The organism is Actinoplanes awajinensis subsp. mycoplanecinus, from assembly GCF_001509495.1.
Classification (GTDB): domain Bacteria; phylum Actinomycetota; class Actinomycetes; order Mycobacteriales; family Micromonosporaceae; genus Actinoplanes; species Actinoplanes palleronii.
The window spans coordinates 55,115-112,785 of record NZ_LLZH01000121.1 but is presented as its reverse complement, the minus strand read 5'-3'; the positions used below and the strand labels follow the sequence as shown (position 1 = coordinate 112,785).

Annotated in this window: 47 protein-coding genes, 3 tRNA genes and 1 pseudogene (2 of these 51 running past the window's edge); 16 read left to right on the top strand and 35 right to left on the bottom strand. The window is 68.8% G+C overall.

The window, feature by feature from the left end:
* Positions 1-237, bottom strand: partial view of a HalD/BesD family halogenase gene (locus ADL15_RS15690; protein WP_067690966.1) — the 5' end (the start) only. It extends 516 nt beyond the left edge of the window; 237 of the gene's 753 nt are visible here — the first part of the coding sequence; it begins with the start codon at positions 235-237; its stop codon lies off the left edge, out of view.
* 163 nt (positions 238-400) lie between these two features.
* Between ADL15_RS15690 and ADL15_RS15685 the strand changes: the two genes are divergently transcribed.
* Positions 401-685: a hypothetical protein gene (locus ADL15_RS15685; RefSeq protein WP_067690571.1), complete on the top strand. Its 285-nt coding sequence runs from the start codon at positions 401-403 to the stop codon at positions 683-685.
* A gap of 57 nt (positions 686-742) precedes the next feature.
* Here the strand turns inward: ADL15_RS15685 and ADL15_RS15680 are convergent, their stop codons facing one another.
* The 3 genes from ADL15_RS15680 to ADL15_RS15670 all read right to left on the bottom strand — a co-directional run bounded on the left by ADL15_RS15680 (position 743) and on the right by ADL15_RS15670 (position 6,118).
* Positions 743-2,746 carry a hypothetical protein gene (locus tag ADL15_RS15680; protein WP_067690568.1) on the bottom strand — a complete coding sequence of 668 codons (2,004 nt, stop codon included), beginning with the start codon at positions 2,744-2,746 and terminating at the stop codon, positions 743-745.
* Positions 2,747-2,990: 244 nt separating this feature from the next.
* Complete coding sequence (locus ADL15_RS15675; RefSeq protein ID WP_157441382.1) at positions 2,991-5,288, bottom strand: Ig-like domain-containing protein; 2,298 nt, start codon at positions 5,286-5,288, stop codon at positions 2,991-2,993.
* Positions 5,289-5,371: 83 nt separating this feature from the next.
* On the bottom strand, positions 5,372-6,118 hold the full coding sequence (locus ADL15_RS15670) for a calcium-binding protein (protein WP_067690563.1): 747 nt from the start codon (positions 6,116-6,118) through the stop codon (positions 5,372-5,374).
* A gap of 204 nt (positions 6,119-6,322) precedes the next feature.
* Here ADL15_RS15670 and ADL15_RS15665 point away from each other — a divergent pair, with 204 nt between their 5' ends.
* Positions 6,323-8,350 carry a carboxypeptidase-like regulatory domain-containing protein gene (locus tag ADL15_RS15665; protein WP_067690560.1) on the top strand — a complete coding sequence of 676 codons (2,028 nt, stop codon included), beginning with the start codon at positions 6,323-6,325 and terminating at the stop codon, positions 8,348-8,350.
* Positions 8,351-8,391: 41 nt separating this feature from the next.
* On the opposite strand, the gene ADL15_RS15660 is transcribed toward ADL15_RS15665, so the two are convergent.
* From ADL15_RS15660 to ADL15_RS15625, 8 genes are all read right to left on the bottom strand, one after another.
* The gene (locus ADL15_RS15660) at positions 8,392-8,607 is read right to left on the bottom strand and encodes an alpha/beta hydrolase family protein (RefSeq protein WP_067690557.1); all 216 of its coding nucleotides are present in this window, start codon (positions 8,605-8,607) and stop codon (positions 8,392-8,394) included.
* 222 nt (positions 8,608-8,829) lie between these two features.
* Positions 8,830-10,251, bottom strand: coding sequence for a DUF2252 domain-containing protein (locus tag ADL15_RS15655; protein ID WP_067690554.1), 1,422 nt, complete (start codon positions 10,249-10,251; stop codon positions 8,830-8,832).
* A gap of 34 nt (positions 10,252-10,285) precedes the next feature.
* A complete protein-coding gene (locus tag ADL15_RS15650; protein WP_232344124.1) occupies positions 10,286-11,356 on the bottom strand; it encodes a CinY protein in 1,071 nt (356 codons plus the stop codon).
* A 434-nt stretch (positions 11,357-11,790) separates the two neighbouring features.
* Positions 11,791-13,059 (bottom strand): PP2C family protein-serine/threonine phosphatase, encoded by a 1,269-nt coding sequence (locus ADL15_RS15645; protein WP_232344122.1) that lies wholly within the window; start codon positions 13,057-13,059, stop codon positions 11,791-11,793.
* Positions 13,060-13,238: 179 nt separating this feature from the next.
* On the bottom strand, positions 13,239-13,559 hold the full coding sequence (locus ADL15_RS15640) for a helix-turn-helix domain-containing protein (RefSeq protein ID WP_067690960.1): 321 nt from the start codon (positions 13,557-13,559) through the stop codon (positions 13,239-13,241).
* 1,452 nt (positions 13,560-15,011) lie between these two features.
* Positions 15,012-15,725: an adenylate kinase gene (locus ADL15_RS15635; protein ID WP_067690548.1), complete on the bottom strand. Its 714-nt coding sequence runs from the start codon at positions 15,723-15,725 to the stop codon at positions 15,012-15,014.
* On the bottom strand, positions 15,710-17,476 hold the full coding sequence (locus tag ADL15_RS15630; RefSeq protein WP_232344120.1) for a SulP family inorganic anion transporter: 1,767 nt from the start codon (positions 17,474-17,476) through the stop codon (positions 15,710-15,712). The genes ADL15_RS15635 and ADL15_RS15630 overlap by 16 nt, the downstream gene beginning before the upstream one ends.
* Before the next feature lie 74 nt (positions 17,477-17,550).
* A complete protein-coding gene (locus ADL15_RS15625) occupies positions 17,551-17,886 on the bottom strand; it encodes an ArsR/SmtB family transcription factor (RefSeq protein WP_067690545.1) in 336 nt (111 codons plus the stop codon).
* Positions 17,887-18,449: 563 nt separating this feature from the next.
* Between ADL15_RS15625 and ADL15_RS52930 the strand changes: the two genes are divergently transcribed.
* Complete coding sequence (locus tag ADL15_RS52930; RefSeq protein ID WP_157441381.1) at positions 18,450-18,638, top strand: hypothetical protein; 189 nt, start codon at positions 18,450-18,452, stop codon at positions 18,636-18,638.
* A gap of 14 nt (positions 18,639-18,652) precedes the next feature.
* On the top strand, positions 18,653-19,015 hold the full coding sequence (locus tag ADL15_RS15620; RefSeq protein ID WP_067690541.1) for an ArsR/SmtB family transcription factor: 363 nt from the start codon (positions 18,653-18,655) through the stop codon (positions 19,013-19,015).
* Positions 19,016-19,755: 740 nt separating this feature from the next.
* On the opposite strand, the gene ADL15_RS15615 is transcribed toward ADL15_RS15620, so the two are convergent.
* Together ADL15_RS15615 and ADL15_RS15610 are read right to left on the bottom strand one after the other, a co-directional pair.
* Positions 19,756-20,901, bottom strand: a complete 1,146-nt coding sequence (locus ADL15_RS15615; RefSeq protein WP_067690538.1) for a hypothetical protein — start codon at positions 20,899-20,901, stop codon at positions 19,756-19,758.
* Positions 20,898-21,470, bottom strand: a complete 573-nt coding sequence (locus ADL15_RS15610; RefSeq protein WP_067690535.1) for an RNA polymerase sigma factor — start codon at positions 21,468-21,470, stop codon at positions 20,898-20,900. The genes ADL15_RS15615 and ADL15_RS15610 overlap by 4 nt, the downstream gene beginning before the upstream one ends.
* Before the next feature lie 461 nt (positions 21,471-21,931).
* On the opposite strand from ADL15_RS15610, the gene ADL15_RS15605 reads away from it, so the two are divergent.
* On the top strand, positions 21,932-22,510 hold the full coding sequence (locus tag ADL15_RS15605) for a SigE family RNA polymerase sigma factor (RefSeq protein WP_338025540.1): 579 nt from the start codon (positions 21,932-21,934) through the stop codon (positions 22,508-22,510).
* Positions 22,507-23,262: a hypothetical protein gene (locus ADL15_RS15600; RefSeq protein WP_157441380.1), complete on the top strand. Its 756-nt coding sequence runs from the start codon at positions 22,507-22,509 to the stop codon at positions 23,260-23,262. The genes ADL15_RS15605 and ADL15_RS15600 overlap by 4 nt, the downstream gene beginning before the upstream one ends.
* Positions 23,263-23,466: 204 nt before the next feature.
* On the opposite strand, the gene ADL15_RS15595 is transcribed toward ADL15_RS15600, so the two are convergent.
* From ADL15_RS15595 to ADL15_RS15570, 6 genes and pseudogenes are all read right to left on the bottom strand, one after another.
* Positions 23,467-23,865, bottom strand: a complete 399-nt coding sequence (locus ADL15_RS15595) for a DUF4345 domain-containing protein (RefSeq protein WP_083971285.1) — start codon at positions 23,863-23,865, stop codon at positions 23,467-23,469.
* Positions 23,866-24,443: 578 nt separating this feature from the next.
* Positions 24,444-24,953 (bottom strand): MFS transporter, encoded by a 510-nt coding sequence (locus tag ADL15_RS15585; protein ID WP_198170802.1) that lies wholly within the window; start codon positions 24,951-24,953, stop codon positions 24,444-24,446.
* 187 nt (positions 24,954-25,140) lie between these two features.
* Positions 25,141-25,344, bottom strand: a pseudogene (locus ADL15_RS57055) (IS701 family transposase); the annotation flags it as partial.
* A gap of 1,072 nt (positions 25,345-26,416) precedes the next feature.
* A complete protein-coding gene (locus ADL15_RS15580) occupies positions 26,417-29,098 on the bottom strand; it encodes an AfsR/SARP family transcriptional regulator (protein WP_067690520.1) in 2,682 nt (893 codons plus the stop codon).
* The gene (locus tag ADL15_RS15575; RefSeq protein WP_067690516.1) at positions 29,085-30,389 is read right to left on the bottom strand and encodes a DUF4407 domain-containing protein; all 1,305 of its coding nucleotides are present in this window, start codon (positions 30,387-30,389) and stop codon (positions 29,085-29,087) included. The genes ADL15_RS15580 and ADL15_RS15575 overlap by 14 nt, the downstream gene beginning before the upstream one ends.
* 27 nt (positions 30,390-30,416) lie before the next feature.
* Entirely contained in the window at positions 30,417-30,989 is a 573-nt protein-coding gene (locus ADL15_RS15570) for a hypothetical protein (protein ID WP_067690511.1), read from the bottom strand.
* Between the two features lie 215 nt (positions 30,990-31,204).
* Here ADL15_RS15570 and ADL15_RS15565 point away from each other — a divergent pair, with 215 nt between their 5' ends.
* Positions 31,205-33,463: a tetratricopeptide repeat protein gene (locus tag ADL15_RS15565; RefSeq protein WP_083971284.1), complete on the top strand. Its 2,259-nt coding sequence runs from the start codon at positions 31,205-31,207 to the stop codon at positions 33,461-33,463.
* Complete coding sequence (locus ADL15_RS15560; protein WP_067690505.1) at positions 33,460-36,207, top strand: tetratricopeptide repeat protein; 2,748 nt, start codon at positions 33,460-33,462, stop codon at positions 36,205-36,207. Before ADL15_RS15565 ends, ADL15_RS15560 begins: the two co-directional genes overlap by 4 nt.
* A gap of 479 nt (positions 36,208-36,686) precedes the next feature.
* Here the strand turns inward: ADL15_RS15560 and ADL15_RS15555 are convergent.
* A tRNA-Arg gene (locus ADL15_RS15555) sits at positions 36,687-36,759 on the bottom strand.
* Between the two features lie 39 nt (positions 36,760-36,798).
* Positions 36,799-36,889 (bottom strand) — tRNA-Ser (locus ADL15_RS15550).
* A 496-nt stretch (positions 36,890-37,385) separates the two neighbouring features.
* Here ADL15_RS15550 and ADL15_RS55325 point away from each other — a divergent pair.
* Positions 37,386-38,249, top strand: coding sequence for a hypothetical protein (locus ADL15_RS55325; RefSeq protein WP_232344119.1), 864 nt, complete (start codon positions 37,386-37,388; stop codon positions 38,247-38,249).
* On the opposite strand, the gene ADL15_RS15535 is transcribed toward ADL15_RS55325, so the two are convergent.
* The gene (locus ADL15_RS15535; protein ID WP_067690493.1) at positions 38,198-38,986 is read right to left on the bottom strand and encodes a CPBP family intramembrane glutamic endopeptidase; all 789 of its coding nucleotides are present in this window, start codon (positions 38,984-38,986) and stop codon (positions 38,198-38,200) included. The genes ADL15_RS55325 and ADL15_RS15535 overlap by 52 nt on opposite strands.
* Before the next feature lie 108 nt (positions 38,987-39,094).
* Between ADL15_RS15535 and ADL15_RS15530 the strand changes: the two genes are divergently transcribed.
* Positions 39,095-40,204, top strand: coding sequence for a globin domain-containing protein (locus ADL15_RS15530; RefSeq protein WP_067690491.1), 1,110 nt, complete (start codon positions 39,095-39,097; stop codon positions 40,202-40,204).
* On the opposite strand, the gene ADL15_RS15525 is transcribed toward ADL15_RS15530, so the two are convergent.
* A complete protein-coding gene (locus ADL15_RS15525) occupies positions 40,201-41,739 on the bottom strand; it encodes a peptide deformylase (protein WP_067690489.1) in 1,539 nt (512 codons plus the stop codon). The two genes, ADL15_RS15530 and ADL15_RS15525, sit on opposite strands and share 4 nt — an antisense overlap.
* 317 nt (positions 41,740-42,056) lie before the next feature.
* On the opposite strand from ADL15_RS15525, the gene ADL15_RS15520 reads away from it, so the two are divergent.
* Entirely contained in the window at positions 42,057-42,773 is a 717-nt protein-coding gene (locus ADL15_RS15520) for a hypothetical protein (protein WP_067690954.1), read from the top strand.
* Positions 42,774-43,709: 936 nt separating this feature from the next.
* Here the strand turns inward: ADL15_RS15520 and ADL15_RS15515 are convergent.
* Positions 43,710-45,581 carry a glycosyltransferase family protein gene (locus ADL15_RS15515; RefSeq protein ID WP_083971313.1) on the bottom strand — a complete coding sequence of 624 codons (1,872 nt, stop codon included), beginning with the start codon at positions 45,579-45,581 and terminating at the stop codon, positions 43,710-43,712.
* A gap of 395 nt (positions 45,582-45,976) precedes the next feature.
* On the opposite strand from ADL15_RS15515, the gene ADL15_RS15510 reads away from it, so the two are divergent.
* On the top strand, positions 45,977-46,690 hold the full coding sequence (locus tag ADL15_RS15510; RefSeq protein ID WP_067690486.1) for a class I SAM-dependent methyltransferase: 714 nt from the start codon (positions 45,977-45,979) through the stop codon (positions 46,688-46,690).
* A 134-nt stretch (positions 46,691-46,824) separates the two neighbouring features.
* Here the strand turns inward: ADL15_RS15510 and ADL15_RS15505 are convergent, their stop codons facing one another.
* From ADL15_RS15505 to ADL15_RS15490, 4 genes are all read right to left on the bottom strand, one after another.
* Entirely contained in the window at positions 46,825-47,355 is a 531-nt protein-coding gene (locus ADL15_RS15505) for a YbhB/YbcL family Raf kinase inhibitor-like protein (protein WP_067690483.1), read from the bottom strand.
* Positions 47,356-47,686: 331 nt separating this feature from the next.
* Entirely contained in the window at positions 47,687-48,373 is a 687-nt protein-coding gene (locus tag ADL15_RS55320; RefSeq protein WP_232344114.1) for a C40 family peptidase, read from the bottom strand.
* A gap of 528 nt (positions 48,374-48,901) precedes the next feature.
* A complete protein-coding gene (locus ADL15_RS15495) occupies positions 48,902-49,516 on the bottom strand; it encodes a DUF4352 domain-containing protein (RefSeq protein WP_232344112.1) in 615 nt (204 codons plus the stop codon).
* A gap of 153 nt (positions 49,517-49,669) precedes the next feature.
* A complete protein-coding gene (locus ADL15_RS15490) occupies positions 49,670-50,632 on the bottom strand; it encodes an NAD(P)H-quinone oxidoreductase (protein WP_067690480.1) in 963 nt (320 codons plus the stop codon).
* Between the two features lie 78 nt (positions 50,633-50,710).
* Here ADL15_RS15490 and ADL15_RS15485 point away from each other — a divergent pair.
* Positions 50,711-50,795, top strand: a tRNA-Ser gene (locus ADL15_RS15485).
* Between the two features lie 323 nt (positions 50,796-51,118).
* On the opposite strand, the gene ADL15_RS15480 is transcribed toward ADL15_RS15485, so the two are convergent.
* From ADL15_RS15480 to soxR, 3 genes are all read right to left on the bottom strand, one after another.
* Entirely contained in the window at positions 51,119-52,120 is a 1,002-nt protein-coding gene (locus ADL15_RS15480) for a hypothetical protein (protein ID WP_157441377.1), read from the bottom strand.
* A gap of 107 nt (positions 52,121-52,227) precedes the next feature.
* Positions 52,228-53,232, bottom strand: coding sequence for a PKD domain-containing protein (locus tag ADL15_RS15475; RefSeq protein WP_067690476.1), 1,005 nt, complete (start codon positions 53,230-53,232; stop codon positions 52,228-52,230).
* 43 nt (positions 53,233-53,275) lie between these two features.
* Entirely contained in the window at positions 53,276-53,719 is a 444-nt protein-coding gene (gene soxR / locus ADL15_RS15470; protein WP_067690473.1) for a redox-sensitive transcriptional activator SoxR, read from the bottom strand.
* 47 nt (positions 53,720-53,766) lie between these two features.
* On the opposite strand from soxR, the gene ADL15_RS15465 reads away from it, so the two are divergent.
* A complete protein-coding gene (locus ADL15_RS15465; protein WP_067690471.1) occupies positions 53,767-54,417 on the top strand; it encodes a thiamine pyrophosphate-dependent enzyme in 651 nt (216 codons plus the stop codon).
* A gap of 6 nt (positions 54,418-54,423) precedes the next feature.
* A complete protein-coding gene (locus ADL15_RS15460; RefSeq protein WP_067690468.1) occupies positions 54,424-55,302 on the top strand; it encodes a transketolase family protein in 879 nt (292 codons plus the stop codon).
* Here ADL15_RS15460 and ADL15_RS15455 read toward each other — a convergent pair.
* Entirely contained in the window at positions 55,285-55,707 is a 423-nt protein-coding gene (locus tag ADL15_RS15455) for a hypothetical protein (RefSeq protein ID WP_067690465.1), read from the bottom strand. The two genes, ADL15_RS15460 and ADL15_RS15455, sit on opposite strands and share 18 nt — an antisense overlap.
* A gap of 87 nt (positions 55,708-55,794) precedes the next feature.
* On the opposite strand from ADL15_RS15455, the gene ADL15_RS15450 reads away from it, so the two are divergent.
* Positions 55,795-56,196 (top strand): PH domain-containing protein, encoded by a 402-nt coding sequence (locus tag ADL15_RS15450; protein WP_067690462.1) that lies wholly within the window; start codon positions 55,795-55,797, stop codon positions 56,194-56,196.
* 334 nt (positions 56,197-56,530) lie between these two features.
* On the opposite strand, the gene ADL15_RS15445 is transcribed toward ADL15_RS15450, so the two are convergent.
* Positions 56,531-57,442: a rhomboid family intramembrane serine protease gene (locus ADL15_RS15445; protein ID WP_067690460.1), complete on the bottom strand. Its 912-nt coding sequence runs from the start codon at positions 57,440-57,442 to the stop codon at positions 56,531-56,533.
* A 22-nt stretch (positions 57,443-57,464) separates the two neighbouring features.
* Positions 57,465-57,671: the 3' portion of a peptidylprolyl isomerase gene (locus ADL15_RS15440; RefSeq protein ID WP_067690458.1), read on the bottom strand. 333 nt of this gene lie beyond the right edge of the window; only the last 207 of its 540 coding nucleotides appear in the window; the start codon falls outside the window, past its right edge; it ends in the stop codon at positions 57,465-57,467.

Genomic DNA, 57,671 nt, shown 5'->3' with positions numbered 1-57,671 from the left:
GTTGCCGGTCTCCTTGAGGTGGATGTCGATCCGCTTGGCGTGCAGGTCCAGGATGTCGTGCGTTTCCTTGGTGACCGCGGCGAAGATCTCCGGCGAGACCAGGCCGGACAGCTTTACGTAGCCCTCACGCCGAAAGTGCTGGGACAGCGCGCGAACCTTGTTGTCGTCGGCGAACTCCTCGGTGAGGTGCTTCGCGATAAGCTCTTCGACATTCGACGACGTAATCTCGACAGTCATCTGCATTCCCTCTCCGGCGCGTCACTGCGACGCTTCCGAGAAAGACGATGTCAGCTTTCGAGGGCCGTGACATGTCCCGTGTTCGGGGGGCAGAGCCGTCGGCGTTCTACTATCACGCACACGTCGCCGGCCCGGGCGATGACCCGACCCTGAGGCGGCGACCATGGCGACCGAGTTCGCGTTCGACGAACAGATCCTGGTTCTCGACGGCCGAGTGCTGGAGATCTTCCACAGCGGCACCGAGGAGACCCTGCGCTATCACGTGGCGTTCCTGCGGATCAGCGCGACGCCGTCCGGCGGCGGTTACAAGGTGCGGCTGGGCCGGGCGTACGGCGCGGACGACATCTCCGGCGGCCGGCGGTGGAAGATGACCGCGGAGCAGTTCGACGGCTTTCAGAGGTTCATCGCGGACGCCATCGCGGCGCGCGACCACCCCACCGCCGGGTAACCCGGCCGGGGTGCTGACGGCCCGGCCGCCGTGCTGGTCACGGCAGCCGGGCACGGCTCACTTGGTGAAGGACAGGTACTGGTACCCGGTCCACGTCGTGGTGTTCAGGCTGTCGCCCGAGTCGCCCTTGACGTACGCCGTACGAATGCGCAGCTTGTAGCCCTTGAACCCGGCGCCGTTGAGGTAGAACGTCTCCGGGGTCGGGTAGTACCCGCCGATCAACGACTGCCACTTCCCCCGGTAGAGGACCTGCAACGAGAGGTACGCCTTCCGCGCGGTCGGTGCGGCGGTCATCGTGATGGCGAACTTCGCGTTGGTCTTCACGTGGTAGTAGCGGGTGCCCTTGCTGGTCTTGTAGTACTTCGACAGCTTCAGCGACACGTTGACCTTCGTGCCGACGGCCGCCGTGACCGTCTTCGGCGCGGTGCGCGCGTCACCGGCGAAGACCGCGGACACCGTGGTGTTGCGGGTCAGCCGCAGGCTCGTCGAGACATAACCGGTCTTGCCGGCCACGGCCCGCTTCAGCAGCCGGCGCTTCTGGTCGGCGCCACTCGGGTCGGCCCAGATCTCCACGGCCCGGTTCTTGTAGCTGGCGCCGAGGCGCGCCGTGAACGTGACCGTCTTGCCGTACCCATAGATCTTGCCGTTGTTGGTCAGCGACAGCGACGTGGCGGCGCGGGAGACCGCGACCGATCTGGTCGCGGTGACCGCGGAGTGGTTGGCGTCCCCGGGGTAGGACACCCGGTAGGTCACCGTGCCACCGGCCGACGTGGTGTCGGTGAACGAGAACGACCCGTTGGCGGCGGTCGTCCTGGTGCCCAGCGACTTGCCGGACGGGTACTCCAGGTCGATGCGGGTGACGGTCACCGGCGCGCCGACCGGCAGCGGGAGCGAAGCGGTGAGCGTGCCGGTGATGGTGACCGGTTTCGCCCGGGTCGCCGACGCCGGGCCGGACAGCTTCAGCGTCGGCAGCGACTTCTTCGGCTCGGTGAAGACCCGCAGGTGGTGGGCATCGCTGCTGTTCTGCGTGACGGCGAACAGCCGGTTGCCGTCCGGCTCCCAGGCGAGACCGCGGTCCACCACGTCGTCGTTGCCGGTGACCGTCGGATCGGTGTCCGGCAGGACGTAGGTCCGGATCGGCCGGGTTCCGCCGGGCGCGAAGATCCGCAGATCCGGACCGCAGCCGGAGGAGCAGTTGGCGGCCACGGTGCCGTCCGCGGCGATGGCCACCGCGTTGGCCCACGCCTCGAACGGGTAGGAGCCGACCGGCTCCAGGTCCGCGCTGTTCACCACGGTCAGGCGGTCCTGCGGCGACGGCGCGGCGGTGACGATCCGCGACGCGTCCGGGGTGAACGCCACGTCCCTGGTGTACGCGTTCTCCGGGATGCCCTTCGCCGCGGTGCGGTTCAGGGTGCCGCTGGACACGTCGTAGACGGCGACGACACCACTGGACGTGCCCGGGTCGAACGCCGCGAGCTTCGGGGCGCCACCCGGTGCGGACGTCAGGTGCGGGGCTCCGGACCAGAGGCCGTAGGCGCCCGAGCTGTCCTGCTGCAACGCCACGACCGGTGCGTCGCCGCTGAGGTCGAGGGAGCCGATGTTGCCGTCCCCGCCGATGTACGGATCACGGCCGTAGTCGTCGTAGCTGAACCAGAGCTTGCCGGCCACGCTCTCCAGGGACAGCGGGTAGACGCCGGTGCCCAGGTCGTACCGGACCGGGTCGGTGAGGGTGGCGGCCGGGAGGGCGACGATCGCCCGGCCCGCCTCCAGGGTGCCGTAGAGCGTGTCGCCGCCGGCCGAGAGCGCCAGGCCGGTGACCCGGGGCAGGCCGGTCGCGGTGGCGACCACCGTTCCGTCGTACGTCGTCTCGACGATCTTCCCGCCGGTCGGGTCGCTGACGAAGATCCGCTGGTGCGCGCCGTCCACGACCAGGTCGCCGACGGACGTGATGGGCAGGGTCTTACCGGAGTCGGCCAGCGCCGGTGCGGCACCGGCCGCGAGCACAGTGGATCCGGCCAGTGCGGCCACCACAGTGGCGGCACCGATCCTTCGTTTGATCATGCAGATTCCTCGCGGCACAGGACGTCCGTGTCGATGTCACCCGCGAGGCTATATCGAAGATCACCAACTACACCTCGCCCAAACGGACGATCCGCTCCCGGACCGTCGCAACGCTTCAGTAACGCCGCTGATCGGCCTTGCCTCACGCGTCGGTCATCGGTCGGCGAGGAGCTGCTCACGCCAGCGCGCAAACGGCCGTGACCCGGCGTTTCCGCGGGTCACGGCCGTGCGCCGAGCGACAGGATCAGCGGCGGTAGGTCCGCTTGGTCGTCACCTTGAGGTTGCCCGCCTTGTCGTAGGCGCGCAGCTGCACGGTGAACGACTTGCCGTACTTCTTCGGGTTGAGCGTGAACGCGTACGCCGCCCGGGTGTCGGTGGCGACCACCTTGCCGTTGACCAGCAGTTGCACCTTGGCGATTCCGTTGCGGTCGCTCGCCGTGGCCTTGAGCGAGATGGTCTTCCGCAGCTTCGTCTTGTTCGCCGGAGCGCCCTTGAAGGCCACCGCGGGTGCGGTGTTGTCGACGATCACGGTTCGCGTGGCGCTGGCCGCGTTGCCCAGCTTGTCGACGGCCACCCAGGTGATCGTCTTGACGCCGTCCTTGCCGGTTGTCACCCGCACCGACGTCGCGGAACCGCTCTTGCCCGCCAGGTGCGTGACCGCGACTCCGTGCGGGTCAGCGGCCTTGAGCGAGGTGACGTACGACGTACCCCGGATCAGCGCGCGGTTGCCCGGCGCGATGGCCATCGTGGGAGCGGACTTGTCGACGTGCACGAGGAACGACGTGGCCGACGTGTTGCCGGCCGCGTCCCAGACCCGCAGGCCAACGGTCGCGGTGGCCGCGGCGAACGTACGCACGTCCCAGGAGAACGTCTGGCCGCTCGACCGCACCACGCCGTTGACGGTCCACTCGGAACGGACGATCGCCGACGCGTCGTGGACCGTCGGCTTCAGGGTGCTGACGCCGCCGACCCAGCCCGCGCCGGTGTCCAGCCGGTTCGTCGAGTACGCGCCGACGAAATCCACCCGCGTGATGACCGGCGGCTGGTCGTCCACGGCCGGTGCGGTCACGGTGTAGCCGGTCGCCAGGGTGGTGATGTTGCCGGCGATGTCACGGAGGACGAACGTCGGGGAGGCCGCGCCGGTGACCGCGTTCCAGGTGTAGGTCCACGGCTCACCCGACAGCTGGGTGTGGTTCGGCCCGTCGAGCGCGTCGATGCGCCAGACATCGCCGGCGACGCCGTTCAGTGCGATGGTGACCGGCCCGCTGGGCACCGACGATCCGGGCGCCGGCGAGAGGATCGCGCTGGGCAGGACGTTGTCGACGCGTACCCGGACCGACTTCTCGGTGTGGTTGCCGGCCGCGTCCGTGGCCCGCACGACGATCGTGGCGAGGGCATTGTCGGCCAGGCTCGCCAGCGACACCTGGCAGCCGCCGGTCAGGGTGCAGGCCGCCTCGAGGGAACCGTTGACGGTCGCGCGCAGCTCGGTGACCCCGACGTTGTCGGCCGACGCCGGGTAGAAGACGAGGTCGGCGGGGACCTGCTGATCGGCGAGGAGGCCGATGCCCGCGATCACCGGCGGGATCTGGTCGGTGCTCCCCGTGGTGGGGTTCACCCGCAGCAGCGCCGTGTCGTTGGACCGGTCCCGATCGCCGGGGCGGGTGCACTGGCACGGCGGGTTGACCTGGACCGTGCCCTGGGCGTCGGCCACGACCTTGTCGACCCTCAGGGTGAACGTCCAGGGCGACGTCGTACCGGCGGTGAACAGGTACGGCGCCGGCACGCTACAGAGGTAGTGCGTGGCGTCGTCCTCACGTTCGCACTCCGGAGGAGCGCTCACGAACGACGTGCCGGCCGGCAGCACCACCTCGACCTCGGCCGGCGGCATGCCCGCGCGGCCCCCGTTGAGCGTGGCCGGGCCGTCGTTGCGCACACCCACCGTGGCCTGCACCAGGTCGCCGGCCGCGCCGGAGACCTGGTCGCCGATCGCGACGAGGTCGGTGCCGTTCGTGCCGCTCACGGTGACCTCGACGACCGGAGCCACGTGGTCATCGTCCGCGGGCAGCGGGTCGCCCTCCGCCAGGGGAAGAGCGGCACCGGTGCCGGGGGTGCTCCGGTCGTAGGCCTTGAGTTCGTCGGCGGTCAGCCACTCGAACTCGCCGTAGATGCCGCCCGGCGCGGAGGTGTCCGACCGGACCTTGTACGGCAGGACGACCCGGTAGCTCTTGCCCGGCTCCAACGTCCGGGCGAAGGTGCAGAGCCTCGCCCGGCCGTCGCTGTAGTCGCAGTTGGAGAATTGACCGGTGGGCTCGAAGCCCCAGTCGGTGTGCAGCAGAACGCCGGCATCCGTCAGCGGCGTGGTGCCGGTGTTGGTGACCGACAGGGTGACGTCGAAGTCCGCGCCCACCGCCGCACTGATCAGCGGCGTCGCGCCGCCGACCAGGACAGGTCCGGTAGCCGCCACGGCCGGGGCCGCCAGCGCGGCCGAGGCCACGGCAGCGGCCGTTCCGGCCAGGGCCCAGCGAAGAAGAGAATGAGTCAACGGGTTCCTCACGCGCTCACGAGAGATCAAATGCGAGCATCGTACGAAACGTCGACGGTGCTCGCTGTCCCGTTGCGCGGGGGTTACTGGGTGGCGGTGTCCGTACCCGCCCCGCCGACCAGCTTGTCCTTGCCGGAGCCGCCGACCAGGTTGTCGTTGCCGGCGTTGCCGTAGAGGGAGTCGTTGCCGTAGCCGCCGAGCAGGAAGTCGTTGCCCGCGCCGCCGTAGATGGTGTCGCCGCTGTCGGCGAGCTCGCCGTCGAGGTCGCCGCCGATCAGGTCGTCGTTGCCGGCGTCGCCGTACAGCTTGTCCTGGCCCGGGCCGCCCTCGACGTGGTCGTTGCCGCGGCCGCCGCGGAGGGTGTCGTTGCCGTTCCCGCCCTGCACGTCGTCGACGCCGTCGCCGCCGGAGAGGGCGTCCTTGCCGGTGCCGCCGAAGACGGTGTCGTCGCCGGTGCCGCCGTTGGCGGTCAGCGGGATCGCGGAGTTGTTGTCGACGAAGTCGTTCTTGTCGCCGAGCGTGACGGTGAGCCCGGTCGCCTTCCTCGCGGTGGTGCACTTGACCTTGGTCTTGTCACCCTTGACCGCCTTGCAGCCCTTGCCGGCCTTGATGGCGACCTTGTCGTTCAGCGTGATCGTCCGGCCGGAGACCGTGATGACCAGGGAGTTGGCCTGGCCGGCTGCCGCGGTGAACCGGACCACGGTGCTGTTCTTCCCGACGACCTCGGCCTTGGCTGCCGAGGCGGCCTGCGCCGGCGAGGCGAAGAACGCGGTCGTGGCGGCGGCCGCGATACCGATCGCGGCGAGCTTCTTACCGTTGACACTGAACATTTGTTCCCCGTCCCTAGCTGCTGATACGCAGATCCTATGAGGACATGAAGCCCGCTCGTCTCCCGTTTTCGTGTCACACCGCGGCGCCGGACTCGGCGTCGTTACGGTCCCGGCCCGTCCTCACCCGTTCGGCCGATCGGCAGTAGTCGATCTTGTATTTACGATGCCGGAGACCGGCTTTCCTCCGATCGACACGGGGTCCTCATGCGAATCTCCCGGGCCGCACTAGCGGCCACTCTTCTGGCCGGCGCCACCGCCGCCGGCTTGGGCCTCTCCACTGGTCCGGCCGTCGCCGACTCGGACCAGAGGCTGCCCATCGAGTCCTTCGGCGACCTCGCGGTCGACGCCGTCCACCAGCGGGTCTTCGTCAGCGACCCCACCTCGGGCAAGGTCGTCGCAACCAACTACCAGGGTCACGAACTCGCCGAGGTCACCAACCTCCCCGGAGCACAGGGGCTGGCCCTGTCGGCCGACTCCAGCCGCCTCTACGCCGTGGTGGGCGACGCGGATGCGATCGTCGCTTTCTCCGCCGAGACCCTCACCGAGGTGGACCGCTACTCGGTGGGCGCCGGCCGATGGCCCGGTGACGTCGCGGTGAGCGGTGACAAGCTCTGGTTCTCCTACGACGAATCCCGGTTCGACGGTTCCGGGAGGTTCGGCTCGCTCGACCTCACGACCCGCGCCGTCAACCTGCACCAGCGGGCGGCGGACGTCAGCTCCTTCAACGGTCCGCCGGAACTCTCCTGGCACCCGTCGGCCCCCGGCCTGCTCACGCTGACCGACGTCCGCTCCACCGGTGGGGACATCGCCGTCTACAACGTGTCCACCGGCACCGAGGAGCTGCAGTTCGAGACGTTGGCGAACGGGTACGTCGACGACGTGGCGATCACCGGCGACGGTGCGCAGCTCTACCGGGCCGGATACTCCGGGGCGTACCGCATCGGCGTTCCGGGCGGCGCCGGCACGAAGGTCTTCACCGGTCTCGAGCACTTCACCGCGGTCGACGTCGCCGCGGGCGGACAGATCGCGGTTGCCGTCCGGAACGTCACGGCGGAGAACGACCTCGCCGTCTTCGCGCCCGGCGCCACGGAACCGGAGCTGTCGTTCGCCCTGCCGAAGCCGGCCGGGATCGACTTCTTCTCCGAGGTGGTCAAGCGCGGGATCGCCTGGGAGCCGGGCGGCCCCCGCCTCTTCGCGATCGCCACCCAGGGTGCGGGCTACTGGCTCCACACCCTGAACGACCCGGACCCGGTCGAACCGGACCCGACCGTCTCCACGTCACCGCAGCCTGAAGAGTCGGGCATCGAGCTGACCGGCCCGCTCAGCTTCCCCTGGGGCACTCCGCTCACGATGAGCGGCCAGTTCAACGCGAACTGGGGCGAGCGCAGCGGCCTCACCCTGCACGTCACCCGCTACGACAACGGGACGTCGACGGGCACGGTGCTCAAGGACGTGCAGACCGGCGCGGTGGGGGTCTACAGCTTCACCGACCTTCCGCCGTTCATCGGCGAGTACCGCTACGTCGTGTCCTTCCCCGGCGACGCGTCGTTCACGGCTTCCTCGGTGCAGCGAGTCGTCGGCGTGGACCGCGCCGTGCCCAGCCTGGAGCTGACCCGCAGCTCGCAGGGCGGCGCCCTCGCCTACGGATCCACGGTCGCCGTCACCGCGACGCTCGGCAGGACCTACCGGAGCCGGGTCGTGGAGATCTGGGCCGACCCGTACGGCAGCGAGCCGAACCGCCTGGTCAAGCGGGCCACCGTGAACAGCGCCGGCAAGCTCACCGCGAGCGTCAAGGTCACCCGCAACACCTGGGTGACCGCCCGGTTCCCCGGTGACGAGGTCAGCAACCCGACCTCCTACCGGATGAACGTGTGGACCAAGGTCAACGCGAGCACGAAGCTGTCCCGCCACTACAAGACGGCGAAGATCGGCTCCACGGCGTACCAGTACTTCCGCAAGTCGAAGAACCCGCTGATCACGCAGACCATGACCCCGTACCCGGGCCGGAAGGTGCGCACGATCATCGAGGTCTGGAAGGGCGGCGAGTGGCAGCTGTGGTCAGGCCGCTACACCAAGCTCAGCGCGAGCGGCAAGGCGTCCTTCACGTTCGTCACCGGTGCCAAGGTCGGCAAGCGCTTCCGCGTCCGTGCCGAATACCTGAACGGCTCGTCCGGCGACACCGTGAACTACAACTCCGCCGGCGCCTGGAAGTACTTCACGTACACCAAGTGATCCGCCGACGGTGAGTGAAGGGGCGGACCCTTCACTCACCGTCAGCGGTGGGGCCAGCGGGTCAGCTTCTGCTTCTTGACCTTGGCCTCAGACTGGTTGCCGTTCTTGTCGACGGCAGCGTAGAAGACGCACGACGTGCCCTTCTTGAGGCGGCGACCCTTGCGGAGCCGACCGGCCAGCTCGCGGGCGTCCTCGAGGACCGTCGAGCTGTCCTTGTCACCGTGCAGGAACAGCATCGGCGGCGCGGCGTCGTGCACCAGGTCCGTGGGCGCGGTGCCTCTAGGACCGGAACAACCGGCTGGCCGGTCTCCGCGGTCTCGTCGGTGGTAGACATCGGGCAGGTTCCGCTCGCCGGCGTCACCGTAGGCGAACGGGACGGCCGCGGCCCGGTCGCCGCCTCGGCTGAACCCGACGGTCCAAGCTCGGCATGCGTCTGACTTCCCCGAGGGTCGCGCTGGAACTCACCGACCCGAGCAGGGTCAGATTCCTTTCTGTACTTTGATCAGGCCGTCGCGGACGGCTTGTTTGAGCAGGCGGAAGTCCTGGTCGTTGAGGTCGGCGTAGGCTTCGGCGAAATCGGCGACGGCGTTCTCGAAGCGGTCGCTGGAGCCGAGGTAGGACGCGATGGCGACGCGGTCCCCGGAGCGCGCGTGCGCCCGGGCCAGTGTCCAGCCGCAGATCGAGGCGTAGGTCACGAGGCCACTCGACCGGATGCCCTCGACTTCCACCGAGCCTTTCCAATCCCGTAGCTGACGCACGTAGAAGTCGCGGTCCTTGCCGTCGATGCCGTTGACCCGCCGGGTGCCCAGGAAGATGTCGCCGCTGGCCTGCATGGTGCGCTGCCCGGCCACGACCCGCTCACCGTGGTGCTCGAACTCGCTGGCACCGACGTACTCTTCCAGCACCGACGCTCCCGCCTCCTTGGCCTGCAGGAACAGTGGGTCGGCGTCGTCGCGGCCGATCATCAGCAGCACCCAGGACCGGGTTCCGACGCTGCCCACACCGACGACTTTGCGGGCCATGTGCACGAGCCGGTATTGCCCCAGCAGCAGGCGCCGGTCGGGCGACAACGACCGGCTGTAGCCCTCGAGTAGTTCCTGCATGGCGTCGAAGAGCTGATTCGCCGACGCGTCCGGCATCAAATCCTCGACAGGCACCACGACGGGCGGTGTGGCGACGATGCGGCGTTCGCCGTCGACGACGGCGGAGAGCTTGGCCAGGGCCTGCGCACTGTTACGGGTCCGCGCCTTGTCCACCATCGTTCTCGTGTTCCTCATCTGCTCGGTGGACAGCGTCGAGCTCAGACGGTCGAGCAGGTGGTCCACGTCGAGCTGGGCGTACCAGACCTGAAGGTTGGTCTGTTTCGCGAAGTCGCGCAGCACCGTGCGATAGGTGGCGGCGGCCGAGAGCACCGCGCGGCGGCTCTGCTTCGCGTTGTGCCCGTTCGCTCGGCTGGCCACCGCGATACTGGTGGCCAGCCGTTTGACATCCCACTCCCAGGGGCCCGGTAGCGTCTCGTCGAAGTCGTTGATGTCGAACACCAAGGCCCGCTCGGCCGAGGCGAAGAAGCCGAAGTTCGACAGGTGGGCATCCCCGCAGGTCTGCGCCCGGAAGCCGGACACCGGCGTCGGCGCCAGGTCGGCGGCCATCACACTCGCCGCGCCGCGATAGAACGTGAACGGCGAGACCAGCATCCGCCCGTAGCGGATCGGGAGCAGCTCCGGCACCCGGGCGGCGTCATCGGCCGTCATAGTGGTCACCGGATCCCGTTTCACCGCCGGCGAGAGCTCCGCGTGTGAGTCCAGCGGCGCGATCCGGCGAGCCTCCTTACCGAGCCGAGCCCGTTCGGCGGGGCTCAGGTGCGCGGCACGACGGTTCGCGGTCTGTTCCGGGCTGGTCATCCCCTCAGGCTGCGCCGGTCGGCGCTGGCTGGCATCACCCGCGACGCATGAGCCAGCCGCGCCGCCGGCGGATCCGGAACACCAGCAGGCCGGCGCCAGCCAGACCGATCAGGCCTGCGGAGATCACCAGGACGACGGTCACCGTACTGTGACGCCGGCAGTCGTTCAGCGGATCGTCGTGGGTGAGCGCGCAGATCATGAGAGACGCCCTCGTCCTGCCGTAGGCGGCCTGCAGCGCCGCTCGGAACTCCTGCCACTGATGCCGGGTCTCCACGATGGCCCCGGTGACGGCCCTGGCGAAGTTGTCGGCCACGCTGCCTCGCGGTGTCGTCGGCGCCGTGACGCCGCCGGTGCTGGGATCGACGGTGCCGTTGTCCTTGTTGAGGCCGGCGTGGGTGACACGCCCGGTGCAGGCCTCGACACCGGGAACCCGGTCGCGCAGGACGAAGCAGCCGGTGGACAGAGCGGCGGGAACGGCAGGCGTGCCGGTGCCGCGCAGGTCCAGGACCGGGCTCGGCGCGGGCAGACCCAGGCCCGGCGGGTTGTCGGCGCCGAGCGGCCGGGACAGGTCCGTGACATCGGCCCAGTTGCTGTGCGAATAGAAGTCCTGCGCTCCGTGCAGAGCCCGGCCGAAGGCCTCGACGGTCCGGCACTTGGCACGCTGCTCGGAGCCGGCATCCAGCACACAGTCGATGCCCAGATCCACCTCGGCACCCACCAGAGCGTCTCCATCGTCGAGCAGGCCCGCGGCCCGTTCGACCGCCTCGCGGAAGCGTCCGCGCAGATGGTCGACGCAGGCGAGGAGCCCTCTGGTGGCCTGCGCGCGCGTCCGTGGATAGCCGCCGTCGAGATAGTCGGCGTCGTCGCAGTGCGCGCTCGGGTCGGACACCTCGGTCAGGTCGGGCGCCCCGACCGCGCCGAACGACTTGCGGTGGCCCGCGAGCTGGTCCGCCGACTTCGGCTCGAAGCAGTCGCCGGATGATGCGGCACTGGCATGGCAGGCCAGAGCGGCACGGGTGATCCGTTCATGCTCCCGGTGCTGCCCGCCGCCCTCAATCGTGCCGAACGCCGTGGCCGGGGCCGGCACCCACAGGAGGCAGCTCACCAGAAGCACCGCCACCAGGTCGGACCTACGCCACACGCTGTCCCGCCTAGGGTGGGGGCGTATCACTGGGCTGCCCACCGGGGACACCGGCCACCGGCGCGCGGACCACCCTGCCCGGCGGGTGAGCAGCGGCCCGCCGCCGAGTATCGCGAAGGCGCGCTTGTCGCGTGACTCTGCCCGCGAAGGTCCGCATGGTCTTACGTTGCCGGAAGATCCGTGGTTGAGGATCCTCCACCGCGGATGACGGCCTCGCACGCCGTGAGTCGACATGGCCGCTGGTGACCGCGCAGGCGATGGCGGGAGCCGGCACCGCTCGGACTGCGGCGTCCTCGCACGTGGTTGGCCGTCGCCGAGGCGGAGCTCGACCTGTCGGCAGTTCGCGCCTGACCACGGGCCAGGGCGCGATAATGCGTCCCTGGGGCGTTCGCCGGTGGTTACGCGGCTGCGGGGGCGGGTGTGCTGCTGCGGTGAAGGTCGGCGCCGGCGGCGGTGTGGCGGGTGGTGCCGTGGCCGCCGTACCAGTCGAGGACCAGCAGGCAAGCGTCGTCGGACAGGGTGGGGCCGGCGACTTCGAGGACGAGGTCGCCGAGCACGCGGACCACTTCGCGAGGGTGTAGCCCGCTCAGGTGCTGCAGGCGCATGGGCAGGTCCAGGTCGGCGGCGCCTCGTTCCAGCATGCCGTCAGTGACCAGCACCAGCCGGTCGCCTGGCTGCAACGCGATCTGCGCCTCCCGATAGGGGCGGTGGCGTAGCACTCCGAAAGGCCGATTGGCCGGAAGCGGCACCTGCTGGGCGGCGGTGTCGCGGATCAGCAGCGGGGTGGGATGCCCGGCGTTGACCACGGACAGAATCCCGGTGCGCAGGGCAAGCCGGCCGATCATCCCGGTGGCGAAGGTGAACCCGCCGGGAGCATGGTCGAGCAACGCCAGGTTCGCGGCTTCCGCTTGCTCGAGCAGGGTCCCGCCGCCTCGGCGGGTGTTACGCAGACTGCCGACGCACAGGGTCGCGGTCAGTGCGCTTTGTACCCCGTGGCCGACAGCGTCGGTGATGCTCAGGTGCAGCTCGTCCCGGGCAAGGCTGTAGTCGAAGGTGTCGCCGCCGATGTTGGCCGCCGGTTCCAACCAGCCCGCCAGGGTGAACGAGTCGGCTTCACAGGTGAACGAGGCCGGCAGCAACCGGCGCTGGATCTCCGCGGCGAGAGTGAACGCGGTGGTGCGCTGGCCCCACTCGAACAGGTCGGTGTGCCGGCGGTTGGCGATGATCACGAACGCCAGCGTGTGCGCGGCCCGCGCCACCGCCTGCACGGTCGCGTCTGGCGGCGGCGCGGGCAGGGCGATCTCGAGCAGACCGATGACTTCTCCCCGTTGGGTAACCGGCGCGCGGACCACGAACACGTCCCCGGCTGCTTGCACCAGTACGCGCTGGCCACGCAGAGCCTGCTCCTGAGGCCCACCGTCGAAGGGCAGCACCACCGCGACGTCCTGATCCTGCTGCCGGGCGTCCAGCACGGCGCCGAGCGGTACGTGGGACAGGCGAACCAGGGCGCGACCACTCATGTCCGCCACCAGGAACGACACCCAGGACGCCTCGAGATGGCTGCCGATACTGCGAGTCACCGCCTCCAGGGCGTCGACCGGGGCGGCCCGCTCGACAGCGAGCAGCACATCGCTGAGATCCACACCGCTCGCCCCGCTGCCGGTCACGCGAGGCAGCATAGACGCGAAAGATGTAGAGCGAGCGTGCAACACCTATGGTCCGGCACGGCGCCTCCGCGGATCGGGATCGGTGGCGCGCTCATAGCCGGTGATACGTACGGTTGGGGGAACGCGGGCCATGCGAAACGGTCCTTCTCATCGGAGAAGGACCGTGAAGACGATCAAAATCAGGCGGCTTCCGCTTGCTGCCGACGCGGTTGGCTCCGGTTGCGCTGAAGAGCTTCCTGGAGCTGGTCCTCAAGAACGACGATCCGGCAGGCGGCCTCCAGGGCGATGCCTTGCCTGACCATCTCGCGGGCCCGTGCGGCGAGACGCAGGTGGTAACGCGAGTAGCGGCGGTGGCCTCCGGCCGACCGGGACGGGATTAACATTTTCGCCTTCTCGAGGCGGCGGAGGAAGTCCTGCGAGGCGCCGGTGATCTCCGCGGCGCGGCCCATCGTGTAGGCCGGGTAGTGCTCGTCGTCGAGCATGTCATCGGGTTGGGTCATCCACACACACCTCTCCATGACGAGGGCCCCGGCGCAAGAAGCACCGGGGCCCAGGGTTACGGGTTCACAACACCATCTACCGACAGGTTCGTCGGCTTGCCTTTTCCGCACCTGCCGCCATTCGCGGCTTGCGGTGCGAGGATCGCATAAGCGTGACCGGAGACCACCTCACGTTCGATGGAGACTGCGGTGTCCACCCCAGAACTCGAAAACTGTCCTGACGGCGGGCGATCCAACGGTGCTCGTCCCTCCCTTTCCTCTGCTTCCATTTCCTGTGGTGCTGTCCTACTACCTGCCGGTGTTGGAGCCCCACGCAAACTTCACGGCCCCGCACACGTACGGCGGATCTTCCTGCATCAGATTGAGCCCTGAACCTGCATCGGCCCCACCTGCGTCTGCCCTGACCTGGAACTTCGTCAAGGTCTTGTCTCACACTTGCCTTACTAGCTACTTCGACTGCTGTCCTGCGTCGGGTTGAGCCCTGAACCTGCACTGGCCCTACCCGAATGCGCCCTGACCTGGAGTTACGTCAAGGTCTTGTCTTACACGTGCCTTACTGAAATGCGTGCGGTGAAGCTGTGCCACCGCCGTGCCGAGCGAGCCACGAAAGATCCGGGCCCTGCTTGACGCTCGGTCTTCGTCTGCGTCTTCAACGATCTCTGCTGTCAACGAGAGAAACACTAACCGGCCCCGATAGGAATGTCTAGTCCCACCGCCATAGATTTTCTCGGCGAATCGTGAGGGCTTCATTCGTGTCGCCGAGCCTGTGGGTCACGGCCATCAAGCCCGCCGCAGAGCCGAGCGCCCACGACGCCATCGTCACCCCGCCGGGCGGCCCTGGGCGAAGCGGCGAACATACGTGGCGCACCCGGGCACCTTCAGCACTCCGGGCTCGCGGAGCATCACGCCCCACGCCGCGGCATGCCGGCACGGACCTGAAGACCCTGCAAGATCTGCTCGGGCACTCCAGCATCGTGGTCACCGCCGACACCTACACCAGCGCGCTTCCCGACAGCCAGCGCCGCTGCGCGGACGCCACCGCCACGTTGGTGCTGGCCGCCGCCCGGCACACCCGCAAACGCATCAAGGAAGAAGCCGCGAAGACCCGGTCCGGGGGCGCGCCGAAAAAAAACCTTCGGAGAAACGGCCCATCGCGACGCCGGAGGCGTCCAGGGCCTTCACCACGACGGCGGCGCCAGATCCAGCTGCGCTGTCAGATGCTCGGCCATGGCCGCCAGCAACAAGTCCCACTCCCGGCCACCGACCGAGGGCCGGCTCCTCGGGAACCAGCCGCGGCCGATCCTCGACGGGAGCCCCGCGGAACTCCTCGAAGAACTCCCACACCAACTTCCCGCGGACCTTCGCGAACAGACCGCCGGTCATCGGCACACGGGCCGGGGCTCGTGGCGGTTGTGTTGTCGTGTCCCGGCGGATGGGCTCGCGACGTGGGCGTTACTTGCGGCCGGGGCCGGTGTTCTGCCGGTTCCTGTGGGGCTGTGGGGTCGGCTGGCCGGGTGTCGCGACAGCCGTTGTCAGCTCTGTGTCACGGTGGGCGGCCGGTGGTGGGGTGTAACGGTGTTCGGGCAGGCCGAGGTCGTGGCGGGCTTGGTCGAGGTGGGTGATCGCGGTCCGGGTGACCTCGGATACCGGCCGGTCGCCGTCGATGGTGATGAGGGTCTGGCGTTTGCGGTAGTAGTCGAGCAGTGGGGTGGCGGCTTGGTCGAAGACGTCGAGGCGGTGGCCGATGACGTGTTCGGTGTCGTCGGTACGGCCGGTCTGCGCGCCGCGGTCGAGCAGTCGCCGGATCAGTTCGGGTCGTGCGGCGGTGAGGTGCACGGCGATGCGGACCTCGGTGCCGAGGGGTTCGGCTACCCGGTAGGCGGTTTCGGCCTGTTCGACGGTGCGGGGGAATCCGTCGAGGATGTAGCCGCCCCGTCGGGTGGCTGCTTCGACGGGTTTACGGAGGATATCCATGACGATGCCGTCGGGGACGAGGTCTCCGCGTTGGATGCAGGCGGCGACGGACCGGCCGATGGTGGTGTTCTCGGCGACGTGGCGGCGCAGCAGATCGCCACTGGAGATGTGGGCGATGCCGTAGTGCTCGGCGAGGTGCACGGCCTGGGTGCCCTTGCCGGAGCCGGGCGGGCCGATCAGGAGTAGTCGCATGGAGACGCTCCGGGAGGTGAGGGTTCGAAGGGGGCGGTCTGCGGCTGGCGCCGGGCGGGCCCGGTGCGGATCTGCCCGCCACGGTCGTGTCCGTTGCCGGTTCGGCTGGGGCCGCCGGCGGCGGGTTCGGTGTCGGCGGCGGGTGGTGCCAGGTCGGCGGTGTAGTGGTCCAGGACGTGGGCGCGGGCGTGGGTGATGGCGGTCGGGGTGTCGGGGAAGACATGGCCGTCGCGGCGTAGCTGCTCGGCTAGCCCGAGGGTGGCCAGGACCTGTTCGTGGCCGCGAGTGATGCCGGAAAGCAGCACGACGATGCCGCGGTGATGCAGCCGGTTGATCGCGTCCGCAAGGACGTGTGCGCCGGTGGCGTCGAGCGTGGAGACCCGTGACATGCGCAGGATGACGACCCGTACGTCGGTGATCTCGGACAGCTGCAGCAGGAAGGAGTGGGCGGCGGCGAAGAACAACGGGCCGTCGAGGCGGTACGCGACGATGTGTTCGGCAAGCAGCGCGTGTTCCTCGGCGCTGTGGTCGCCGGCCTCGAGCGGGACCTGCTGCAGACTGGCGGTGCGGGCCACCGCGCGCAGCGCCAGCACGATCGCGACGCCGATCCCGACGGCGACGGCAGTGACCAGGTCGAACACGACGGTCACGGTGAAGGTGAGGATCAGCACGACCGCGTCGCCACGGGTGGACCGGGCCAGAGCGATCAGGGAACCGGCCTCGACCATGCGCACGGTGGTAGCCAGCAGGACACCGGCCAGCGCCGCCAGGGGGATGCGGCCGACAAGTGGCGCGGCGGCCAGCACGATCACGGCCAGTGCCACAGCGTGGGTCAGCGATGCCAATTTTGAGGAGGCGCCGGCCCGGACGTTGACGGCGGTACGCGCGATCGCGGCGGTGGCGGGAATCCCGCCGAACACGGGCACGACGAGGTTCGCCAATCCTTGGCCGAAGAGTTCCCGGTCGGAATCGTGGCGCTCGCTCACGCTCATCGCGTCGGCGACGGTCGCGGACAGCAGGCTCTCGAGCGCGGCCAGCGCGGCGACGGCCAGCGCCGCCGGTAGCAGCACCTGAACGGCACCGAGGTCGAGGAAGCTCAGCGACGGGGCCGGGATGCCTGCGGGCAGGGTGCCGATACGGGTCAGACCGATCGGTGCGGCCTCCGCCAGGATCGTCGCGGCGGCGACCCCGAGCAGCGAGAACGGTAGTCCGGGGCGCCAGCGGGCACCGAACAGCATCAGCGCCGCGACACCGAGGGCGATCGCGATAGGTGCGGGGTGTGGGGTACGGGCGAAGCGGGCGACCGCGTCGGCGGCCACCGCCCATACCTTGTCGCCGTGCGCGTCGGTGACGCCGAGCGCGGCCGGAAGCTGCTGCAGGGCGATGACCACCGCGATGCCGGCGGTGAAACCCTCGATCACCGGGGTCGGCAGGTAGCGGACGTAACGGCCTAGCCGGGCCACGGCCAGGGCGATCAGAACCACACCGGCCATCGCCCCGACCATGAGTACCCCGCGGGCGCCGAAGCGCTGCACGACCGGGACCAGGACCACGGTCATCGCACCGGTAGGCCCGGACACCTGCAGGTTCGAACCGCCGAAGATCGCGGCGACGGCGCCGGCGATGACCGCGGTGACGAGGCCAGCCTGTGCGCCGAGACCGGAGGTGACCCCGAACGCCAACGCCAGCGGCAACGCCACCACCGCCACGGTGAGCCCCGCGAGCAGGTCGCGGCGCGGCGAGCGCCGCACAGCAATCCAGTCCGAACGTTGCGGCAGCAGGCTCGTGAACCGGGAACCGAGCGACCGTATCGCCTGCACCGTACTCACGACCGGGGACCGGTACGCAACTGCGCGAGCAGCCCGTCGCGGTCGGACAACACCGCGCCGAGGATCCTGCGGGCGGCGGCGAGCAGATCCACGACGTCCGGCGTACTCAACGAATAGACCACCAGTGATCCCTCCCGCGATGAGGCCACCAGGCCCGCGCGGCGCAGCACCGACAGCTGCTGCGAAAGGCTGGACGGCTCCACCTCGATCATGGTGAGCAGGTCACGGACCGGCTTCGGCCCGTCTTGCAGTAACTCAAGGACCCGGATTCGCACCGGATGGCCCAGCGTGCGAAACAACTCGGCCTTCACCTGGTGCACCGGCAACGACACCCGGCTCGCCCCCTCACCGTCCGACTATCTAACAAATCCAGCACTTGCAAACATTAGCAATTAATAAACAAGGCGGAGCATCAAGCGGTGGTGACCTTGCCCACGCAGGGGGAGCCCACGCAGGGGGAATCGAAGCCAGGCTGCCTGGATGAAGTCGCCCGCGAAGGAGCCTCGGAGTCGTCACGCCCTCGCGTGCACGCGATTGCGGCATCGAGGCGCCACCGGCCCGACGCTGGCGCACCAGAGTCGACGCCCCGCCGGGATCAGGTGGCGGCAGGCAGCCACCGCGTCACCGATCACCGATCACCGATCACCGACTATGCATATCACCTCTCTTTACTTGCTAATATTAGCAAGTCATTGTTTAGTGATGTCCGAGGCGTCGTCCACCCCAAGGATCGGTGGTAGCCCTGAGGGTGCGACGAGGGCGAAAGCGGGTTGCCCGGCCATGCGGCTGGTCGACACGAAAGCATCAGACGAACAACGCACCGGCGGAGACCCGGCTTTCGCCGCGGACTGACACGCGGTGCGCTCAACTCCCATGCTCCCGTATCACCACCGCTATGCACCTTGCCGCCGCCGATGTGCTGGCCGGCCTCGTCGGGGACAATCTGCTCGGCGCACACCGACTGCTGCCCGACATCCTCGACCCACAGGTCGTGGAAACAATGGCCGCGGCCGTCACCGCGGTCGAATCGGCACGACGCCGAGCACCACACGAACCCACCGCTGACGGGTTGGAGGACCGATGAATAAGGGAGCACTGGTGAGCAGGCCGATTTACCAGATGAAGGCCGAATTCTTCAAAACACTCGGACATCCCGCCCGGATCCGAGTCCTGGAACTACTCAGCGAACGCGAACACTCCGTCACCGAAATGCTACCCGAGGTCGGCATAGAGCCCGCCCACCTGTCTCAACAACTCGCCGTGCTACGCCGCGCGAACCTCGTCACCACCCGCAAAGAAGGCTCCACCGTCTACTACACCCTCACCAGCCCACACGTCGCCGACCTACTGGCCGTAGCACGACTCATCCTGTCCGGCGTCCTGACCGGACAGGCCGACCTCCTGCGCGACCTGCACGCCGACGCCCCGGCTACCTCGGAATCCCTCAGCACCACACCGTAGGCAGCAGCCGTCGAGGTGAACTGCGCTACATGTCGGGCGGGGCTACTACGGGCTATTGCGGTCGATCAGCCGGTTGAGCAGTCCCATGATCTCGGCCAGGCTGGCACCCGTGCTGGTCGCGGAGATGGCCGACCGCCGAGGTCAACTGATTGGCCTTCTCGCCGATCCCGGCGATCGCCCAATCCTCGTCCGCACCAGGTGCGCGGAGACCCGTCGCCCTTTCGGATACGCCGGCAGATCCGGTATCCGATGACGTCGGGCACCCGCCGACCGTCCCCGGCCATCCGTAGCCGAATTACCACCGCAAGGGTGCCACTACCCATCAATCGTCACGCACGATAGCGATCGCGGCTCGGTCACGGGCCGGATCCACGCGGTGAAAGTCCAGCTCAGACAGCGAATTCGCTATGGATCGACATCCTAACGGCACGCGATCATCCATCGCCCACATGCTGGGACAGCATGGCTCGAAGGTGGAAAACAAAAAGGCCATGACCCTTGTTTCCGCAGGTCACGGCCTTATCTTGAAGTGCGCCCGAAGGGACTCGAACCCCTAACCTTCTGATCCGTAGGCGGTGCCGCAATCCGAGAAGCTCAGCACCTCGATGATCGTGACCGGATCATGGGTCACGGCAGAGTGCTTGATTCGGGCCTATCCGGTGATCGACGGCTGCGGCTCGGCGTGCGATCCGACCCTTGACCACTGGATACACGCCGAAATCTGCAACATCGGATCGCCGTTACAGGCCGGCCTGCGTCACCCGGGAGGACTCGTAGGTCGTGGCGGCCTGGGGAAGGCCCGGCACGTTGGAAACGCTCTTGACCAGCATGCCGGTCGTGGCGTCGACGGTCAGCACCTGGCCGCCCTCGCCGCCGAACACCTCCGGGCCGGCGGTGATCGTCAGCGTGGCCTTGCCGTCGGTGGTCGACTTCTTGACGTCGACCGCGGAGATCGTGGACATGAGACGCAGCACCCCGGCGCGGACCTGCGTGTTGCCTTCGCCGGCGGACAGTGCCTCGGTGCTGTACGTCCACAGAGCGTTGTCGAGGTGCTGCTGGACGGCCTGGGGGCTGTACGACTTCGGCTTTGCGGTGCCGCCCTTCTGCTTGATGATCACCTGGGCGGCCGCCTGCTGTTTGTCCCACTCCGCCTTCTGCGCTGCGGGGTCGAGGCCGACCAGCGGATCGCCGGCTGCCTTGAGCATCTGGGTCCGGCCGTCGGCCGGGCTGCTGTCCGCCGCGACGGCCGCCGCCTTGAGGAGGGGGGCGTACCCGCCGTCCTCCATCTGGTCCTGTCGACCGGCGATCGCCAGCTTGATGTCCTTCACACTGTTGCCGGTGTAGATCGCGTGACCATCGGTGTACAACGTGTAGACGACCTGCATGGTCTTCTTGCCGTTGACCTGAGTCGCTTTCACCAACCAGGCGTCGCCCTCTGAAGAAGTGAGGGTCTTGATGGACCCGGCCAAAGTCATCAGCGGCGCGCGTTCGGCGGCCCCGTCGGCGGCGACTCCCCCCGAGGCGGCAGCCGACGGATCACCGGCGGCCACCACGCCCCCGGTCGCCGACGAGTTGAGCACCACAGCGACGACCGCGGCGGCTGCCGCCGCCGCCACGCCGGCGCCGATGCCGAGCCGGCCCGCCAGGCCCAGCCGACGGCCGCGCCGGATCAACGGGCTGGACTCGTGATGACGGGTGGTTGTCGTTGTTTCCATGGTGGAATTCGCCTCCATAGTCGTGTCCTCCGCTGATGTCACGCCCAGCAACCGCACGGTTCCGGGATCGGCCATCGACGCGCGCAGCATCGCCCGCGCCCGCTGATAGGCCTCCGGGCGCAGTGGTTCTGCGCGGCCCAACTCACCGACCAGATCAAGCTCGTCGGTCATCGGTGTTTCTCCTTCGCGCTGTTGCGTTCCTTCAGAAGCGCGGACACCCCTGGGGCCTCGCGTAGAGCCGTCCTGGCCTGGCTCAGCAGCCGCCGTGCCGTGCCGGCCGGCATGCCGAGCGCCCGGGCGGCATCGGCTGCGGTCAGGTCCTCCCAGGCGACGAGCCTCAACACTTCCCGTTCCTCCGGTTTGAGCCGCATCAAGGCCGACTGGAGTGCTGCCCGAGTGTCCATGCCGAGGTCCACCGCCGACCACGGATCCCAGCCGGTGGCCAGCTCCGTGACGTCCTCGACCAGGTCCTCGGGCGGCCGGGACCGCCAGAAGCGGCGCAGCCGGTTCAACGCCACCCCGTACAGCCACGGCCGCGCGTCGTCGTACGACCGGTCGTACGAACTCCGCGACTCGAACGCGGCGACCCATACTTCGCCCAGCAGGTCCTCAGCCGCATCGCGCCCCACACGGCGAGCGAGGTACGAACCGACGGCGGCCTCGTGACGATCGACCACCTCCACGAAGGCATCGACATCGCCGTTCAGCGACCGGCCTATCAAATCCGCATCCGACGCCATGGCCCTCCTCGGCGAGATCCGCGCTTCCAACCTGACATTGCCAATCGGCCGGCAAAGTGTTCAGGCTTCGAACACCGAAGTCCGAACACGCGAGGGCGTGACCGCACGTGGTGCGCGGATCCCGGCGACGCCGCTTTCCGGGTCGACCCGGTTTCGTCGCTGCATCCGTACGGACCCCGCGCTGATCTCAGCTCGCTGTTCACCGTTCAGCTGCGGCCGGTTGCCGTCCGGCAACGGTCGGCAAAAGGCGCGTCTTTGCGATGATCAAGCCGATTCTTGTCATGACCAAGATCGCTGCGCTTCTTGCAGCGTGCTGAAGGACGTCCGAGGTGGGCGCGTCAGGGTCGGCAACCCGGGCTGCCGGCAACCCGGGCTGCGGATGGCGGTCAGGTAGACCTCCCGCTGATCTTTTTCGACCGGGCTCGGCCTCATGCAACCTTCAGTCGTGCCGAGGGGTCAGGGTGGGTGTGAAACAGGACAGCAGCTCGGGCAGGTCCGAGCGCGACGAGCAGTTCCACGAATTCGTGGCCGATCGGCGCAAGTGGCTGCTGCAGACCGCGCGGCTGCTGACGGCCGGCGATCCGCATCTGGCCGAGGATCTCGTGCAGACCGCGCTGACCAAGCTCTACGTCTCCTGGGCGGCGTTCCGGCGGGCCGACAACCCGGACGGCTACCTGCGCCGGGTGCTGGTCAACGCTTTCCTCAGGGAACGCCGTCGATCATGGTGGCGATTCGAGCGACCGTCTGATCGACTGCCGGACCGTACCGAGGCGCAGCCGGCATCGGCCGACCTGGATCCGGAGCTGTCTCGCGCGCTAAGTCAGTTGCCGCGGCGGATGCGCGCCGCGGTCATTCTGCGCTTCTTCCACGACTTGGACATCGCCGAAACAGCGGCCGCACTGGGCTGCTCGACCGGAACGGTCAAGAGCCAGACCGCCCGAGCTCTCGACAAGCTACGGGCGGCGCTGGACCAGCCCCCAGCCTCCGGTAACCCCACTGCCCCGAACGCCCCACTCAAGGAACAGGAACTCACCCGATGATGGATCTTCACAACCGCCTGCAGCACCTGGCCGGTCCCGCCGACGAGACGCCGGCCGGCGTCATCGAGGACGACCTGGCTCGCGGACGCCACGCCGTCCGGCGCAACCGGATCGTGCGAGTGGCCGCCGGGTCGGCGTTCGGTGTCACGGCGCTCGCGGCCGCGGTGTCGCTCGGGCCCGGGCTGGTCGGTCGACCCGCCGCAGACCCGCTCACCGCAGCTCAGAGCACGAACGGCACGACCGCGGGAATCAAGCTCGTCGGCTACACCGGGCAGCAGCCTCACCTGTTCACGATCGACACGGTACCGGAGGGATTCTTCATCCAGGGCCAGAACGAGTACGAACTGGTCATCGCGCCGAAGGAGGCCAAGACTCCGGATCCGGCCAAGCCGGAGCTGTCCGACCCGACGGTCTTCACCGGCAAGATCGCGGTCTACCTGCAGAACAAGGACTACACGGTCGAACCCGACGGTGACGAAAAACTGACGATCAACGGCAAGCCGGCCGCACTGCGGTACATCCACACCGACGAGGGCACCCCGGACGAGGGCACCACCGTGGAAGCCACCCAGATCTTCGTAGTCCAGTCGCCTCACGTCTACCTCACCGTCCAGTTCGACGCCAGCACCGGCCTGACCAAAGAACAGATGATCAAGGTCGCCGGCGGCATCAACCTCACCGCTGAAGCCGTCGCCAAGGCCGAGAAGCGGTACGCCACACAGACCGAAAACCCCAAGACCACTAAAAAGTAGGGTCTGATCGGTCAAATCCCGGCCGCGTCGACAAATCGTCGACGCGGCCGTAAGCGCCGGAGCACCGACCGGCAATACCCCTTCGCCGCCAGTTCGGGAGGCCTGCAGCGGGTCACCCACCCGATTCCCATGTCCCGCAGCCGGGACGGCAACATCTCCGGTGGCTGCGCGATGCGGATGGGCTTGGGGGTCGGATCGGAGAAGCTAAGCGACCGGAGGGCGGACCATCGGATACGCGCGTCGATGCCAGATCAACAGCGCGGGGATCACAAGCAGCTCGACGGTCATCGACACGCGGAACGGCAGCGGCGGAAGCCCAGTCAGGACGACGCCCAGCAACCGGGCCACACCGCCGAGCACCATGACGCCGAGCAGTGCCCGCGTCACGACGGCCCGCCGCCGTGGAGCGCGCAGCGACCACCAGAGCAGCACTCCCGCCGCCGCCCACCAAACTCCCAGGAAACGGTATTCGCTGTCGAAATACGGAGTGCCGTTTGTGTCGTCCGGGCTGAAGTCCAAGCCTCCCACGACCGCTGTCACACCGGTGACTACCGGGATGGCTCCCAGCACAGCAAGCAGGATGATCAGAATCCTTCGGTTCATGATCTCGATGATTGTCGACCGCCGGGACGCGCTACTCGCCCCGGTGGTCGCACCGGCGGGATCCGCTATCGATGCCTTTCACCAGCAGTGCTCCAACAAGCACTGCTGGTGCGACAGGCTTTTGACACGCGATCACCACCGGATCACCGCGGTCCACCAAGCGGGATTCTGAGGATCGAAAATGGGAAGGGAAACGGCCGTAACCCTTTTTTCCGCAGGTCACGGCCGTTTCTATAAGTGCGCCCGAAGGGACTCGAACCCCTAACCTTCTGATCCGTAGACAGCGCCCCAATCAGAAGAGCTCACGGCCTTGACGATTCCTTGGAAGGGCGCCCGGTTCACCCGCAATAGTCGATTGACGGCCCTGGAGTCTGATGTCCCACATTCTAGGATGAAAACGCGGCTGTAGCCGCAGGGCCGCCCACGATGTTTCCGCTTTTCTAGGTCGTTACCGACACCCGCCGTTGACACTGACCTCTTCTCACCGGTGTCATGACCGGTCCGAGATCGGTAACAGGTCGTTGTCAGTTGTTGCTCGACGATGTTGCTTGGCGGCGTACATGGCGGTGTCGGCATGGTCAAGGATGGTGGTGAAGCCGGCCACGGCGGTAACCGGCGCCCATCCGATGGATGCGGCGACGTTTGCTTCGCCGAGGTCTGCGTTGATGCGGGGCTTTCATGCTGGAACCGGCGCGCTGCGGGTCTACGCCTTTCGCCCAACGTTCAGCGCACCGACTTGATGCGGGTAATACGACCAGGCCGCCAATCAGCGCGAGGCCCGCGCCGGTGAGGTAGAGCAGGGTGTAGTTCTTCTCGCCGTCGGTGGCACCGATAGCGATGATGAACGGCGCGATCAGCGGTGCGATTGCGCTCGGCAGCTTGTGGGCGAACTGCACCACGGCGATGTAGCGGCCGGCCTCGTCCCGGCTCGGCAGGACCGCGAGCACGATGGCCTGGTCGACCGCGCTGAAGAAAGCGATCGCGGGCTGCATCAGCACCGAGCCGATCAGCAAGGTCGGGAACGAGTAGGCGAAGGCTTCGACGATCGCGCCGGCGACGAAGAAGAGGGCGCCGATGAGGGCGAACAGCTTGCGACACCTATTTTGATCTTCGTCGCCAGTGGCATTGCTGGGCCTGCCATTGTCGGCGGCGGCGGAAGCGTGACCAGGCGATGGTGTGGTCGTTGTCCGGTTGGTGGTCGCTGAGCAGGGCGGCTATCAACCGGCGTGCTTCCGGGACACTGACGGGGGGCGAGCTGTTCGATGTCGGCGCGGGTTCCCCTTTTTGCTGTTCGGCGGCGCGGACGGCGGCCAGCCAGGCCAGGGCAAGCATCGACAGGGTGATGTGGGCATACCAGCCGCGCCAGGTGCGGACCTGGTAGTCGTCCAGACCGGTCTCCTGCTTGGCTTGTTTGAAGCATTCCTCGACCGGCCAGCGGCGCCCGGCTGCCCAGACCAGCATGTTCAAGCGGGTCTGCCGGTGGGCGTACCGTCCGCGGCGCCCTCAGCGACCGTGTCGCCCGACCCACGCCTGCCGACGCTCTCAATCGCCGACTGGACCGGAGCCCCGGATGTCGGCCTGCCCAACGTGACGTTCCACCTGACCGAGCACTACACCTACGTCACCGGACCGCCCAGCGGGCCCGTGACGATCATCTGGCCGGCCGGGCACGCCTGGATCGACCCGAAGAAGCCCGACACAGTGCACCTCCTCGAATCGCAACTGAACAAAATAGTCGAAGTGAGCGACGGCCAACAAGTTACGTTCGGCGGCGCCCAGGCGACCAACATTCGGCCGTACATCACTACCCCGCACGCGTCGTGCCCCACCAAGTCCGCGTTCCTGGCCTCCAGATCAACTGACTCCCACCGCTGTGCGGCAACACCCAGCGTCGTACATCAACGCGAAAGTCAGCGGTGGTCGGCCTCGGCATATCGCTCAAAGCCGGGCAGAGGGTCTACGCCTTGCCTGCGGTCTGCACAACCACCGCGACCCCGGGCGACGACGGTCGCGAAGCCGCCACTCCCGTAGATCGCTGAGGTGACCTACCCGCCGCAGAACTCCAGTGGTGTCCCGTGATCCGCCAGGAGCGCAGCGACACCGCAGCACTTCAGAACGGGAACTTCGCCGGCACGCGCGTCGGCGCCGTCCCCAACGGCTACGTTGGTCCATCCAATCGCTCAACGGAGCCGGTTTCGCCACGGCCGAGCCTTCCTCGTATCCGCTCAGTCCGCCGGTACGGCTGTGCTGGCCTCGCCGGTAGCTGCGACTGGCCGAGGTGCCCGGATTCACGGGCACGATCCAGGCGCCTTCTCAAGACCAGCGCATGGAAGCTAATGCCAGAAGCACGGAACGACGGCGGCGACCACGAGACCAACCTCCACGGTGAGCAACCCAGGAGGCGGTGGCGGCTCGTCCTCGTCCGCCCGGGATCGGCGCTCGAGCACTAGACGGGCGACCGTGAGAACAACAACGACTACCTGAGCGATCAGCTGTGCTGTGGAATTCATGCTTCCAGGCTCGAACGAACGGGCCGAACCCGACCGGAAGGTCATCTGAACGCGGCTTCCACGAGCAGGCCGTAGCCCTCGGCCGTTTTGGTGACACCAAGCTCGTGGTATCCGGATGCGGCCGCCCGCCAGTGGGCGGCCGCCGCCATGACCTCGCCGTGCCGGTGCGCGATCTCACCAAGACGCTGATGGGCACGGGCCCGTTCGAAGACGCTGCCGCATTTCTCCGCGGCAGCCAGGCCTTGCCGGTACGCCGCCGCGGCAGACAGATCCTGGCCGACGTGCCGGTAGGCGTCGCCGAGAGCGTTGTACGTCATCGCTGCGTCCAGCGGCAGCCCGAGCCGATGGAAGATGTCCAGGGCAGAGCTGAGGTGCGCGACCGCCTCGTCGATACGGCGCAGCTCACCCTCGGCCAGGCCAATGCCCCGCAGCGTGATGGCGGAGTTCCGGGACGAGCCGGACGCGACGTAGAACTCGTAGGCCGGCTGGATCTCGGTGAGGAACCGGACGTACTCGTGCCGGGAGAAGTGCAGCCAGGCCAGGTTAGCCCGAGCGTTCTGCGTGGCGTGCTGGTCACCGGCCCGCTCGGCCAGGGCGATGGCTTGGCGGTACTGATCGGCGGCGTCGTCGAGGCGGCCGAGTTCGACGTACGCGAGACCCAGGTTGTTCCGGGTGGCCAGCTCGGCCCACGGGTCGCCGAGGCGGCGGGCCGACCGCAAGGCAGCGTTGTGGGTGGCCAGCCATTCCGGCCACGGCTTCGCGACGTAGTAGAACCCGCGCAGGGCGTACGCCAGCAGCCAGGCGTGCGCGTCCAGCCCACTCTCGCTCGCGGCGACGCAGGTCGCGGCGAGGTTGTGTTGCTCGTCGGTGAGCCAGGCGAGGGCGTCCGGGTAACCGGTCAGCTGGGGGAGCTCGCCGGTCCCGGCAGGCGGCGACGGCGGCCGGAATCGGTGTGGCGTGATGATCCGGTCGGCGGCCTCCGCGCCGCGCAAGTAGTAGCCGGTCAGCCTGGTCAGGTGCTCCCGATCCGGAGCGATCCCGTCGCCAGCCCGGACGAAGGCCCGAAGCAGGTCGTGCATCCGGTAGCGGTGCCGTCGATGCTCCGCGACGAGGTGCCGGTCCACCAGACGCCCGATCCGGACGGCCGCCTCGATCGGCTCGCAGTCGAGCAACGCCGCCGCGGCGAGCCGTTCGATGTCCGGGCCGGGCGCGGCGGCTAGGAGCCCGAGGGTGGTCCGGTCACGGGCGTCCAGCCCTACTACAGCGGTCCGGAACGACGCCTGGACGCTGCGCTCGCCGTCGTCCAGCCCTTCGAAGGAGGCGAGCGTGGCCCGCAGGTCGGTAAGTCCCTGTGCGCCGGCCAGCCGATGCCGTGCCGCGACGATGCGTAGCGCCAGCGGCAGGCCGCCGCAGTACGTAACGATCTCGTCGATGTCGTTCCGCGCATCCGGCTCCCCGGCCAGCCGGTCCTCGCCGACTATCGACCGGAACAGCTCGGCCGCCGGACCGGGCGGCAGCGGCTCGAGGGTGAGCACCGCCGCGTCGTCCAGCGACGGCAGCTGACTGCGCGTGGTGACGAGAGTGGCGCCACCGGTCAGGAGCGGGCGGATCTGCCCGACGTCCCGGATGTCGTCGAGAACGATCAGGGTGGGCCGCTCCCGCAACGTGTCGCGCAGCAGGTCGGCGCGCGCCTCCGGCCCGGCCGGGATCCGTGCGCCGAGCCGGTGCAGCAGCGCGCCCAGGGCCGCGTCCGCATCCTCGTACTGGGACATGTTCAGCAGCACGTAACCCGGGTGACTCTCGGCCGCCCGCAGCGCCAACGCCGACTTGCCGACGCCCGGCATGCCCTGGATCACGCAGACGTCGCCGTTCGCCAGCGCCCGCAGGACGATGCGCAGCTCGGCGTCGCGGCCGAGGAAGTGCCGGTCCGGGCGGGGCGGCCGGACAGCGACCGGTGCCGGCCGGCTGGATCCGGGGGCGAGGAGGGCACGGTGCGCCTGCTCCAGCCGCGGACCGGGGTCCAGGCCCAAGCCGGTACGCAGGTGAAAGGCGGTCTGCTGGTACACCGAGACGGCCGAGTCACGCCGTCCGAGCCGGTGCAACGCGTCGATGAGGAGAACCGCCATCCGTTCGCGTTGCGGCGCGGCCCCGATCTCCGGCTGCAGCAGCGACACGACCTCCTCGAACCGGCCGCTCGCGGCCTCCAGCGCGGCGAGCCGCTCCAGCGCGGTGAGCCGATGGTCGAGCAACTCGGCACGTTCCCGGCCGAGCCGCCCGTCGATCTCGTCCAGCGGCGGCCCGGTCCACAGCCGGAGGCCGGCCCGCAGCGCGGCGGCAGCCCGGTCCGGGTCACCCGCCGCGTACGCCTGCCCGGCCTCCTCCTCCAGCCGGCGGAAACGTCGCCAGTCCACGGCCTCTTCGGCGACGGTCAGGCGGTAGCCGGGACGCTGCCCGGTGATCCGCGCGCCCGGCCCGATCCGGTGCAGCCGGCCACGCAACTGTCCGATGTAGTGGTAGACGCTGTCCCTGGTCGTGGCGCCGGGCTCGCCCCAGACCCGGACCACCAGGGATTCGGTGGTCCGGGTACGGTCGGCGAGCAGCAGCGCGGCCAGCATCGCCCGGGCGACGGGACCGCCGACGTCGATCTCGGCGTCGGCGTAGCTCGCCGTGACCGGGCCGAGGAGCTGGAAGCGCCAGCCCGCGCCGGCCTCAGAGCTTGACATGTCCGGGCCCGCTGACGAATGCCATGGTCCGGGCCATCGCGGTGTCCCAGGCCTGTTGTTCGAGGTTCCGGTATGCGACGATCTTCGCCTCGATCGCTAGCTCGGTGCCTGGCTCGGCGTTGGCGCGCATCTCCCGGATCCGCATTTCCACCCGGCGGCGGTGTTTCTCCCACTCGTCGAGCATCTGGACCGGGGTACGGGTGATCATCTGCATCTCGGTCACGGTCGCGTCGGCCTGTTCCTGCATCCGGGCGAGCTGGAGTTCGGCGACTCCCTCGCGGGCCACGCGCTGCTTCGCTCCTTCCGTGGCGAGGCTCTTCAGCAGTGCGGTGTCACGGATGTGTTCGTACTCGCCGGCCGGGGTGGCCATCTTCATCACCAGCGGGACCAGGTCCACGAGGACGAAGAGGAGGATGAGGAAGAACTGCACCCACTTCACGTGGGGGTTCTTCTCCATCAGCTGGTCGAGGGCGTTGACCCGGGCCAGGTAGTCGGTGCTGAAGGTCTTCTCGATCGCGGCGAGGTCGGCGTCCCGCTGATCGAGGATGACGTCGACCTCGCCCTGACGGGCATCGCCGGCCTTACCGTCGGCGCCCTGCGCGGCGGCGATCTGCTGGTCTAGGACCTCGATCTCCTTCGTCACCTCGTCGATCCGGTCACCGATCAGGGCGCATCGCGGTCCGCAGCCCGCCGAGCCGCTGCTGACCCCGCACGTCGTCTCCTCGCTCTGCAGGTTGCTCTGCTCGTAGGTCTGCAGCTTGACCAGGCATTCCTTGTACTCCTGGCGTTGGGCGCGCTGTTCCACCAGATCGGTGGAGGCGAGCTGTGCCGGGGGCAGCGCGGCGACGTCCCGCTCGGCCTGCGCGGTGCGCTCGCTGATCGCGGTGCGGCGGTTCTCGTCGATGGTCTGGGTGATGGTTTTGTCGAACCAGAGCAGGACCAGCGGATGCGCCACCGCGATCCCGATGAAGATCGCGAAGATGAGCCGGGCCAGCATCGAGACGACGAGGCCGCCGCGTCGCCGGACCTCGGACTTGTGCATCGTGGCGACGAGGTAGCGGTCCACGGCCAGGACGATGAGGCCCCAGAGCACCCCGCCTCCCACGTAGAGGTACGCCTCGTCGGTGAGGGTGGAGATCGCGTACGCCATGGCGCACGTGCCGAGCACCGCGGGCACCACGGTCAGCGCGCCGAGGCAGGTGAGCCGGATCTGTTCGGAGCGATGCATGTTCGTACAGTTGCGGAGGATCACGTCATCGCCGCCCGCGAGCCAGATGAATGCCCGACGCATCACGCGTTCCTTTCCGGGGAGGACGGGTCAGCGGGCGATTCCGCCGACCCGGTTGTTCAACGACTCGATGAAGCCGTTCAGAAGCTTGCCGTTGAAATTGAAGTACATGTCGACCTGCTGCAGCGCGGATTGATAGGCCGGCCCCTGAAGCTCCGGCCGTGCAATTTTCTCGATCATGGAGAATTGCGGTTCCATGTCGGTCAGGAATTTGGCGCGCGCGGCGTTCATGGTCTCGTTGAGCTCGGAGATCTTGGCACTCGCGAACGTCGCCAGCTGCGATTGAAGGTGCATTCCCTGGGCAGCGACGAGCGCGTCCGCGCTCTTGCGGGCGATCTCGATCTGCGCCGCGGTGTAGACCTCCAGCAGCTCCCGCCGTGACTCGCTGATCTGCCGGAGTCCCTGGATCCCGATCCGCTGGCGCTCGCGTTCGTACTGACTGGGGAAGAGGCGCTGCCACACACCCCGCCGATTGGCGGCCTCCAGGGCGGCATGCCTGGCGTCCGCGTTCTCCGCCCGAATGTAGTCCTGCATTCCGGCGGCCACCTCTTTGAGGTCGGCCAGACTGGTGCCAGGTGTCTGCGACATCGGCTGAAGGGTCATTGTCAATCCTTTCTTGATGCGATCTTTCGGTTTACGGGGCACAATTCACCCGGCCGGGTGAGTGAGGCTCGGCAGAAATGATCACTCGGGGTCTTTGCGGGATCGCCTACAATTTTTCGAGACGGAGTCGGTGGGTGATCTTCAGGTAGCAATAGTGCCGCCCGGGGAGGGTGGCCGCCAGGGTTTCCTTGTTGCCAAGAAAAGAGGAAACAGCAATGGCCGAGCCGGCCGTGGATGATCATTTCCAGTCAACTGGTGCTGAGCTGCGCCGCCTACGGAAAAGCCGGGGGATGTCCCTGGCCGCCCTCGCGAAAGCCGCCCACTTCAGCGTCGGCTACCTCAGCAAGATTGAAAACGGACTCGTCCCGCTGAGCAAGAGCATCGCCGCGAGGTGCGACGCGGCGCTGCGGAGCGGGAACGAGCTGGTTGACCTGGTGGTGAGTGAGCACTCCGAGCCCCGCCGGACGATCACCCCGCCCCGGGTGGACCTCCCCGCACCGACGGCGTTCTTCAACGGTCGTGACGAAGAACTGGCAGATATCCTCGAGCTGCTCTCGGACAAGTCGCCCGACCGGCGCCGGATCATCGCGCTGTACGGCCTGCCCGGCTCGGGCAAGACCGAGCTGGCCGTGCAGGTGGCGACCGAGCTGGTCAAGAGGTACGACGCGGGCCTGTTCCTGGACCTGCACGGCTACACCAAGCCGCTGCCCCCGGTGGACGTGATGAACCGGATCGTGCGCCGGCTGGGTGTGCCTGGCGAGGCGATCCCGTACGACGAGGACGAGCAGGTCGCGCTCTATCGCAGGACCGTCCGCGAACGGCGTCTCCTGCTGGTGCTGGACAACGCTGGTGACGCCGGCCAGGTGCTCCCGCTGCTCACGCCCGGCCGCTCGGACATCATCGTGACCAGCCGGACCCGGCTCGCGGCTCTCGACGAGGCCGCGCACCGGCTGATCGGCGAGATCAGCCCGGCGGCGGCCCGGCGGCTGTTCATCGAGGTCGCCGGCCTGCCGTCACAGCCGGACGCCGCGACCGCCGAGCGGATCGACCGGGTAACCGCGCTCTGTGGGCGGCTGGCGCTGGCGGTCCGGGTGGCCGCGGCCCGCCTCCCGACACTGGAAGGGAATGCGGACGGGACGCCCTTGGAAGAGCTGGCCGGGCGGCTTGAGAGCTTCAGCGCCGGCATCGTGCTCGCCGACGGCACCCGCAACGTCCACGCGGCCATCTCGTCGTCGTTCGACGCGTTGCCGGCCGAGACCTCCCGTGCCCTGCTGCTGATGGCCCTGCACCCGGGTCAGGACTTCGACCACCGGGCGGCCTGCCTGCTCGCCGGGACCACGAGCAGCGCACGGCTGGTCCGGGACCTGGTCGACTCGGCGTTGCTCCAGCGACAGCGCGCGGGCCGGGTGGGCTTCCACGATCTGGTCGGGTCGATCGTGGCGGCCCGAGCGGCGAGCGACCTGTCCGCCGAGGAGCGCGAGACGGCGATCGCCCGCCTGCTGGAGGGCACCCTCCACATCGCACAGCACGCCGACCTGCTGATCACGCCGGGACGCTTCCGGGTGCCGGCCGTGACGCCCGGCCCGGCGACCGCCTTCGCGCGCTTCACTAACCCGCAGGCGGCCGCTCGCTGGCTCGACGAGGAGCAGCACAATCTCGCCCGGATAGTCGAGCTGGCGGCCGATTCCGGGCATCCGGAGATCAGCTGGAAGCTGGCCTACGCGCTCCGCGACTTCTTCTTCCGGACGAAACAGTGGGCCACTTGGGTCCGTACCCATGAAATTGCTCTTGCCTCCGCGATCACCTGCGGTGACCGATGGGCGATCGCCGTGACACGCGGCAATCTGGGGCTGGCGTATGCCGAGACGGAGCGGTTTCCCGAGGCCCAGGAGCAGTACGAGGAGGCGCTGCGGCTCTTCCGTGGGCTGGCGGATCCCTACGGGGAGGCCAACACGCTCGGTCATCAGGCGTGGGTCATGCACTGCCTCGCGAAGTACCGGGAAGCGGGTGAGCTGTGCCGGGCGGCGCTGGCGTTCTACGAGGACCGCGGGCTGCGGCGGAACGCGGCGATCACGTTGCGGACCATGGCGCTGGCCGAGTCGGCTCTCGGCATGCACCGGCTCGCACTGGCGCACCTGGACCAGGCCCGTGTCATCTTCGCCGAGGACAAGCTACTGCTCGACGAGACGATGACGCACAACTGCCTCGGCGAGGTCCATTCGCGGATCGCCGACCTGACCGCGGCCCGCAAGCACTTCCGCCTGGCGCAGAAGCGCGGCGTCCGCGGTGGCAGCACCTATGAGCAGGCTAGGGCTCTGCGCGGGCTGGCCGAGCTGGCACTGCGGGCCGGCCGGCCGGAACAGGCCGAGGTCTTCGGCCGGCAGGCAGAGCGGTTGTACGCCGGGCACGTCCCGGTACGACACCGGGCGCCGCGACCGCGGCGGCCGCTGGATGATGCGGGAGCCGGAGAATGAGCCAGAAGGTGTACGACGTCTTCATGTCCCTCGCGGGCCCGGACCGGACACGGGTAGAGAACCTGGTCCGGGCCATGGAGAAGGCCGGGCTGAGCGTCTTCTACGACCAGCGCCTGCCCGTGTACCGCGGCATCACCGCGGAGATCGAGAGCGCGCTACGGAACTCGACCACGCTGCTCGCCTACTACTCCCGCGATTACACCAACCGGGCCGCCTGCCAGTACGAACTGACCACGGCCTTCCTGGCCGGGCTGCGGGAGGGCGACCCGATCCGCCGAATCATGGTGATCAACCCGCATCGGGAGACCGATCATCTGGCGCCGGCGGTGCTTGCCGACGAGAAGTTCGACCGGCTCCCGTTCCCTGGCGACGACGCAGAGACGTCCCGGGTGGTCCGCGAGATCAAGGCGAAGGTCCGGACGCTGACCGGCCGGATCGGTGACCATCCCGTCTCCGGCGAGCAGACGTGGCACGCCCGCCGGCAGCCGGGCACCCCCGACTTCACCGGTCGCTACCACCAGATCTGGGAACTGCACTCGGCGCTTGTAAAGCACCGGTTCGGGCTCACCCACTACGACGCGACCGGGGGGGTCTGCGTGCTCACCGGGCTGCCCGGGATCGGCAAGAGCGCCCTGGCCGCCGCGTACGCCTGGCATTTCGAAGCCAGCCATCGGGGAGGTGTGTGGTGGGTGTCGCTGGACGGCAGCAGCACGGATCCGGACAGCCTGGCCGCCACGTTCGCGGCGGAACTCCGCGCACTCCTGGCGTTCCGGGCGGTCCCACCGTCGGCGTCGGACCAGGAGGTGATCGTCGCTTTCGCCGATCATGTCGCGAATCAGCCCGAGCCGAGTCTGCTGATCGTCGACGGCATCCCGGGTGAGCTGACCGCCGAGATCGTCCACCGGCTGGCGGTGCCGTCGGTGGGCGCGCGCCTGCGTACCGTCCTGATCACGAACGGGGCGGTGACGGACAGCCCGGCGCACGTACTCAATCTAGGCACGATGTCCGAGGAGGACGCCTGGGACCTTCTCCAGCGGTATCGCGACGGCTCGAAGTCGGAGGTCACCGCGCTGGCCCGGCGGCTCGGTCACCACCCGATGGCACTCCGGCTGGCCGGCCACCGCCTCCAGATCCGGGGCAGCCTGACCGGCTACGCCGATCTGCTGGCCGAGATCGACCGGGACGCGACGGCGATCGCCCCGGTCACCGCACTGCTCCGGCACCGGATCGGTGCGCTGCACGCCGACGCCGTACAGCTGCTGCGGGCCGCGGTGGTCTGCTCACCCGTCGCGATGCCGGCCGGCCTGGTCCGGCGCCTGCTCGGCAACGCGGCCGCCGGGACGGCGGTGGAGGAGCTGCAGCGCGAGCACGTGGTCACGCCGACGCCCAGCGGGTGGCAGCCGCACGGACTGGTGCGGGACACCGTCCGTGACCTCGATCCCGCCGTCGACTGGACGGCGGTGGCGGCCGAGGCCGCCGACGCGGTGCTGGAGACGGACGGCGCCGACCCGGCTGAGGAGTCACTGCGGGCACGGCACGCCGGCCACCTCGCCCTCAGAGACGATCTGCCGGACCCGGTGGCCGTGCGTCTCCATCGGCTGGCTCTCGCCCACTTCGAGTCGATGGGCGAGGCGATCCTGGCTCTGCCGCACCACCGGGCGCTGGCCCGGCGCTTCCCCGACGACCGGACGACCCTGCTCGCGGCGGCCCGGTGCATGTTCGACAGCGGCGCGTTCGAGGAGGCTCTGGAGGTCGGCACGCGGGCCGGCGACGAAGGCCGGCGCATCGTAGCGGGCTCACTGGACGCGCTCGGCAGGATCTCCGAGGCGGATCCGCTGTGGACGGCGCTGATGGCGGAACCGGGACGGGCGCCCGCCGACACCGAGATGGCCTATCTGCGGTCGTTGCGTCTGCGTGGCCGGCACCAGGAGGGCCGGCGCGGCCTGGCGAAACTCATCGCGCGCCTCGCCAGCTCTGCGGGCCAGTCGTTCGACCTGGTGCAGGCCGCGGAGCTGGAGCTCGCCCGGGCCGAGATGGAGACGGACGGTCAGGTCGCGGCACGCCGCCGGGCCGCCGCCGTGGTGGCGGCGTATACCGCACGCAACCTGAGCGGTCACGTCAACGCGGTCGAGGCGAACCGGATGCTGGCGGACGCCCGCCTGACGTTGGCACTGACCGATCTGAAAGCCGACCCGGTCGGCTGGCAGGACGCCGCGCGTGAGCTGGAACGACTGCGTGACCAGCATGCCGATACGCACGGCCGGCGCAGCGTGCTCACCCTCACGCTGGCCGTCGCCCACGCCGAGGCGCTCATCGCACTGGGACGGCCGGGGGCGGCCCGGCGTGCCGTGCAGACCGTTCGAGACGACGTCCTCGATCGCCTCGGCCCGCAGCATCCGGCCGCGCTGCGGGCGGACATGGTCCTCGGTTACGCGGCAGCCCAGTTCCACGAGTACCCGGCCGCCCGCAACCACAACGCCCGAGCCTGGGCGGGCCTGCGCGACACGCTCGGGCCCACCCACCCAAACACACTGCGAGCGGAGTTCAATTTGGCCGTGGCGCACAAGATGCTCGGGGAGTCCGCCGCTGCCCGGCAGCACTTCTGCCACGTCGAGCGGAACACCGCCAGCAGCGTCGGACGCGGTACGGATCTGCACTGGCAGGCGAAGATCGGTAAGGGCCTTCAACTCATGCCGAGCGCCCTGTGGCGGCAAATCGCACCGCAGCCACCGGTGGACGATTAACGGACCTGGCACCGCTTAGGGCCTGCCCCAGGCCGCTCCAGCTGAAGTCGGCGCCGAAGACTGCCTGGGTCAGCCCGCTGGACTGCTTGCGCGACGGCAGCTCGGCTCGGACGCTTTGCCAGCGGTTCCCGAGGACGGTAGCCCGTGTCGGCCATGGCCCGCGGCAGCCACAGCCGGTTCGCCCCACGCCGCCCACCGGCTCGCGCCGGGCACGGGCACGTACCCCGGTAGCAGCCTGCCCGGAACGATCAACAAACCACGATAGTCACTCGCAGTAATCGGTGCGAGCACCGAGTCGGCCATGGTTCCCGTGGGGAAATTGCTGCTCAACGCCCGAATCCGCTATGGACGGAACACGTTTCCGACACGCGATCACCATCCGATCACCACGCTCCCACCAGATGGGATTTTGGAGCGCGAAAATGGGAAACAAAAAGGCCGTGACCTTTGTTTCCGCAGGTCACGGCCTTGATTTTTTGTGCGCCCGAAGGGACTCGAACCCCTAACCTTCTGATCCGTAGTCAGATGCTCTATCCATTGAGCTACGGGCGCTCACTCAGTGCTCAACCAGCATACACACCGGCTTTCGCGCGGAGACTCCGGGATTCGAACCCGGGAGGGGCGGTAAAACCCCAACCGCATTAGCAGTGCGGCGCCATAGACCGGACTAGGCGAAGTCTCCCCGGTGGCTCGTACCGAACCACCAGGCGTTGACAATACCGGACCCGCTCAGCGTCGCACAAAGAGGTCGGCCCGAAACCTCCCGAAGATCTGCCACGAAGGCCGCCAACAGGTGAAACGTTGCGCTTGCGACTACGCTGCGCAGGATGGAGGAGAAGCAGACGCCGCGCGCCCGCAATCCCCGCGCGCCCTTCAGTGGGCCGCAGTCGGAGGAGCCGGCCGCCCCGCCACGGCGTGCGACGCCGCCGGCGGTCACTTTTCAACCCCCGCGGGTCGAGGAAGGTGCCGAAGGTCACCCTTCAAACCCCCTTTCCGGTACGACGGAGCGCCCGGCCCGCCGCCCCAGCACCAGGGCGCCGAAAGCCACCCGCCCCGCAGCGCCCCGCCCGGCACCGCCCGCCGACAACGCGCCCGCCGAGCCTCCGCGCCACGAGCCGGCCGCCGAGCCGGCAGCACCTGAGGCCACCACGCCCGAGGCGGCAACTCCAGTAAGAGCAGTGAAGGCACCGAGGCCCGCCACCGCGAAGGCCACGCCGGCCGCCAAGAAGGCCACCCCGGCCCGCCGTCCCCGCAAGGCCACCCCGGCAGCCGAGCCCGCCGCGACAACAGAGCCGATCCCGGCCCCCGAGCCGATCACAGCTCCAGAACCGATCCCGGCCCCCGAGCCGATCACAGCCCCCGAGCCGATCCCGGCCCCCGAGCCGATCACAGCGCCTGAGCCGATCCCGGCGACACAGCCGGTCGCGGTGATCGAGCCGGCGCCCCCGGCCATTCCCGCCCAGCCCAACCGGGCCGCGGCCGTCCCGCTCCGCACCGCGGATCAGCTTGCCGTGGAGCTCTGGCCCCGCCTGCTGGCCGACCCGCGCAACGCTCCGAAGACTCTCGCCGACAGTGCCGTGCAGACCCTCGGCCCGCGTGCCGCCGCCTGGGCCGCGCAGACCAGGGCCGCCTACCCGGCCGCCACGCCGCGGGATCTGGCCCGGCTGGCCACCGCCCAGTTCACCCGCGCGGCTGAACGTCGGTCGCTGCTCAGTGCGCTGGCCGGCACGTACGCTCCGGTCGCTCTTGTCGCCACGGCCGCGCTGACGCACGCGGAGCTGGTGCTGCACCTCGCCGCGGCGTACGGTCTCGATCCCACCGACCCGGACCGGGCAGCGGAAATCGTGGTCCTGCTGCCGAATTACCGCAGCGGAGCGGCCTGGGCCGCACTGCGCCTGGCCGACCGGGTCCTGCCGGGAACGAGCCTGCTCGGCGCCGTCCTCGGCGGCCGCAACGCGGCGGAGACCGTGGCGACCCGGGCACAGCGCCGTTACGGGTGGTATTTCAGCCAGTCCAGCCAGGAGTCGGGCAGCAGTTCGTAACCGACGAACGCGGTGATGTCGAGCAGGCTGTGCGCCACGATCAGCGGCATCACCCGCTTCGTCCGCAGGTAGAACAGTGCGAACACGACGCCCATCACGACGTTGCCGACGAAACCGCCGAAGCCCTGGTAGAGGTGGTAGGACCCGCGCAGCACCGCGGAGCAGATGATGATCCGCGGCACCGACAGTTCCAGCTGCCGCAGCCGCGTCATCAGGTATCCGATGACCAGAACCTCTTCCAGTACGGCGTTCTGCACCGCCGACAGGATCAACACCGGAACAGCCCACCAGTACGGCTGCAGCGCGGACGGCACGATCTGCGCGCTCGCCCCGAGCTGAATCGCGGCGTACACCAGCAGCAGGCCGGGGATGCCGATGCCGGCGGCGAGGGCGGCACCCCAGCCCGCGTCGTGGGCCGGACGGCGGAAGTCGATCCCGAGATCCCGGCCGGGCCGGATGTCGTCACGGCGCAGCAAATACCAGGCCAGCGCGACCGGCACCAGGTCGAAGAAGATGTTCAGCAGCTGGTATGTCAGGTCCAGATACGGCCGGGCGGACAGCGGCGCGTTGAGCGTCGCGGTGTGGCTGGCCAGCGGTTGCCCGTCGGTGAGTTTCGCGGTCAGCGACACCACCGAGAAGATCGCGGACTGCCCGAGCGACAGCAGCAGGACGATGATGATCTCGGCGGTGTACGCCGATCGGGTGGACTGCTGTCGTTCGAGGGTCACGGCGACCACTGTACGAGAGGCACAAACTCGGTCATTTAGGCAAGCGACGCGCCCGGGCGGTGACGAGTCGCACTTTTGGTGCGTCGCGTTCCTGACTGTGCTGACCACCCTGAATGCATGGGAGACCTCGCACGTTTGCTCAAGGAGAGCTGGAGCCTCGTCGAGGAACATCAGGACAAGGTGGCCGGCTATTTCTACGCCCGCCTGTTCCTGTCGCACCCGGACCTCCGCGACCTGTTCCCGGTGCACATGGACGTGCAGCGCACCCGGCTCCTGAACGCGATCGTGACCGCGGTGCAGACCCTGGAGGACCCCGAACAGTTCGACGACTACCTGCGCGCGCTCGGACGGGACCACCGCAAGTTCCACGTGATCCCGGAGCACTACGAGGTGGTGGGTGGGGCGTTGATCGAGTCCATGCGCGCGTTCGCGGGCGAGCAGTGGGGTGTCGAGTACGACCAGGCCTGGGCCGACGCGTACGCGGTGATCGCCGCGAAGATGCTGGCCGGCGCGGACGCTGATCAGAATCCGCCGTACTGGTACGGCGAGGTGGTCGCGCACGAGCGCCGCTCGCACGACATAGCGGTCTTCACCGTGCTGCCGCTGCAGCCGCTGGAGTACCGCGCCGGGCAGTACCTCAGCCTCGAGGCGACCAAGTACCAGCCTCGACTGTGGCGCACCTACTCCCCGGCGAACGCTCCGCGCCGGGACAACACGCTGGAGTTCCACGTCCGGGCGCTCGGCGCCGGCTGGGTGTCCAGCGCCCTGGTCCGCCGGCTGCAGGTGGGCGACATGATCAAGCTGGCCGCCCCGATGGGCACCATGACCCTGGACCGAAGATCGACCCGGGACGCCGTGTTCGTGGCCGGGGGCACCGGCCTGGCTCCGGTGAAATCCCTGCTGGAGGAACTCACCCGGTACAACCGGACCCGCTGGGTGCACGTCTTCTTCGGCGCGCGGACCCGCGAGGACCTGTACGACCTGGCCGACCTGAACCGGCTGGCCGCCCGCTACCCCTGGCTGTCCGTGGTCACCGCCTGCAGCGACGATCCCACGTTCCCCGGCGAGCAGGGCAACATCTCCGACGTGGTGGCCCGGTACGGACCGTGGAACGAGCACGACTTCTTCGTCTGCGGTTCCGGCGCGATGGTGAAGGCCAGCCTGACCAAGCTCGCCGAGCTGCAGGTCCCGTCGATCCGGATCAAGTACGACAGTTTCAGCGACTAGTTCTGGTAGTCCCAGGGACGGCCGTTCTGCTCGTACTGCGTGACCGGGACCAGTTTGGCGTCCGGCTTCATCCGATCCACGTACAACCTGCCCTCGAGGTGGTCGATCTCGTGGCTGATCAGCCGGGCCAGCGCCCGCTCGAAGACGGTCACCACCCGGGCGCCGTCGAACCTCGCGTGCTCCACCTCGATCCGCAGCGGCCGGGCCACCAGCCCGCGGTAGTCGAAGAAGGACAGGCAGCCCTCGTACTGCTCGTCCCACTCCGCCGACTCACCGACCACCCGCGGGTTGAGCAGCACCACCGGCTCGACCTCCCGATCCGGCGGGCGGACCACGGCGGCCGCCACGGTCAGCCCGATCTGCGGCGCGGACAGGCCCACCCCCTTGGTGAACTCGTGCAGGTCCTCGAGCTGGGCGAGCGAGGTGAGCAGCCGGGTGACCGTCTCCCGGGCGGCCGGCCCCTCCCGGGGCAGCTGGAAGTGCCGGGACCGCTGCCGGAGCAGGTCGGAGCCGCGCTGCACGATGCCGATCCCGCGCATCCGGTGCGAGGCGCGGGGCAGGACCGGTGGTTCGGGTGGGCCGAGCTCGTCGTATTTCGGGGCGTCGGCGCCGCGGTACCGCCACTCGAGGCGGTACCGGGCGTTCAACAGGGGCTGATCGGTGGACCACTCGAAGATGGCACGACCTCCCTCGTTGCGGCGTTCCAGCGGGCTGCGCACCGGGACCTCGGCGGCCAGCGACACTTCGACCCCCCACACGGTGGGCTCGAAGATTTCCGGAAAATCCAGGCGTACGGTCAGCGAGCGGGTGGGCAGCCGGACTGCCCGCTGGAACCACTGGCCCCACTTCTCCTCGCCGACCGTGTACGCGTACTCGATCGTGGTGCGCTCGTTGGGGTAGAGCGGGAACTGGCCCTGCTCGTTCGCGAAGAGCAGCCAGAACTCCTTGGCCGCGTCCCGGTCGAGCTTGACCCGCCACTGCATCGGCTCGGCCGCGCCACCCTCGCCGGCCAGCGCGTGCACGTCCATCTCCTCGAACGTCAGCGGGTTCTCCCGGTGATGCCGGTTGGAGCCGGCCGGGTCGTTCGGGTATCGGTCGATGGCGATCTTCACGAGGTAGCGGGTGACCGGCTCGACACCGGCGTTGTAGAGCGACCGGACCACCCGGCAGCGATACGCCCCGCCGACGTAGGCCAGCTCGGCGATCTCGCGTTCCACCACCAGGCCCGTGCCCGGCGGCAGCCACTGGAGCGGCACCGGCGGGTCCCGGTGCAGTGCGGAACCCCGCGCGTGGCGGAGTTCGTCGTACTCCTGGAAGCGTTGCCAGATCGCGCCGCCGGCACCCAGCACCGCCTCGGCCCGGCGGGCGAAGTCCTCGGTCGGTTTGTGGCGTCGCCCCTCGACGTGACTGACGTAGGAGGGATCGAAGCCCATGCGTGCAGCGAGCTGCTTTTTGGTCATCCCACGCTCGACGCGCCACTGCGCAAGCGCCGTCACGAACTGATCTGCGGCCCGGTCAACGGGCGAGGTGGTCATCACGGATGTCCCCTTCGCGACGGCACACTCAGTGTCGCCGGGACCCGGTGTCCGGATGGGGCTAGTAGCGCGTTGCCGACAGGTACCTTGACAAAACCGGCAGCCCCACCACGCTACGTTAGGTAATCATGGCAGAGGGTATTCGCCCGAAAGATCCCTAGCCGTAGTTGGTTAGGCTACCCTTAATCAGGTACGCTCGGTCGCCTGAGAGCACTGCCCGCACGCGGTGAGGTGGAGAAGCTGGTGAACGTGTGACCGTCACCCTGGAACTCGCCGGATTCCGTCCGCTGGCTCCCGTGAACGCGACGCTGCAGGCCATGTTCGGCGGCGTCTACGTGCCCGCCCTGGCGCCCGGCTTGATCGTCTCCGACCAGCCCGGATGGTCCACCACCGAACTGCTCACCGGCCCCGCACTTGACACTCTGCTGGAGTCGGCCGGCCGCCGCTGGAACGCGCAGCCGCACGCCGCCGCCGCGCTCGCCTGGAAGACGTATGCCTACTGGCTCGCCCTGCCGGCGGTCCTCGGATGGGTCTCGGCCCGCCGCGTCCCGCTGATCACAGCCGGTAACACCATGATGAGCTTCACCAACCCGGACGTGTTGATCACGATCGGTGTCCGCGCCGGCACCCCGATCGCCGTCCTGCCGACCGACGATCTGGCGCTGCGCGGCCACCCGGACGCCGTCGTCGTCCCGGACGAGGCCGCCCTGCTCGCCGAGTTCCGCCGCAGCCTGCTCGACGAGCACCTGGCCCCGCTGCTGGACGCCTTCCACAGCCGCGTCCGCCTCGGCAAGCGCCTGCTGCTCGGCTCCCTGGCCTCGGGCATCGCCTACGGCATCCTGCGCTCCGCCGACACCACCCCCGGCCCCTCCGCCACCTCGATCGACCTCCTGCTCTCCACCCTGGGCATCCGCGACCTGATCGACCTGGTCCCCACCACCCACGGCCAGCTGGACGTCCAGCGCAAAACCTGCTGCCTGGCCTTCACCCTCCCCCAGCCGAAGATCTGCCCCGGCTGCTGCATCAAACCCTGACCCCACCCACCGCCGGCGGGGCGGTGAGTGCCCACACTCGGTGCCGCTGGGCCAACAAACCCACGCCCCAATGCCGGCGGGGCGGTGAGTGCCCGCACTCGGTCAGCTCCAGGGTCGCCAACAGCACGCGATCAAGGCTTGCGTGCGCCCACCGCCCCCATAGGGGCCACAGCAGCACGCAACCCCACAACGCGGACACCTACCGCCCCCACCGGCCCCGAAAGCATGCGCCGGGAAGCGCGAGCGGAAGGCAGGGCACGGCACGGCGCGGCACGGTGGCGAGTCAGCGACCACATTGGCGGCCCCAGCGCGTCAGCATTGCCGAAAACCACCCGAATTGCGTTTTACCGAATTACGGCCGCAGCGATCCGTAATCGATCATTCCCCCGGCACCCCGGATTTCTCGACGATCCGAGACCCTCCGCCCCCTCCCGGACCCCGCCAGAGAAGAACCGAGGAGGACCGGACCGAGCCACGGACCGATCCCCCGGGACCGAAACGGACGACCCGCCAGCAACCGCCGGACCCGGCTCCGGACGTACCAAAAAATAAAAAAAGCCGACCCAAAGGTCGGCAACCCACCGCAAGCCCAGCCCACGCCCCGATAGTCAAAATCAGAACTAACTCCACCACGTGACCCGCAAGCCACCCACCAGCCACCGAGACGAGCCCAAAAAAAACTCAAGCCCCAAAAATCAGCAACCCTCAAAAAGCCCGAGGAAAACCCGCACACAGAACCCCCGGCCAACCAGAAAAATCCGAAACGCGCGGCCGGAAACCCCCGCCAGGAAAGGTTTTGGGCGGGATGGCCCACGCAGGGATCAAGCCTGACCGCCCGGAGTGGGCCATCCCGCCCAAAACCGCCCACCTCGCGCAAGCAACCCACTCAACCGCAAGCCCGCAAAAACCGATCGACCGCAAGCCCGCAAAAACCGCTCAACCGCGATCAGAAGCCACGATCACCGCATCCGGATCGTCGACCAGCGACCGAACGTCCCACACCCAAACCCCACCGTTCCAGACCGGCCGGAACCCCACGAGGTCGGACATGGTCCGGAGCATCTCGATGTCCCGGGTCTGCGGGGTCAGCACCACCACGCCCGCTCTCCAGTACCGCAGATCCGCCAGAGTCATCTCCCGGCGTGCGTCGGTCACCTCGGGAGTCGGGTTCCCCTGCCGGATCGACGCCATCAGCCCGCTGGTCGGCCGCCACGGCGGAGCAAAAGCGGCCGTGTGATCCCCGGGATCCTGCGGGTTCTGGTTCGGCAGCAGCGCATAAGCACCGGCGATCCGCATGTCCTGCCCGGTGTACGCGCTCCACCGCAGCGGGTCCGGGTAGTTGCTGTCCGGCAGTGGCAGCGTGACGACGGTGTGCTCGTCGTCGACGAACTGCTTCCACGCGCCGGACGTGACGAACGCCGGCACCGGCTCCATCGGCACGCTGGCCAGCTGGATCGGGACGAGCGGCACCAGCGCCATCGCCACCGCGGTGACCATCGCGACCCGGACCGGCCCGCGGGTGTGCGGCTGGGTCTCGATCAGGTCGGCGGCCCGCTGGCAGCCGAGCGCCAGCACGATCCCGACGACCGGCGCGATGGCCATCGCCCACCGGGTCGGTACGGCCGAGTTCAGCACCGGCAGGTGATGCAGGAACGCCCAGATGCCCGGGATGCCGGTGTCCACGCCGTTCAGCACGATGTGCGGCCCGAGTGACATCGCCGCGAAGAGCACGGCCAGGAAGCCCAGGGTCAGCACCGCGGCGCTGCGCCGGAGCCAGAGGATCAGCCCGAAGAAGAGGACGACAAGGCCCCAGCCGAAGAACGCGTTCTGCTCGGACGGGTTCTGCGCCAGCACCAGCGGCACGCTCGAGTTCCCGGCGACCGAGTGCGTCGAGTAGGCGGTGAAGGAGCCCAGATCGGCGCCGAAGCTCCGAACGTATTCGGACAAGCCGGCGTACGACTGCGGGCCGAAGAACTGCACGCTGAGCGGGTAGGCCAGGGCCGCGAGGGCACTGGCGGCGGCCACACCGAGCCCGCGCAGGAACGCGAACACCTCACCCCGGTGCCCCTTGCGGCGGACCACTGCCATCACCGCGCAGAAAACGCCGAGTCCGACCGCGGTCATGAAAAGGATCTCGAGGTTGATGAACGCCTGCCAGATCAGCAGGCCGCCGAGAAGAAGGCCGTTGCGCATCGCCCGGCCGGGCACGCGCAATTCCAGCGTCCGCCAGATGATCAGCGGGATGAGGAACTGCGAGACGATGTTCGGGTGGCCGGCCGCGTGCGAGATCATGCTCGGCGCGAACGTGCAGAACAGGGCGCCGACCCAGGCCGCGAGCCGCGAGGACACCAGGTATCGGGCGAGCACCAAATACCATGAAGAACCGGTTAATGCCAATGCGCCGGTCAAGAATACGTTGAACGCCACATGTGGGCCGAACAGAAGAGTGATGGGCGTCAGTGGCAGCGAAACGGCCAACGCTGACGTGTTGGCCATCATGTTCACCCCATCGGGGTAATTCATGCGATCCGAGAAGAACGGATATACGCCATCCGTGAGCACTCGGGCACCGTGCGCCAGCATCCACTCGAAGAAAGCCTGATCCTGTGGATCATCTCGCAACTCATGATCAAGATTGAGCCACAACGGCGCTGTGACGAAGAGCGCAACAGCAAGGAAACTTACTATTGCCAGAACGTCCCGCCAGGCTGGCACGCGCCACAGAGGACGACCGCGTGCAGGCGCTGTGGCCTGCTCTTCGGTCGTTTCCACGGCAGGCGCGACAGCGGCAGGCGCGGCCGCTGTCATGCCGTCCTCAAGTGCGCGCAGCTCGGCGTCCAGGTCCTCGGCTGCGGTCACTTGGCGAGGCGGCAGAACGTTCTCACCAGCGGTCTGGCCCGTCGAGTCAAAACCCGTAATCGTCATAGCATCGGCGAGCCTAACCGAGGTTGCGAAGAGTTCCGCAGTGAGCGCCCGCAGCGTGATAGAGACGATATGTACGCGTGTTTTCCGCGTGTCCATGGATCACTCTCTGTCCGGCCCGTCGGAGCCGGGTAACCCATCGAAGTGCCGTCCGGGCTATGTCTCAATCAGGCCAAAAAATCTGCGTGACCCGGTGCTCAACTTTCGGATAGCGGCTCTAGATGGTTAACTTCACCGGTCCCGCTGTCAGCTCAGATCGGCAAGATGAGGGAACCTCACCTATGGCAGACATCACTGGAGACCAGCGGATCCAGTCCGAAGTGCTCGAAGGCCTCGCCACGGCCGTGAACCACCGTCGGTGGTTCGTCGAGCTCGCTCTCCCATACCTCGGGGACAACCCCATCGAGATCGGCAGCGGCCTCGGTGACTACGCCATCGAGTGGGCCGAGCACCTCCCGCGGTTCACCGCGACGGAGGCCGACCCCGATCGGCTGGTCCTGCTCAAGGAGCGGATGGCCGACCACCGGAACATCGAGGTGCGGCAGATGTTGCTGCCCGCGCAGGATGCCGCCGGGGAGTACAGCGCCGCCGTCTCGTACAACGTGCTCGAGCACATCGAGGACCACGTGGGCGCGCTGCGGAGCATGTCGGAGCTGGTCCGCCCGGGTGGCCGCGTGATCATCATCGTGCCGGCCTTCATGTTCGCGATGAGCAACGTCGACATCGCGACCGGGCACATCCGCCGGTACACGAAGAAGACGCTCGGTGCGGCCTTCGCCGAGGCCGGCCTGGAGATGGAGAAGCTCCACTACGCGAACGCGCTGGGCCTGATCGGCTACTACGGCGCGACCAGCATCTTCAAGCTGGCGCCGAAGGAGGGCCCGATGGTCAAGGTGTATGACAGCCTGGTCCTGCCGGTCACCAAGGCAGCCGAGCGCGTGGTCAAGCCGCCGTTCGGCCAGTCGGTCTTCGCGGTGGCGCGCACGCCCCGCTGACCCGCACGAACACCTCGAGGCGACGGCCATCCGGCCGTCGCCTCGCTGTTTGCCAGGGTCTCGTCAGCCGAGCCTCCTCGGCCGGGAGACCGGCCGGGGAGACCCAGCCGGCGAGATCCGGCCAGGGCGAGCGGTCAGGCGCGGACCTGGAAGGTCGCTCGCAGGGTGGCCCGGGCCAGGGTGTGGAACGTCAGGTTGAAGCCGACGACAGCCGGCGACGCGTCCGGCGTGACCTCGAGGGCGTCCACGTCGATCGCGTGCACCGCGAACACGTACCGGTGCACCCGGTCGCCGGGCGGCGGCGCGGCACCGCCGTAGGCGCGGTCACCGTAGTCGTTGCGGACGCAGAACGCGCCCTCCGGCGACGGGTCGACACCCCGATCAAGAGCGGTCACCGAGACCGGCAGGTTGACCAGCACCCAGTGCCAGAAGCCACTGCCGGTGGGCGCGTCCGGGTCGAAGCAGGTGACCACGAACCCGCGGGTCTCCGGCGGGAATCCCGACCAGGACAACTGGGGCGAGAGGTTCTTCCCGCCGGTGCTGGTGTGTGCGTACAACTCGTCGAGCGGCTGCCCGTCCGTGACGTCCGCGCTGGTCACCGTGAAGGTGGGGACCTGCGGCAGGATGTCGTACGGATCGGGGGCCAGAGCTCGGTCAAGACTCATCGGGTCCTCCGGCGTGGTGTCTGAACTCGTCTGGCTTTCCCACGATTAGCCGACGGTAACCGCCGGAGGTGTCGCCCGCCTTTCACCCACGTTGCCGGCGCCCGTCACTCGAAAAGGGTAAACGCACAGGTGGTGCGCACCCTCGGGGTGATCCTGGGCGATGCTTCTGTCAGACATCCGACCGGGTGCGTGTGGCAGAGATCCCCGCGCCTGGCCGTGATCGGCACGCGACAGCGGCCACAAGCAAGCCGGCACCCGTCCACACGGCGGGTGCCGGCTGCTGTCCGTGGCGGCACCTGTCGTCGGCCGGCTGCCGTTCGTGGCCGGCAGGTCAGGAACCCGGGATCCGGGCCACCCGCAGGCCGCGATAGACCTTCCGGTAGCTCACCCCGGTCCGCCGGTTCCCCGCGTCGATCATCATGCCGCGGCCCATGTAGATGCCCACGTGCCCCGGCCCGATCACCAGGTCACCCGGCCGGGCCTGCCCCCGCGGGACCCGACGGGCCCGGGAAGCCTGCGCGCCGGACGAGTGCGGCAGCCGCATCCCGGCCCGGGCGTACGCCTGACGGGTCAGCCCCGAGCAGTCGAACCCGCCCCTGCTGCCCTCGCCGCCGTGCACGTACCGCTTGCCGACCTGCGACCTGGCGTACGCGATCACCGCGTTCATCCCGCCCCGAGTGGCCCGCAGCGGCCGTTCCACGGTGCGTCGCACGGTCTTGCGCACCATGCCCCGGTGCGACACCGTGGTCCGCCGCTGGGCGACCACCCGGCGCACGGCCCGCTCCGGCCGCTGCCGGGCCTCCCTGGCCGGCGGCTGGTGCGCCTCCCGAGTCGCCGGACGCTGCCGCTCGGCGGACGAACGTTGCCGCTCAGCGGACGAACGTTGCCGCTCAGCGGACGAACGTTGCCGCTCAGCGGACGGCCGTTGCCGCTCGGAGGCCGGGCGCTGCTGCTCCGTCACCGGCCGCCGGAGCGGCTGTGCGGTGACCGGGCGCACCCGCAGCGGAGTCACCGGCACCGGCCGCACCGCTGTCGAACGACGGATCATCGCCCGGGTCGCCCGCTCGGAAGTGGTCTGACGCCGCTGGTACAAGCTCTCGTCGAAGCCGCCCGAAGAGTCGATTCCGCCCGGGAACCCGTGGACGGCGAGACCGTCCAGCTGGTGCCCGGCGGGCGGAACCAGGCGCGGTCCGAAGACCGCTGGTTCCGGGTGAGCCGGCAGGGCCTGCGGGGCTTGGAAGGCCTCCGCGGCGTGCTCGGCAGGGTCTACGGCCGGTGCGATGACGGCCAGCGCTAGAGCGCCGGCGGTCAGCACGCGGCGTGTGGACGTACCGTGCAGTGTTGCCTCCGAAATAGGCCCGGGGCACTCGCGCGAATCCCATCTCAGCGCGGCGGATGGTGCGGTGCCGCGCTATTACCCCGTCGAGACAGAGCAATGGGAACCCGGACAACTTTGGTATTCCGTGGACCATGCCAACACACCTGGAATTGCTATGTGGCTGGATTCAGATAATTAATCCCTCGATCTCGAACAGATAAAGGGACATCACTGTTCGGCTGCCGGCAGTGACATCCGGATGCCGGGCGTGGTCATCGAGCCGTGCAAAGAAACCTCGCTGAGCTGGGAATCCTTCGGAACATCGAAGGGCAGAACCCCGTTCACCGAGGTCCGCGGACGGATCTCGTCGAGCAGTGTCGGGCTGTCATCATTGAGAAAAACCGCAGCCTCGGCGGCAACCGCGTAGGCTGCTCCGGTGGTGTCGTAGACGCGTTGCGCCGAACTGTCGAACAGTTCCGGCTCGACGCCGTTGTTCGTGACGCGTACGTCCAGCAGACAGAACTGGCCGTCCGCGCGTTGTTCCCATCCGTCCGGGCCGACCGCGGAAACCCCGCACCGCACGCGTTTCACCCGGACCGCGAATCCGCCGGGCGCCGTGTCGGCGGCATCGGCCGCGGGCAGTCCGCGGACCACCACCGGGCCACCGGCCGGACGGTCGGCGGTGGCCACCGCCCAGATGCCGAACGTGATCAGGGCCAGGGCGGCGACGATGCCACCGCCCACCCAGACCCGGGTCCGCCAGCGCAGCGCCCACTCGTCCACACCCTCGTCATCCGGGTCGATCACCCGGATGGTCGTGGCCCGGTGTGGTGTGTACGTCACGGTGTCCCCCAGCGAACAGATCCTTGGCGCACCCGAGAATCGGACGCGCTGTCCGTCCATGCTGGGTTGACCACGGCCGACCGCCGCCACGACTCGCCGCAAATGGGACTTTATCCGGCAAATCTTCCAGAGGATATTCCCTCGATCGGGTGATCAGCGAAGCAAAAGGATCTTCCCGAGGTGATCACTCGACGCCATCAGCTCCTGCGCGGCGGCTGCCTCGGCCAACGGGAACGTGGTGTGGATGACCGGTTTCACCACACCGGCGGCGACCAGTGGCCACACCTGATCGCGGACCCCGGCGACGATCCGCGCCTTCTCCGGCACCGGGCGGGCGCGCAACGAGGTGGACGAGATGGTGCCGCGTTTCGCCATCAGCGCACCCAGATCCAGCTCGGCGCGGGTGCCGCCCTGGAAGCCGATCACCGAGATCCGGCCGCCCGGCGCGAGCGCCTCGATGTTGCGGGCGAGATACGTCGCGCCGATGATGTCGAGCACCACGTCGACGCCGCGGCCACCGGTGGTTTCGTGCACTGATCGTACGAAATCATGGGTTTGATAGTCGATGGTGAGATCGGCGCCGAGCGCGCGCAGCCTCTCGTGTTTCGCGGACCTCGCGGTGACCAGCACCGTCGCGCCCAGCGCCTTGCCCAGCTGCACCGCGAACGTGCCGATCCCGCTGCCACCGCCGTGCACCAGCAACGTCTCACCGGCCCGCAGCCGATCGTGCGACACCGTGTTGGACCAGACCGTGCAGGCCACCTCGGGCAGCGCGGCCGCCTCGACCAGCGACAACCCGGTCGGCACCGGCAGCAGCTGACCGGCCGGCACCACGACACGCTCCGCATAACCCCCGCCGGCCAGCAGCGCGCAGACCCGCTCACCCACGTGGTGACCGTCGACACCCGGGCCGACCGCGCTGACCACCCCGGAGCACTCCAGCCCCGGATAGACCGGCGCACCGGGCGGCGGAGGGTAGTGGCCCTGGCGTTGCAGCAGGTCAGCCCGGTTCACCGCGGCGGCGGTGACGTCGATGACGACCTCGCCGTGGCCCGGCTCCGGATCCGGAACCTCGGTCCAGAGCAGCTGCTTGTCCTCGATCACGATGGCGCGCATGACTTCGACTGTGCCCTAGAGGTACGACACGAACACCACGACCGGAAGAGCGTCTGGCAGACTGAAGCGGGCACCACGGGAGGACTCGCCTAGTGGCCGATGGCGCCGGTCTTGAAAACCGGTATGGGGAAACTCATCGTGGGTTCGAATCCCACGTCCTCCGCTCGATCCTGAGCCGCAAAAACCCCCGCTGACCTGTACGAACGCAGGACGGCGGGGGTTCTCTGTGTGAGATCTCGAGTCTGGCTCGATCTCGCTCGTCGCGGCAAATCCGCGGCAAATCCGCGGCAACGGCCGGGAGCGCAGCCCACGATGCGGATGCTGCCAGGTCACGGCTGGCTGGTGTCGCGTAGGTCACTCGGGTTCGCACCGAACTTGTCCCGGACCTCGCTCGTGAGGGCCTCTCGCTGCTCCGGGGTCAACTCCGCTGAGTCCCCGAACAGCAGAAAGGCCCGGCTCGCGCCGGGCCTTTCGTCACGCTGAGGGTCAGCGGGTCAGCTTGACCTGCTTGCTCTTGCCGTACGACGCGTTGCCGACCTTGTCGACCGCGGCGTAACCGATGATCAGGTAGCCCTTCTTCGGGGTGGCGATCTTCACCGACCACTTACCGGCCTTGACCGTGGCGTACAGCAGCTTGGACTTGTTCACGCTGCCCTTGACCCACTTCTTGCCGTTGAAGTAGTACTGCGTGGTGCCGCGCACCTGGCCGACCACGATCGCCACCCGGTATGCCCCGGCGCCCTTGTCGGCGGCGGTGCCCCGGATGGTCTTCCAGGACGCGACCCGGTTCGCCTTCGCCGGGTTCGTGACCTTCACGGTCGGGTTCGTGTAGTCGAGCTTGACGTTCACCGTGCCGAGGGCCAGCGGCGACGAGTAACCGGCGCTGTTGAACAGCTCGGCGGTCACCCGGTGCGTGCCGCTGTACGCGAACCGGTGCGACACCGACTTGGTGCCCCGGGCGACCACGCTGTACTTGCCGTCGTCCCAGCCGATCCGGACCTTGGTGGCGCCGGCCGGCACCCCGGCGAGCGACACGCTGACCGGCAGCGTCCCGGACGGCCCGCTCCAGGTGCTGCGGGTGCTGAGCTTGTACGTGCCGGTCACCTTCGCCACGGTGACCTTGCTGGCGCCGGCGAACGTGCCGACGGTGTCGCCGTCGAGGTCGTTCAGCGCGACCGAGACCTGGTACGCCCCGGCCGACGGGTAGTTGTGCCCGGCGGTCAGCTCGTTCGCGGACAGGTAGCTGGTCGTCCCGTCGCCCCAGCTCACGATCTTGCTGAGCAGGCGGTCGTCCTCGTTGTCGGTCAGCGAGGTCTGCGTCACCGTCACGGACTGTCCGGTGTAGATGCTGGTGAAGTTCAGGCGGTACGAGCCCTGGGCGGGCGCGCCGGCGGCGTGCGCGGGCTGCGCGATCAGGCCGGCGGAGAGGGCGGCGCCGAGACCGGCAGCCAGCACAGTGGACAGCCGTCGAGGCTGAGTGAGACGCATGGATCCCCCGGGAGGCGGGCCGGGCGAGTGGTCAGCCCGGCGCGGAAATCGATCAAACCGAGGATCAACATACGCACCGGGCGCAAACCCGCCTACCGGGTTTTCAGTCAGCTTTTGAGCGTCACCTTCTTGCCGTCCGGCAGATAGGTGTTGCCCACCTTGTCGCGGGCCCCGGTCCAGATCACCAGGGTGCCCTTCGTCGGGGCGGCGGCCGGCTTGAACGACCACGTGCCGCTGGAGCCGGCGCGGACCACGATCGGCTCGGCCTTCTGGACCGAGCCCTTCACCCACTTCTTGCCGTTGAAGTAGTACTGCGTCTTGCCGCGCACCTGACCCAGCCCGATCACCGCGATGTCCAGGCCGGACGCCTTGTCACCGGCGGTGCCGTGGAGGGTCCGCCAGGACGACGCCTTCGAGGACTTGGCCGGCGTCGCGATCGTTACGAACGGGCGCACCGTGTCCGACTTCACCGCGATGGTGCCGACCGCCAGCGGTGACGAGTCGCCGTTCGTGTTGGCCAGCGTCACGGTCACCGTGCGGGTGCCGGACCCGGAGTAGGTGTGCACGGCCCGGAGGCCGGTCCGGGCGACCTCGCTGGTGCTGCCGTCGCCCCAGCCGATCTTCACGGTGGTCACCGCGGCCGGGACGCCGCTCAGCGAGAGGCCGCTGAGCTGCGTGCCGGCCGGCCCGCTCCAGACCGATGGGGCCAGGATCTTGTACGTCCCGCCGACCTTCGCCACGGTCACCGTGTCCACGCCGGAGAACGTCCCGGTGCTGTCACCGTCCGTGTCCGTGATCGCGACCTGGACCCGGTACGCGCCAGCGGCCGCGTACTGGTGCTTGAGGCTGGTGCCGTCGCCCATCGTGACGGACGTGCCGTCACCCCAGTCGACCAGCCGGTTCTGCACCGAGTCGTCCTCGTTGCCGGAGAGCGAGAGCTGGTTCAGGGTGACCGACTGCCCGGCGAACACGCTCGTGGCGCCGAGTTGGTAGACGCCCTGGGCCGCAGCTCCGGCGGCCTGCGCCGGGTGCACCGCCAGCCCGGCGGAGAGCAGCGCTCCCAGCCCGGAGGCGAACAGTGCGGAGTAGCGGCGAGGTCGGGTGGCAAGCATGGATCTCCCTGACGGGTGGTCGACGAAGTCACCCGAAGATCGGTCAGTCCTCCGGCGGGTTGAGGATCATCTGAGGACCGGTGCCGCGCGTCGCCAGCTGGTCCCGGGGGTTTATCAGGTTGCACCGCTGCAGTGACAGGCAGCCGCACCCGATGCAGCCGGTGAGCTGGTCCCGCAGCCGCTCCATCATCGCGATCCGCTCGTCCAGCCGGTGCCGCCAACGGCTGGAGAGCCGGGACCAGTCGGCCTTGGTCGGCGTCCGGTTCTCCGGCAGCTCGGCGAGCGCCTCCCGGATCTCTTCGAGGGACACCCCGACCTGCTGGGCGATCTTGATGAACGCGATCCGGCGCAGATCGGCCCGCTCGTAGCGCCGCTGATTGCCGCCGGTCCGGGCCGCGTGCAGCAGGCCCTCCCGCTCGTAGTAGCGCAACGCGGACGCCGCCACCCCGCTGCGAGCGGCCATGTCCCCGATGGTCAGGGTCTCCATCCGGTCCCCTTGAGTTGAAGTGCACTTCAAGTTGCAGCCTATCCAACATGACCGTCACGACACTGCGCCGTCTCACCGGCGACCAGAAGCACGCGCCGAGCGCTCACTCCACCCTGGACGTGATCCGGGTGCTCTACGAGCGGGTGCTCCGGATCACTCCGGAGACCGCCGACGATCCGGACCGGGACCGGTTCCTGCTCTCCAAGGGGCACGGGCCGGCCGCGTACTACGCGGTGCTCGCCGACCGCGGCTTCATCCCGGACGGCTGGCTGGACCGGATGGGCGAGTGGCACAGCCGGCTCGGCACCCACCCGGACCGGGTGCTGATCCCCGGCGTCGAGGCCGGCACCGGGTCGCTGGGGCACGGGCTGGGGCTCGCCGTCGGGGTGGCGCTCGGCCTGCGGGCACAGGGATATGCGCAGACGCGCACGTTCGTGCTGCTCGGCGACGCGGAGCTGGACGAGGGGTCGAACCACGAGGCGATCGCGTACGCCGCGGCGATCCAGCTGCCGCTGACCGCCATCGTGATCGACAACCAGTCCGCGACACACGGGTGGCCCGGCGGGATCCCGGCGCGGTTCCCGGGCTGGTCGGTGTCGATGGTGGACGGGCACGACCACGACGAGATCGAGCACGGCCTGCAGGTCCGCTCCGGCCGGCCGCACCTGGTCGTCGCCGCGGTCGAGAAGAAGGGCTGACCGGACATGCGTGAGACGTTCATCGCCACCACCACCGCGCTGCTCGACGAGGATCCGCGGACCGCGCTGGTGCTCGCCGACATCTCCGCCGACGCGTTCGGCCCGGCGCTGCGCCGGCACCCCGATCGGGCGCTCAACGTGGGCATCCGGGAGCAGCTGATGGTCGGCGTGGCCGGTGGGCTGGCGCTCACCGGGATGCGGCCCTACCTGCACTCGTACGCCCCGTTCCTGATCGACCGGGCGTACGAGCAGATCAAGCTGGACCTCGGGCACCAGGACACCGGCGCGGTGCTGGTCAGCATCGGCGGCTCGTACGACGCGGCCGGCGCGGGCTACACGCACCAGTCGCCGGGTGACGTCGCCCTGCTCGACACGCTGGACGGCTGGACCGTGCAGGTGCCCGGACATCGCGACGAGGTGCCGGCCATGCTGCGCGCGGCGGCCCGGCACGACGACCGGGTCTACCTGCGTCTGGTCGAGCAGGAGAACAGCCGGGCGTACCCCGACGCCGGGAAGCTGCGGGTACTCAAGCGGGGCGGGCCGCTGGTGCTGGCGGTCGGGCCGATGCTCGACCCGGTGCTGGCCGCGACCCGGGACATGGACGTGACGGTGGCGTACACCAACACGCCGCGCCCGCTGGACACCGAAGGACTGCGGCTGCTCACCGAGGCTGAGGTCGTGGTGGTCGAGCCGTACCTGGCCGGCACGTCGGCGCGGCTGGTCAGCGAGGCGCTGAACGGGCTGCCACACCGGTCGCTGCACCTCGGCGTCGGACGGGCCGAGGTCCGCAACTACGGAACGTGGCGGGACCATGCCCGCGTGCACGGCCTCGACGAGGCCGGACTGCGCCGATCGCTGCAGGACTTCCTAGGCACTGGGGCGTAGGAACACGTCGCGCAGGACACCCTCGAAGCGCCACACCGCGGCGGTGTCCGGGAACTTCATCCGGAACCGTTCGCGGACGCCGTCCACCGCGGTGGCGGCGAACTCCAGCGCCGGGCGGCTCAGATCGGGGCGCCAGGTGACGTTGCTGAGGTGGCGCAGGTTCGCGTTCAGGTGCAGCCGGAGCCGGTGCAGCACCGGGGTCTGCTGGATCACCACGAGGCGGCGACGGGTGAGCAGCAACAGATGGTCGCCGGCGAGGGGCGCCTCCGGCCGCTGACAGTGGGTCACCAGAACGGCGTCGTCGTCGGCATCGACGCAACGCTCCACGATCGGTTGGTGGCGGCTGGGGATGGCGACGCCGGCATCGGTGGCGGCGAGGTGGAACGTACGCGAGATCACGTCCATGACCTCTTAACGGGAGATGAACAGCGCAGGCAGCGGCCTGAGCTGCTGAATAAGGAATTACATCGGTAGGGCTGCCATAGTGTCCCCATGCAGTGGCGAGTCAAGCCGGTCCTGCCGGTCACCAAGCTGATGGGCGCGGTCGCCGTGGTCGTGCTGGCCGTCGCGTTCGCCCCCGGTGACCCGGTCCGCTGGGCACTCGCCGCGCTGATCAGTTCCGGACTGGCCCTCTGGGCGCTGCGCGACGTCCTGGTCCCGGTCCGCCTCGCCGCCGACCCCGACGGGATCACCGTGGTCACCGGATTCGCCCGCCGCCGGCGCCTGCCCTGGTCGGCCGTGGAGCGCGTCCGGGTCGACCGCACGGTCCGCCGCGGCCTGCGCAGCGAGCTGCTGGAGATCGACGCCGGCGACGCGATCTACCTGTTCGGCGCCCACGAGCTCGGCGCCCTCCCCGACGACGTCGCCACGGAGCTGTCCACACTCCAGGCATAAACCCTATTTGGTACGAATATGGAGCGCTCGTCCGCAGGCTACAAGCCACGTCCCGCCCGTGAGGCCGGCGCGAGGTGGCGGCTACTCCCGACCCAGGCGCGGCTCGGGGTCCCGGCTGGGCCTCAGGGGTGTCTCCGCGCTGCGGAGACACCCCTGAGAGCCAGCCAAAGTCGGGAGGCGCGCCGCGGCCGGGAGTGGGCGCGGTCTCGCGCGAGACCATCACGGGACGCGGCTCGTAGCCTGCGGACGGGGAGTCATAGTTCGTACCGAAAAAGGGCCTGAAGCCACAGCGGCCTTGCGCCGGACCGCATGGGTCGGATGTTGCGGCGGACCGCTACGTCAGGATCTGGTGGGTGCGGAGGATTGCCGTGGCCAGGAGGATGGCGAGGATCAGGGCGCAGCCGATGACCTGCTTGGCGGTGCGGTTCGGGAGTTTGGCGTAGGCCAGGACGAACGCTGCGGCCGCGCCGCCCGCGAGGCCGCCCAGGTGACCCTCGATCGAGATGCCGGGGACGCCGAACGTGAAGAGCAGGTTCGTCACCAGCAGCGGCACCAGCGAGCTGGTGTCCAGCATCAGCCGCCGGTTCACGATGATGATCGCGATGACCAGGCCGAACGTGGCGGTCGAGGCGCCCGCGGCGGCCTGCGCGGCGGGCTGGAAGGTATAGGCCGCGACGTTGCCGGCGAGACCGCCGAGCAGGTAGAGCGCGGCGAAGCGGGCCGGGCCGAAGCGCAACTCCAGATACGACCCGATCTGGTGCAGCAGCGACATGTTCAGCGCCAGGTGCACCACGCCGTAGTGCAGGAACATCGCGGTGACCAGGCGGTACCACTGGCCCTCGGCGATGCCGGCGACGCTGCCGTCGGTGTAGAACGCCCGGCCGATCACCTCGCCGGCGTTGGTGAGCGGAGTGGGCGCACCCATCAGGTTGAAGAATCCGCCGGCGCCGGCGATCGCACGCGGCCCGCCCACGATCACCGAAGCGATCATGACGAGGACGTTGATCCCGATGATGGTCTTCACGGCGTACCCGGCGCGGCCAGCGGCAAGGCTCCCGCCGAAGGCGTTGAGCGCTCGCCGCTGGTTACGCCGTCCCTCTTTGACGCAGTCCGGGCAGTGGAAGCCGATCGGCGCGTCGTTCATGCAGTTGGTACAGATCGGCTTCTCGCACCGGCTGCAGCGCAGCAGGGTCTCCTGGTTCGGATGCCGATAACACACCGTCGCCGTGGAGGGAGCCTCACTCATGGCACAAAGGTACCGTGAGTGCTCAGGCGCCCTTGGCGCCCGCCCGCTCGATCTCTACCCGCTCGATCACAACGTCCTCGCGCGGCTTGTCGCCGGGACCGGTCGAGGTGGTCGCGATCGAGTCCACGACCTTCGCCGACTGCTCGTCCGCGACCTGGCCGAAGATGGTGTGCCGACGGTTCAGGTGCGGGGTCGCGCCGACCGTGATGAAGAACTGCGAGCCGTTGGT

Bases quoted from the DNA above. Each gene is read 5' to 3' on its own strand.
- ADL15_RS15515 (WP_083971313.1), bottom strand. From the start codon at position 45,581: ATGACAGCGGCCGCGCCTGCCGCTGTCGCGCCTGCCGTGGAAACGACC.
- ADL15_RS15450 (WP_067690462.1), top strand. From the start codon at position 55,795: ATGCAGTGGCGAGTCAAGCCGGTCCTGCCGGTCACCAAGCTGATGGGC.
- ADL15_RS52930 (WP_157441381.1), top strand. From the start codon at position 18,450: ATGCACCTTGCCGCCGCCGATGTGCTGGCCGGCCTCGTCGGGGACAAT.
- ADL15_RS15685 (WP_067690571.1), top strand. From the start codon at position 401: ATGGCGACCGAGTTCGCGTTCGACGAACAGATCCTGGTTCTCGACGGC.
- ADL15_RS15595 (WP_083971285.1), bottom strand. From the start codon at position 23,865: ATGAACCGAAGGATTCTGATCATCCTGCTTGCTGTGCTGGGAGCCATC.
- ADL15_RS15665 (WP_067690560.1), top strand. From the start codon at position 6,323: ATGCGAATCTCCCGGGCCGCACTAGCGGCCACTCTTCTGGCCGGCGCC.
- ADL15_RS15455 (WP_067690465.1), bottom strand. From the start codon at position 55,707: ATGGACGTGATCTCGCGTACGTTCCACCTCGCCGCCACCGATGCCGGC.
- ADL15_RS15655 (WP_067690554.1), bottom strand. From the start codon at position 10,251: ATGACCAGCCCGGAACAGACCGCGAACCGTCGTGCCGCGCACCTGAGC.
- ADL15_RS15575 (WP_067690516.1), bottom strand. From the start codon at position 30,389: ATGCGTCGGGCATTCATCTGGCTCGCGGGCGGCGATGACGTGATCCTC.
- ADL15_RS15670 (WP_067690563.1), bottom strand. From the start codon at position 6,118: ATGTTCAGTGTCAACGGTAAGAAGCTCGCCGCGATCGGTATCGCGGCC.
- ADL15_RS15615 (WP_067690538.1), bottom strand. From the start codon at position 20,901: ATGACCGACGAGCTTGATCTGGTCGGTGAGTTGGGCCGCGCAGAACCA.
- ADL15_RS15580 (WP_067690520.1), bottom strand. From the start codon at position 29,098: ATGTCAAGCTCTGAGGCCGGCGCGGGCTGGCGCTTCCAGCTCCTCGGC.
- ADL15_RS15480 (WP_157441377.1), bottom strand. From the start codon at position 52,120: ATGCGTCTCACTCAGCCTCGACGGCTGTCCACTGTGCTGGCTGCCGGT.
- ADL15_RS15570 (WP_067690511.1), bottom strand. From the start codon at position 30,989: ATGACCCTTCAGCCGATGTCGCAGACACCTGGCACCAGTCTGGCCGAC.
- ADL15_RS15490 (WP_067690480.1), bottom strand. From the start codon at position 50,632: ATGCGCGCCATCGTGATCGAGGACAAGCAGCTGCTCTGGACCGAGGTT.
- ADL15_RS15530 (WP_067690491.1), top strand. From the start codon at position 39,095: ATGGGAGACCTCGCACGTTTGCTCAAGGAGAGCTGGAGCCTCGTCGAG.
- ADL15_RS15565 (WP_083971284.1), top strand. From the start codon at position 31,205: ATGGCCGAGCCGGCCGTGGATGATCATTTCCAGTCAACTGGTGCTGAG.
- ADL15_RS15680 (WP_067690568.1), bottom strand. From the start codon at position 2,746: ATGATCAAACGAAGGATCGGTGCCGCCACTGTGGTGGCCGCACTGGCC.
- ADL15_RS15510 (WP_067690486.1), top strand. From the start codon at position 45,977: ATGGCAGACATCACTGGAGACCAGCGGATCCAGTCCGAAGTGCTCGAA.
- ADL15_RS15640 (WP_067690960.1), bottom strand. From the start codon at position 13,559: ATGACCCAACCCGATGACATGCTCGACGACGAGCACTACCCGGCCTAC.
- ADL15_RS15610 (WP_067690535.1), bottom strand. From the start codon at position 21,470: ATGGCGTCGGATGCGGATTTGATAGGCCGGTCGCTGAACGGCGATGTC.
- ADL15_RS15560 (WP_067690505.1), top strand. From the start codon at position 33,460: ATGAGCCAGAAGGTGTACGACGTCTTCATGTCCCTCGCGGGCCCGGAC.
- ADL15_RS15445 (WP_067690460.1), bottom strand. From the start codon at position 57,442: ATGAGTGAGGCTCCCTCCACGGCGACGGTGTGTTATCGGCATCCGAAC.
- ADL15_RS15460 (WP_067690468.1), top strand. From the start codon at position 54,424: ATGCGTGAGACGTTCATCGCCACCACCACCGCGCTGCTCGACGAGGAT.
- ADL15_RS15505 (WP_067690483.1), bottom strand. From the start codon at position 47,355: ATGAGTCTTGACCGAGCTCTGGCCCCCGATCCGTACGACATCCTGCCG.
- ADL15_RS15465 (WP_067690471.1), top strand. From the start codon at position 53,767: ATGACCGTCACGACACTGCGCCGTCTCACCGGCGACCAGAAGCACGCG.
- ADL15_RS15635 (WP_067690548.1), bottom strand. From the start codon at position 15,725: ATGCGACTACTCCTGATCGGCCCGCCCGGCTCCGGCAAGGGCACCCAG.
- ADL15_RS15520 (WP_067690954.1), top strand. From the start codon at position 42,057: ATGTTCGGCGGCGTCTACGTGCCCGCCCTGGCGCCCGGCTTGATCGTC.
- ADL15_RS15600 (WP_157441380.1), top strand. From the start codon at position 22,507: ATGATGGATCTTCACAACCGCCTGCAGCACCTGGCCGGTCCCGCCGAC.
- ADL15_RS15525 (WP_067690489.1), bottom strand. From the start codon at position 41,739: ATGACCACCTCGCCCGTTGACCGGGCCGCAGATCAGTTCGTGACGGCG.
- ADL15_RS15475 (WP_067690476.1), bottom strand. From the start codon at position 53,232: ATGCTTGCCACCCGACCTCGCCGCTACTCCGCACTGTTCGCCTCCGGG.
- soxR (WP_067690473.1), bottom strand. From the start codon at position 53,719: ATGGAGACCCTGACCATCGGGGACATGGCCGCTCGCAGCGGGGTGGCG.